Annotated in this window: 51 protein-coding genes and 1 tRNA gene (1 of these 52 running past the window's edge); 21 read left to right on the forward strand and 31 right to left on the reverse strand. The window is 68.2% G+C overall.

Annotated elements, in window-relative coordinates; translation table 11 throughout:
* Positions 1–440: 440 nt before the first annotated feature.
* From AC1RTC_RS12375 to AC1RTC_RS12385, 3 genes are read right to left on the reverse strand one after another with little or no spacing between them, the layout of a single operon-like run.
* Positions 441–2,297 carry an alpha/beta hydrolase gene (locus AC1RTC_RS12375; RefSeq protein ID WP_493156086.1) on the reverse strand — a complete coding sequence of 619 codons (1,857 nt, stop codon included), beginning with the start codon at positions 2,295–2,297 and terminating at the stop codon, positions 441–443.
* Positions 2,298–2,332: 35 nt separating this feature from the next.
* Positions 2,333–3,850 carry a glycerol kinase GlpK gene (gene glpK / locus AC1RTC_RS12380; RefSeq protein ID WP_493156087.1) on the reverse strand — a complete coding sequence of 506 codons (1,518 nt, stop codon included), beginning with the start codon at positions 3,848–3,850 and terminating at the stop codon, positions 2,333–2,335.
* A 38-nt stretch (positions 3,851–3,888) separates the two neighbouring features.
* Positions 3,889–5,643: a glycerol-3-phosphate dehydrogenase/oxidase gene (locus AC1RTC_RS12385; protein ID WP_493156089.1), complete on the reverse strand. Its 1,755-nt coding sequence runs from the start codon at positions 5,641–5,643 to the stop codon at positions 3,889–3,891.
* A gap of 77 nt (positions 5,644–5,720) precedes the next feature.
* On the opposite strand from AC1RTC_RS12385, the gene AC1RTC_RS12390 reads away from it, so the two are divergent.
* Positions 5,721–6,677, forward strand: a complete 957-nt coding sequence (locus AC1RTC_RS12390; protein WP_493156090.1) for a sugar-binding transcriptional regulator — start codon at positions 5,721–5,723, stop codon at positions 6,675–6,677.
* Positions 6,678–6,687: 10 nt separating this feature from the next.
* On the opposite strand, the gene AC1RTC_RS12395 is transcribed toward AC1RTC_RS12390, so the two are convergent.
* The 3 genes from AC1RTC_RS12395 to AC1RTC_RS12405 all read right to left on the reverse strand — a co-directional run bounded on the left by AC1RTC_RS12395 (position 6,688) and on the right by AC1RTC_RS12405 (position 8,674).
* On the reverse strand, positions 6,688–7,683 hold the full coding sequence (locus tag AC1RTC_RS12395; RefSeq protein WP_493156092.1) for a PHP domain-containing protein: 996 nt from the start codon (positions 7,681–7,683) through the stop codon (positions 6,688–6,690).
* A 35-nt stretch (positions 7,684–7,718) separates the two neighbouring features.
* The gene (locus tag AC1RTC_RS12400; RefSeq protein WP_493156093.1) at positions 7,719–8,351 is read right to left on the reverse strand and encodes an alpha-ketoglutarate-dependent dioxygenase AlkB; all 633 of its coding nucleotides are present in this window, start codon (positions 8,349–8,351) and stop codon (positions 7,719–7,721) included.
* 86 nt (positions 8,352–8,437) lie between these two features.
* The gene (locus tag AC1RTC_RS12405) at positions 8,438–8,674 is read right to left on the reverse strand and encodes a hypothetical protein (RefSeq protein WP_493156095.1); all 237 of its coding nucleotides are present in this window, start codon (positions 8,672–8,674) and stop codon (positions 8,438–8,440) included.
* A gap of 58 nt (positions 8,675–8,732) precedes the next feature.
* On the opposite strand from AC1RTC_RS12405, the gene AC1RTC_RS12410 reads away from it, so the two are divergent.
* On the forward strand, positions 8,733–9,197 hold the full coding sequence (locus tag AC1RTC_RS12410; RefSeq protein WP_493156097.1) for a hypothetical protein: 465 nt from the start codon (positions 8,733–8,735) through the stop codon (positions 9,195–9,197).
* Here AC1RTC_RS12410 and AC1RTC_RS12415 read toward each other — a convergent pair.
* From AC1RTC_RS12415 to AC1RTC_RS12440, 6 genes are all read right to left on the reverse strand, one after another.
* Positions 9,146–10,201, reverse strand: a complete 1,056-nt coding sequence (locus AC1RTC_RS12415) for a class I mannose-6-phosphate isomerase (RefSeq protein ID WP_493156099.1) — start codon at positions 10,199–10,201, stop codon at positions 9,146–9,148. The genes AC1RTC_RS12410 and AC1RTC_RS12415 overlap by 52 nt on opposite strands.
* Entirely contained in the window at positions 10,198–11,409 is a 1,212-nt protein-coding gene (locus AC1RTC_RS12420) for an ADP-dependent glucokinase/phosphofructokinase (RefSeq protein WP_493156101.1), read from the reverse strand. Before AC1RTC_RS12420 ends, AC1RTC_RS12415 begins: the two co-directional genes overlap by 4 nt.
* A 13-nt stretch (positions 11,410–11,422) precedes the next feature.
* Positions 11,423–12,286, reverse strand: coding sequence for a ketose-bisphosphate aldolase (locus AC1RTC_RS12425; protein ID WP_493156103.1), 864 nt, complete (start codon positions 12,284–12,286; stop codon positions 11,423–11,425).
* Between the two features lie 54 nt (positions 12,287–12,340).
* Positions 12,341–13,180, reverse strand: coding sequence for a carbohydrate ABC transporter permease (locus tag AC1RTC_RS12430; RefSeq protein WP_493156105.1), 840 nt, complete (start codon positions 13,178–13,180; stop codon positions 12,341–12,343).
* 2 nt (positions 13,181–13,182) lie between these two features.
* The gene (locus AC1RTC_RS12435) at positions 13,183–14,094 is read right to left on the reverse strand and encodes a carbohydrate ABC transporter permease (protein ID WP_493156107.1); all 912 of its coding nucleotides are present in this window, start codon (positions 14,092–14,094) and stop codon (positions 13,183–13,185) included.
* Positions 14,095–14,165: 71 nt separating this feature from the next.
* Complete coding sequence (locus AC1RTC_RS12440; protein WP_493156109.1) at positions 14,166–15,455, reverse strand: ABC transporter substrate-binding protein; 1,290 nt, start codon at positions 15,453–15,455, stop codon at positions 14,166–14,168.
* 232 nt (positions 15,456–15,687) lie between these two features.
* Here AC1RTC_RS12440 and AC1RTC_RS12445 point away from each other — a divergent pair, with 232 nt between their 5' ends.
* The 5 genes from AC1RTC_RS12445 (at position 15,688) to AC1RTC_RS12465 (ending at position 21,423) form a co-directional block, all read left to right on the forward strand.
* Positions 15,688–16,533 (forward strand): DeoR/GlpR family DNA-binding transcription regulator, encoded by an 846-nt coding sequence (locus AC1RTC_RS12445; RefSeq protein ID WP_493156111.1) that lies wholly within the window; start codon positions 15,688–15,690, stop codon positions 16,531–16,533.
* Between the two features lie 161 nt (positions 16,534–16,694).
* Complete coding sequence (locus AC1RTC_RS12450) at positions 16,695–17,021, forward strand: hypothetical protein (protein ID WP_493156113.1); 327 nt, start codon at positions 16,695–16,697, stop codon at positions 17,019–17,021.
* A 751-nt stretch (positions 17,022–17,772) separates the two neighbouring features.
* Entirely contained in the window at positions 17,773–18,888 is a 1,116-nt protein-coding gene (locus AC1RTC_RS12455; RefSeq protein ID WP_493156115.1) for an AAA family ATPase, read from the forward strand.
* Between the two features lies 1 nt (position 18,889).
* Positions 18,890–21,118 (forward strand): S8 family peptidase, encoded by a 2,229-nt coding sequence (locus tag AC1RTC_RS12460; RefSeq protein WP_493156117.1) that lies wholly within the window; start codon positions 18,890–18,892, stop codon positions 21,116–21,118.
* Between the two features lie 134 nt (positions 21,119–21,252).
* A complete protein-coding gene (locus AC1RTC_RS12465) occupies positions 21,253–21,423 on the forward strand; it encodes a hypothetical protein (protein ID WP_493156119.1) in 171 nt (56 codons plus the stop codon).
* Here the strand turns inward: AC1RTC_RS12465 and AC1RTC_RS12470 are convergent.
* From AC1RTC_RS12470 to galU, 9 genes are all read right to left on the reverse strand, one after another.
* Positions 21,420–23,078, reverse strand: a complete 1,659-nt coding sequence (locus AC1RTC_RS12470; RefSeq protein WP_493156121.1) for an SIR2 family protein — start codon at positions 23,076–23,078, stop codon at positions 21,420–21,422. The genes AC1RTC_RS12465 and AC1RTC_RS12470 overlap by 4 nt on opposite strands.
* A 92-nt stretch (positions 23,079–23,170) precedes the next feature.
* On the reverse strand, positions 23,171–23,992 hold the full coding sequence (locus AC1RTC_RS12475) for a hypothetical protein (RefSeq protein ID WP_493156123.1): 822 nt from the start codon (positions 23,990–23,992) through the stop codon (positions 23,171–23,173).
* Positions 23,993–24,413: 421 nt separating this feature from the next.
* Positions 24,414–25,100 (reverse strand): DUF6338 family protein, encoded by a 687-nt coding sequence (locus tag AC1RTC_RS12480; RefSeq protein ID WP_493156125.1) that lies wholly within the window; start codon positions 25,098–25,100, stop codon positions 24,414–24,416.
* 68 nt (positions 25,101–25,168) lie between these two features.
* Positions 25,169–27,055 carry a CHAT domain-containing protein gene (locus AC1RTC_RS12485; RefSeq protein WP_493156127.1) on the reverse strand — a complete coding sequence of 629 codons (1,887 nt, stop codon included), beginning with the start codon at positions 27,053–27,055 and terminating at the stop codon, positions 25,169–25,171.
* Positions 27,056–27,879: 824 nt separating this feature from the next.
* Positions 27,880–27,952, reverse strand: a tRNA-Ala gene (locus tag AC1RTC_RS12490).
* A 38-nt stretch (positions 27,953–27,990) separates the two neighbouring features.
* Positions 27,991–29,079: an NAD(P)/FAD-dependent oxidoreductase gene (locus AC1RTC_RS12495; protein WP_493156129.1), complete on the reverse strand. Its 1,089-nt coding sequence runs from the start codon at positions 29,077–29,079 to the stop codon at positions 27,991–27,993.
* A gap of 1 nt (position 29,080) precedes the next feature.
* The gene (locus tag AC1RTC_RS12500; protein WP_493156131.1) at positions 29,081–29,899 is read right to left on the reverse strand and encodes a hypothetical protein; all 819 of its coding nucleotides are present in this window, start codon (positions 29,897–29,899) and stop codon (positions 29,081–29,083) included.
* 106 nt (positions 29,900–30,005) lie between these two features.
* The gene (locus tag AC1RTC_RS12505) at positions 30,006–30,653 is read right to left on the reverse strand and encodes a GNAT family N-acetyltransferase (protein ID WP_493156133.1); all 648 of its coding nucleotides are present in this window, start codon (positions 30,651–30,653) and stop codon (positions 30,006–30,008) included.
* A 2-nt stretch (positions 30,654–30,655) separates the two neighbouring features.
* The gene (galU, locus tag AC1RTC_RS12510) at positions 30,656–31,546 is read right to left on the reverse strand and encodes a UTP--glucose-1-phosphate uridylyltransferase GalU (protein ID WP_493156135.1); all 891 of its coding nucleotides are present in this window, start codon (positions 31,544–31,546) and stop codon (positions 30,656–30,658) included.
* Between the two features lie 40 nt (positions 31,547–31,586).
* On the opposite strand from galU, the gene AC1RTC_RS12515 reads away from it, so the two are divergent.
* From AC1RTC_RS12515 to mscL, 3 genes are read left to right on the forward strand one after another with little or no spacing between them, the layout of a single operon-like run.
* Positions 31,587–32,165 (forward strand): 5-formyltetrahydrofolate cyclo-ligase, encoded by a 579-nt coding sequence (locus AC1RTC_RS12515; protein ID WP_493156137.1) that lies wholly within the window; start codon positions 31,587–31,589, stop codon positions 32,163–32,165.
* Positions 32,166–32,180: 15 nt separating this feature from the next.
* Complete coding sequence (locus tag AC1RTC_RS12520; RefSeq protein WP_493156138.1) at positions 32,181–32,429, forward strand: FmdB family zinc ribbon protein; 249 nt, start codon at positions 32,181–32,183, stop codon at positions 32,427–32,429.
* 9 nt (positions 32,430–32,438) lie between these two features.
* Positions 32,439–32,861: a large conductance mechanosensitive channel protein MscL gene (mscL, locus tag AC1RTC_RS12525; protein ID WP_493156140.1), complete on the forward strand. Its 423-nt coding sequence runs from the start codon at positions 32,439–32,441 to the stop codon at positions 32,859–32,861.
* A gap of 126 nt (positions 32,862–32,987) precedes the next feature.
* On the opposite strand, the gene AC1RTC_RS12530 is transcribed toward mscL, so the two are convergent.
* The 5 genes from AC1RTC_RS12530 to AC1RTC_RS12550 form a co-directional block, all read right to left on the reverse strand.
* On the reverse strand, positions 32,988–34,796 hold the full coding sequence (locus AC1RTC_RS12530; RefSeq protein ID WP_493156141.1) for an RICIN domain-containing protein: 1,809 nt from the start codon (positions 34,794–34,796) through the stop codon (positions 32,988–32,990).
* Positions 34,797–34,902: 106 nt separating this feature from the next.
* Positions 34,903–35,754, reverse strand: a complete 852-nt coding sequence (locus AC1RTC_RS12535; protein WP_493156143.1) for a class II fructose-bisphosphate aldolase — start codon at positions 35,752–35,754, stop codon at positions 34,903–34,905.
* Positions 35,741–36,685: a 1-phosphofructokinase family hexose kinase gene (locus AC1RTC_RS12540; protein ID WP_493156145.1), complete on the reverse strand. Its 945-nt coding sequence runs from the start codon at positions 36,683–36,685 to the stop codon at positions 35,741–35,743. The genes AC1RTC_RS12535 and AC1RTC_RS12540 overlap by 14 nt, the downstream gene beginning before the upstream one ends.
* Positions 36,682–37,551, reverse strand: coding sequence for an ROK family protein (locus AC1RTC_RS12545; protein WP_493156147.1), 870 nt, complete (start codon positions 37,549–37,551; stop codon positions 36,682–36,684). Before AC1RTC_RS12545 ends, AC1RTC_RS12540 begins: the two co-directional genes overlap by 4 nt.
* Position 37,552: 1 nt before the next feature.
* On the reverse strand, positions 37,553–38,434 hold the full coding sequence (locus AC1RTC_RS12550) for an SIS domain-containing protein (protein WP_493156149.1): 882 nt from the start codon (positions 38,432–38,434) through the stop codon (positions 37,553–37,555).
* A gap of 102 nt (positions 38,435–38,536) precedes the next feature.
* Between AC1RTC_RS12550 and AC1RTC_RS12555 the strand changes: the two genes are divergently transcribed.
* From AC1RTC_RS12555 to nagA, 6 genes are all read left to right on the forward strand, one after another.
* Positions 38,537–39,325, forward strand: coding sequence for a DeoR/GlpR family DNA-binding transcription regulator (locus tag AC1RTC_RS12555; RefSeq protein WP_493156151.1), 789 nt, complete (start codon positions 38,537–38,539; stop codon positions 39,323–39,325).
* Positions 39,326–39,378: 53 nt separating this feature from the next.
* Complete coding sequence (gene gnpA / locus AC1RTC_RS12560; RefSeq protein ID WP_493156153.1) at positions 39,379–41,559, forward strand: 1,3-beta-galactosyl-N-acetylhexosamine phosphorylase; 2,181 nt, start codon at positions 39,379–39,381, stop codon at positions 41,557–41,559.
* A gap of 233 nt (positions 41,560–41,792) precedes the next feature.
* Positions 41,793–42,944, forward strand: a complete 1,152-nt coding sequence (locus AC1RTC_RS12565) for an ABC transporter substrate-binding protein (RefSeq protein WP_493156154.1) — start codon at positions 41,793–41,795, stop codon at positions 42,942–42,944.
* A gap of 439 nt (positions 42,945–43,383) precedes the next feature.
* A complete protein-coding gene (locus tag AC1RTC_RS12570; protein ID WP_493156156.1) occupies positions 43,384–43,953 on the forward strand; it encodes a carbohydrate ABC transporter permease in 570 nt (189 codons plus the stop codon).
* Between the two features lie 2 nt (positions 43,954–43,955).
* A complete protein-coding gene (locus tag AC1RTC_RS12575; protein ID WP_493156158.1) occupies positions 43,956–44,819 on the forward strand; it encodes a carbohydrate ABC transporter permease in 864 nt (287 codons plus the stop codon).
* Between the two features lie 49 nt (positions 44,820–44,868).
* Positions 44,869–45,984 (forward strand): N-acetylglucosamine-6-phosphate deacetylase, encoded by a 1,116-nt coding sequence (gene nagA, locus AC1RTC_RS12580; protein WP_493156160.1) that lies wholly within the window; start codon positions 44,869–44,871, stop codon positions 45,982–45,984.
* Here the strand turns inward: nagA and AC1RTC_RS12585 are convergent.
* Both AC1RTC_RS12585 and AC1RTC_RS12590 read right to left on the reverse strand, forming a co-directional pair.
* Positions 45,953–46,195, reverse strand: a complete 243-nt coding sequence (locus AC1RTC_RS12585) for a hypothetical protein (protein ID WP_493156162.1) — start codon at positions 46,193–46,195, stop codon at positions 45,953–45,955. The genes nagA and AC1RTC_RS12585 overlap by 32 nt on opposite strands.
* Positions 46,188–49,964, reverse strand: coding sequence for a DEAD/DEAH box helicase (locus AC1RTC_RS12590; RefSeq protein WP_493156164.1), 3,777 nt, complete (start codon positions 49,962–49,964; stop codon positions 46,188–46,190). Before AC1RTC_RS12590 ends, AC1RTC_RS12585 begins: the two co-directional genes overlap by 8 nt.
* A gap of 85 nt (positions 49,965–50,049) precedes the next feature.
* Between AC1RTC_RS12590 and AC1RTC_RS12595 the strand changes: the two genes are divergently transcribed.
* Positions 50,050–51,294 (forward strand): hypothetical protein, encoded by a 1,245-nt coding sequence (locus AC1RTC_RS12595; RefSeq protein ID WP_493156166.1) that lies wholly within the window; start codon positions 50,050–50,052, stop codon positions 51,292–51,294.
* A gap of 162 nt (positions 51,295–51,456) precedes the next feature.
* On the opposite strand, the gene AC1RTC_RS12600 is transcribed toward AC1RTC_RS12595, so the two are convergent.
* From AC1RTC_RS12600 to AC1RTC_RS12610, 3 genes are read right to left on the reverse strand one after another with little or no spacing between them, the layout of a single operon-like run.
* Positions 51,457–52,620, reverse strand: a complete 1,164-nt coding sequence (locus AC1RTC_RS12600; protein ID WP_493156168.1) for an acetyl-CoA C-acyltransferase — start codon at positions 52,618–52,620, stop codon at positions 51,457–51,459.
* Positions 52,617–53,258 carry a CoA transferase subunit B gene (locus AC1RTC_RS12605; RefSeq protein ID WP_493156170.1) on the reverse strand — a complete coding sequence of 214 codons (642 nt, stop codon included), beginning with the start codon at positions 53,256–53,258 and terminating at the stop codon, positions 52,617–52,619. The genes AC1RTC_RS12600 and AC1RTC_RS12605 overlap by 4 nt, the downstream gene beginning before the upstream one ends.
* Entirely contained in the window at positions 53,258–53,959 is a 702-nt protein-coding gene (locus AC1RTC_RS12610) for a CoA transferase subunit A (RefSeq protein WP_493156171.1), read from the reverse strand. The genes AC1RTC_RS12605 and AC1RTC_RS12610 overlap by 1 nt, the downstream gene beginning before the upstream one ends.
* Before the next feature lie 101 nt (positions 53,960–54,060).
* Between AC1RTC_RS12610 and AC1RTC_RS12615 the strand changes: the two genes are divergently transcribed.
* The 4 genes from AC1RTC_RS12615 to AC1RTC_RS12630 form a co-directional block, all read left to right on the forward strand.
* Complete coding sequence (locus AC1RTC_RS12615) at positions 54,061–54,834, forward strand: IclR family transcriptional regulator (protein WP_493156324.1); 774 nt, start codon at positions 54,061–54,063, stop codon at positions 54,832–54,834.
* A gap of 289 nt (positions 54,835–55,123) precedes the next feature.
* Entirely contained in the window at positions 55,124–55,483 is a 360-nt protein-coding gene (locus tag AC1RTC_RS12620) for a PadR family transcriptional regulator (protein ID WP_493156173.1), read from the forward strand.
* On the forward strand, positions 55,480–56,349 hold the full coding sequence (locus AC1RTC_RS12625; RefSeq protein ID WP_493156175.1) for a permease prefix domain 1-containing protein: 870 nt from the start codon (positions 55,480–55,482) through the stop codon (positions 56,347–56,349). The genes AC1RTC_RS12620 and AC1RTC_RS12625 overlap by 4 nt, the downstream gene beginning before the upstream one ends.
* Positions 56,346–56,501: the 5' portion of an ATP-binding cassette domain-containing protein gene (locus tag AC1RTC_RS12630; RefSeq protein ID WP_493156177.1), read on the forward strand. Its footprint extends 798 nt past the window's final position; the window shows 156 of its 954 coding nt (coding positions 1–156); its start codon is at positions 56,346–56,348; the stop codon falls past the right edge of the window. Before AC1RTC_RS12625 ends, AC1RTC_RS12630 begins: the two co-directional genes overlap by 4 nt.

Here is a 56,501-nt window from a genome sequence, read left to right on the forward strand (position 1 = left end):
GTTTCGACACGAGGCTGCCGCCGAATCCTCCGCATGAGGTCACAACCTCCGCGCGGGAGTGAGACGAGCCCGCGCGGGGCGGTGCCGAGCCCATGCGGGGCGGTGCCGAGCCCATGCGGGGCCGTGCCGAGCCCATGCGGGGTGGCGCCGCACCCATGCGGAGGTTTCGACACGAGGCTGCCGCCGAATCCTCCGCATGAGGTCACAACCTCCGCGCGGGAGTGAGACGAGCCCGCGCGGGAGTGAGACGAGCCCGCGTGGAGCGGCGAGCCCGCGTGGAGCGGAGGCCTTCTCGTGGAGCGGCGAGCCCGCGTGGAGCGGAGGCATCCCGCGAGCGGGAGCGGGAGCGGCGGCGCATCCGCGAGCGGCCGGCGGCCGAGCATCCCGCACACGACGAAGCCCCGGACCCAAGGGCCCGGGGCTTCGCCTGTGCTCCGTGGTTAGTAGACGACCGTGAGCGTGTTGGTCACGGCCACGAGGGTCACCACCGCGGCGCTGATGAAGCCGCCGATGTAGGGGTTGCCCGTCGCGCGGTAGAGCTTGCGCGAGAGGACTGCCGTTGCCGCGAGGATCAGGATCACCGGGAACAGCCAGATGCTGAAGATGCCGCCGAACCCGGGGATCGGCTCTCCCGTGATGAAGAACGTCACGTACTGCGCGACCACGAGGACGATCGGCGCGAGCGCGTTGACGAGCGCCAGCACGAGCGTGTTCAGCCACTCCTTGCCCCGGAGGGTGAAGCGGTTGAAGACGTTGATCGCGATCGAGTTCGCCAGGAAGTAGACCAGGAAGAACGGCACGTACAGCAGCGCGATCCAGAGCTTGTCAGCCCCGAAGTCCTTCACCGCGATGACCCACCAACGGAAGTCGGTGTGCAGCAACCAGCTGAAGAAGAACACGATGGCGTACGCCGCCGTGACCGTGACCGCAGCGAGGCCGAGTGCCTGGAAGAACTTCCTCCAGCCGGGCAGCAGGCCGAGCGCGCGCGGCGCGAGACCGTTGCGGCGGCCGAACAGCAGGTACGACAGCCCCATGATCACGATCGCCGCGAGGCCGTTGATGAACGCCCAGAAGGCGATGAAGAACACCGCGCCCTGGGTGAAGATCGTCGGCACGACGTTGAACGCGATTCCGCCGATCCACGCCGCCTGGCTGAGCAGCACGTAGCTGAAGCCCGAGAACAGCGCCGAGACGAGCAGGCCGCCCCAGAACCACGCGAGGCCCTTGCGGGTGTTCGCGGTGGCAACGGGCTGCTCCGCCTTGAGGCCCGCGAAGGCGGGAGTCGTCAGCAGCGCACGGGCGAACGCGAGCAGGAAGATCATGAACCCGATGAGGCCGAAGGTCGTGAAGAGCTCCTTCCACTGCCAGGTCTGCGAGCCCGAGTCGATGGCGTTGGGGGCGCCGAACGCCTCCTGCCAGAACGCGACCTGGTCGGAGACCGTCTGCGCGGAGATGGTTCCCCACGGGTGGGTCTGCGCCGGCGTGTAGACCACGCGGATCGAGCCGCCGTCGTTGTAGATCGTGTTCGCGTCGCGCTTCTCGCTGATCTTCGACGGGTCGACCCCGTAGTTGAGGAACGACTGGGCGTTGTCGGTCGTGATGTAGTCACGGGGCGACGTCAGGCGCACACCCTCCGCGCTGTAGGAGCGGAAGAAGAACTCGTCGTACTGGTCGGCCACGAGGCCGGTGTCGCGGTCGCCGTACATGTTGAAGTACGCGTTGTCGTTGGCGGCGTCCGTGTAGACCGGGTCGTTGTCCACGAGGAACACCGCGGCGATGAGCGGCTTCTCCGCGGCGTTGTCGATCGCGACGGAGAAGTTCGCGGCCCGGGCGCCGTTGGAGTGGCCCGAGACACCGATCTTGCTCGTGTCGACGTACGGCAGGTCGGCGAGCAGCTTGACGCCGTCGTACATGCCCGTGCCGTTCGCGGCGAGGTCCGCGTACTTCAGGTAGTCCGAGTCACCGTGGCCGTACATGTCGATGGAGAGGACGACGTAGCCGCGACGAGCGAGCTCGACGTAGTTCGCGTCCTGCATCTCCTTGTTGTTCCACCAGCCGTGGGCGACGACGATCGCCGGCGCTTTGTTGTCTGCTGAGACGCCGTTCGGCTTGTAGAGCAGCGCGCTCAGCGACTCGCCGTTCGAGGTCTCCCAGCTCATGTCCTTCACCGTGACGGTGTATCCGGATGTCTGGACCGCCGAGGCGACGATGGACGAGACCACCATCAGTACCAGTGACAGAGCCAGCCAGAAGCTGTTCCGTCTGACCAGTTTCGGTCTTGTAGCTACTTCAGCCATTTCACTCCCTTGTGTTGATGCGTTGTTGTCGGTCATTAGATCTCCACGTCCCCGTCCACCCACCCCATGGTCTTCGTCACCGCTTTCTTCCAGTTGCGGTACAGCTGGTCGCGCTCGAGCGGGGCCATGGTCGGCGACCACCGCTTGTCCTCCGACCAGTTGTCGATGACGTCCTGCTCGCCGTTCCAGAACCCGACGGCGATCCCGGCGGCGAACGCGGCTCCGAGCGCGGTGGTCTCGGTGACCTTCGGCCGGATGACGTCGACGCCGAGCTGGTCCGCCTGGAACTGCATGAGCAGCTCGTTGGCGACCATGCCGCCGTCGACGCGCAGCTCGGCAAGGTCGACGCCCGCGTCGGCGTTCATCGCGTCCATGACCTCGCGGGTCTGGAACGCGGTCGCCTCGAGCGCGGCCCTGGCGATGTGGTTCTTGGTGACGTACCTGGTCAGTCCGAGGAGGGCGCCACGGGCATCCGGACGCCAGTAGGGCGCGAAGAGCCCCGAGAAGGCGGGGACGAAGTACGCGCCGCCGTTGTCCTCGACCTGCCGGGCGAGCTTCTCGATGTCGGGGGCGTCGGTGAACATGCCGAGGTTGTCGCGCAGCCACTGCACGAGCGAGCCCGTGACCGCGATCGAGCCCTCGAGCGCGTACACCGCGTCGGCGTCGCCGATCTTGTAGCAGACGGTGGTGAGCAGTCCGTTCTTGCTCGTGACGCGCTTGCTGCCCGTGTTGAGCAGCAGGAAGTTGCCCGTGCCGTAGGTGTTCTTCGCCATGCCCTCGGTGAAGCAGGCCTGCCCGAAGGTCGCCGCCTGCTGGTCGCCGAGGATGCCCGCGATCGGCACGCCCGGCAGCATGCCGTGCGCGCGGCCCTTGCCGTAGACCTCCGAGGAGGAGCGGATCTCGGGGAGCATCGACAGCGGGATGCCCATCTCGGCCGCGATGTCGTCGCGCCACCGGAGTGTCTCGAGGTCCATGAGCATGGTGCGGGAGGCGTTCGTGACGTCGGTGACATGGATGCCGCCGTCGGTGCCGCCGGTGAGGTTCCACAGCAGCCAGGTGTCCATCGTGCCGAAGTACAGGTCGCCGCGATCGGCGGCCTCGCGGGCCCCGTCGATGTTGTCGAGGATCCAGCGCACCTTGGGCCCCGCGAAGTAGGTCGCGAGCGGCAGGCCGACGATCTCCTTGTAGCGGTCGGCGCCCGCCGCGCCGCCGAGCTCGTCCACGAGCTTCTGGGTGCGCGTGTCCTGCCAGACGATCGCATTGGCGACCGGGATGCCCGTGCGCCGGTTCCACACGACAGTGGTCTCGCGCTGGTTGGTGATCCCGACGGCGGCGAGGTCCTCCGCGGTGAGGTTCGCGCGGGTCAGGGCGATGCCGACCGCCTCGCGCACGTTGTTCCAGATCTCGGCGGGATCGTGCTCCACCCAGCCCGCGCGCGGGAAGATCTGCTCGTGCTCGAGCTGGCCGGACGCGACGACGCGGGCGGCGTGGTCGAAGACGATGGCGCGGGAACTCGTCGTCCCCTGGTCGATCGCCAGGACGTACTCGGGCATGCTTCTAGCTGCTCTCTTCGTTGAGACTGCGGGATTGTTCAGTTGGTGTGCGCGGCGAGGTCGATCATCGGAACGACCTCCTCCGCCTTGTCGCGCTCGCGGGAGGCGCTCGCGTCGTCGTGCTGCTGCGCCGCCATCGCGTCCGCCGCCGCGCGCTTGCGGTAGAGGTCCACCTCGCGCGCGACCTGCTTCGCCGACCAGCCCAGGGTGGACTTCGCGATCTCGGCTACCTCGGGCAGGGCGTCCTGCGCCTCGTCCGGGTACTCGTAGACCATGCGCGTGCGGCGCATCATGAGGTCGTCGAGGTGCAGCGCGCCCTCGTGGGTCATCGCGTAGACGATCTCGGCGCGGAGGTAGGCGGGCGCGTGCTCGAGCGGCTTGGCGGCGGTCGGGTCGGCCTGGGCGATCTGGGCGATGTCGCGGATGTTCGCGCCGTAGCGGTGGAACAGGTGGTCGGTCATCGCCTTGTCCCAGCCGAGGCGCTCGATCACGGACGCGAGCTCGTGCTCGGCAGTGAGGAACCCGTGCGCGCCCTCGAGCGGGATCGTCGTCGTCACAGACGGGTTGTGCTTGGCCGCGGCACCGAGGGCGAAGTCGACGGCGTCCTTCGCCATCACGCGGTAGGTGGTGAACTTGCCGCCCGCGATCGCCACGAGGCCGGGGACCGGCGAGGCCACGGTGTGCTCGCGGGAGACCTTGGCCGACTGCGTGCCCTCCTTGGTCCCGGGCTGCAGCAGCGGCCGCAGGCCGGCCCAGGTGCCGATGATGTCGTCGCGCGAGATCGGCCGCGCGAGCACCTTGTTGGCCTCGGCGAGCACGTAGTCGATGTCGGTCGCGGTCGCGACCGGGTTCATGAGGTCTTCGTTCCACGGGGTGTCGGTCGTGCCGATCACCCAGTAGCGCGACCACGGGATCACGAACAGCACGCTCTTCGACGTCTGCAGGATGAGCCCGGGGGTGCCCGCGATGCGGTCGCGCGGCACGACGATGTGGATGCCCTTCGACGCGAGCACGCGCAGGCCGCCCTTGTCGTCGGCGAGCGACTGCGACTCCTCGGTCCACACGCCGGTGGAGCTGATCACGGTCTTCGCCTTGACCGTGAGCTTCTTGCCGGTCTCGAGGTCCATGAGCACGGCGCCGTCGACCGCGCCCGCCGCGTTCTTCGTGAGCTCGACGACCTGGGTGCGGGATGCCGCGTGCGCCCCGTACGAGACGGCGGTGCGCATCACCGTGAGCACCAGACGGGCGTCGTCGACGTTCGCGTCCCAGTACTCGATCGCCCCGACCGCCGCCGACTTCGCGAAGTCGGGGAAGGCCTTCGTCAGCCCGGCGCGCGACAGGTGGCGGTGGAACGGCAGGGCGCGCTTGCCGCGGCGCACGCTCGCGAGCAGGTCGTAGAGCAGGATGCCCGCGCCGACGAACGCGCGCTCGAACACCCGGGTGCGCAGGGGGTAGAGGAAGGGCAGGGGCCGCACGAGGTGCGGGGCGATCTCGGTGAGCAGCAGGTCGCGCTCCTTGAGCGCTTCGAGGACCAGCTTGAAGTCCAGCATCTGGAGGTAGCGCAGCCCGCCGTGCACGAGCTTGCTCGAGCGGCTCGACGTTCCGGAGGCCCAGTCCTGCGCCTCGACGACGGCCGTCGAGAGGCCTCGGCTCACGGCATCCAGAGCGATACCTGCCCCGGTGACGCCGCCGCCGATGATCAGCACATCGAGCTCCTCGCCCGCGGTGGCGCTGGCCGCGAGGCGCTCCAGCGCGCGCTCACGGGTCTCGGGGGTCAGTCGGCTCTCAGTCACGTGGAGAGCGTATTACTTCGCATGGATCGTTTGGCAAATTGAGCAGGCAACCTGCACATACGTGCAGAATGGTCTCCATGGACCGTGAAGAGACCCTGCTCGCCGCCTCCTCCATGTACTACCTGCAGGACCTCAAGATGGAGACGATCGCGAGCCGCCTCCACATGTCGCGGTCCAGCGTCTCCCGACTGCTCAAGCAGGCGCGCGCCACCGGGCTGGTGGAGATCACGCTGCGGCCCACCCCCACGCGAGCTCCGGGCGTCGCGCAGTACATCGCCGGGCAGTACGGCGTCGAGGTCTACGTGGTGCCGGTCGTCGACTCGGCGACCGTCGCCGAGCGGCTCGAGCAGGTCGCGATGACGACAGCGCGCATGGTCTCGGGCTGGTTCGACTCCGACATGGTGCTCGGGGTCGCATGGGGCACGACCCTCGGCGCGATCGCCCGCCACCTCAGTAAGAAGCCCACTCGCGGCAGCTCCGTGGTGCAGCTCAACGGCGCCGCCAACAACCGCACGTCCGGCGTCGAGTACGTCGGCAGCCTCATCGCGCGCTTCGCCGATGCCTTCGACGCGACAGTGCACCTCTTCCCGGTGCCCGCCTTCTTCGACTACGCGGAGACCCGCCGGGCGATGTGGCGGGAGCGCTCCATCGAGCGCGTGCTCCAGGTGCAGCGCCGGGCCGACATCGCCCTGTTCTCGATCGGGGCGGTCGCGGGCGAGGTGCCCAGCCACGTGTACTCGGCCGGGTATCTGGAGGCCGAGGACATCGAGACGCTCGACTCCGAGGGCGTCGTCGGAGACGTGTGCACGGTGTTCCTGCGCGCCGACGGCACGTATGAAGACCTCACCCTGAACGAACGTGCAACCGGACCCACCCCGGCCGAGCTGCGGCGGGTGCCCCGACGGGTGTGCGCCGTCGCGGGCGACAGCAAGGTCATCCCGCTGCTCGCCGCCCTGAGGGCCGGGGTCATCACGCACCTCGTGCTCGACGAGCAGACGGCCACCCGGCTGGTGGAGCTCGACGCGGCCGCCTAGACGCGGCCGGCTAGCCCTTCGCCCAGTCGAGGAGCTTGTCGACCGGCCACGTCGTCACGATCCGGTCGGCGGGCACGCCGTTCGCCTCGGCCCGCTCCGCACCCAGGTCGATGAGCCCGAGCTGGCCCGGGGCGTGGGCGTCGCTGTCGATGGAGAACAGGCAGCCGGCGTCGAGAGCGAGGGCGATCAGCTCGTCGGGCGGGTCCTGCCGCTCGGGGCGGGAGTTGATCTCGACAGCGACCCCGTGCTCCGCGCACGCCTCGAACACGGCGCGGGCGTCGAACACCGATTGCCCGCGAGTGCCCCGGGACCCTTCGACGAGCCGCCCGGTGCAGTGGCCGAGCACGTCGGTGTGCGGGTCTCGGATGGCGGCGAGCATCCGTGCCGTCATCTCGTCCCTGTCCATCTTGAGCTTCGAGTGCACGCTCGCGACGACCACGTCGAGTCGGTCGAGCAGCTGCGGCACCTGGTCGAGCGCTCCGTCGTCGAGGATGTCGACCTCGATGCCCGACAGCAGGCGGAAGTCTCCCCCGTCGTAGCGCGCGACCACGTCGAGCTGCTCGCGCAGCCGCTCGGGGCTCAGGCCGTTCGCGACCCGCAGGTGCGGCGAGTGGTCGGTGAGCACGAGGTAGTCGTGCCCCAGCCACTTCGCGGTGTCGGCCATAGTCTCGATCGGGGTCGTGCCGTCCGACCAGTCGCTGTGCGAGTGCAGGTCGCCGCGCAGCTTCGTGCGCAGCGCGCTGGTCGAGGCTGTCGCCTTCGCGCGCAGGTCGGCGAGCCGGCTCGGGATGCCCCCGGCCACCGCCTCGCGGACCACCTCCGCCGTCGAGCCGCCGACGCCCGCGACCCCCGTCCAGCGCCCGGCCGCGCCGCGCTCCGCGACCTCGGCGGGCGGGAGTGCCGCGATCACCGAAGCCGCGTGCCGGAACGCCTTCGTCTTGAACGGCGACGCCAGCTCGCGCTCGAGCCAGTACGCGATCTCGTTGAGCGCGGCGACAGGGTCCATGGAGCCACGCTAGCCGAGCTGGTCTCGCGGACCCCCTAGCGCGGCCAGACCGGCCTGAACTGCACGCTGATGCGCGGGCCGACGGCGTGCTTCGTCTTGAGGATGGCGTGCTCGTAGGTGCGCTGGCACGAGCCGCCCATCACGATCAGGTCGCCGTGGCCGACCGGGAACTTGAGGGTCTCGCCGCCGCCCTTCGGCCGCACCGAGAGTGAGCGCTCGGCGCCCACCGAGAGGATCGCCACCATCGTGTCGCGCTCGATCGTGCGGCCCACCCTGTCGCCGTGCCAGGCGACGCTGTCGTCCCCGGTGCGGTAGAAGCAGAGGCCCGCAGTTTCGAACACCTGTCCGGGAGGGCGCCCGTAGTGGTTGTTGAGCGCCTCCTTGGCATCGACCAGGACGGGGTCGGGGAAGGTCTCGCCCGCACCGAACCAGGAGACGAGGCGCGGCACGGCCACGACCTTGTCGTACATCTCCCGTCTATCTGCCTTCCACGGAACATCAACGGCGAGACGCTCGAACAGGGCGTCGGAGTTGGAGAGCCAGCCGGGCCGCAGGTCGATCCACGCGCCGTGCTCGAGCGGGATGCGCTGCACCATGAGCCCCAGCGGCCGCAGCTCGGGCTCGGAGAAGATGTCGTCGAGGAGTGAGGTCTGGAAGGCGATGCTCATGTTCCGATGCTAACAACATTCGAAACTATGTTCGAGAGCAATTCCTGGAATTGTGGACTCCGCTCGCCCGCCTCCGGGCGGTGCCGCTAGGGGCGCGCGCTGTCGTCCGCCATCTCGAGGTAGCCGCTCAGGCGCGCGATGAAGTCGTTGTCCGGGCGGTAGGACGCGTCGGCCGACGACTTCTCGAACTCGCGCTGCAGCTCGTCGATGGCGTCGTCGATCTCGAGCACGGCGAGCGCGTTTCGCTGCTCGTTGTCGAGCTGCACGAGAAACCCGATCGCACGGTCGATGTCGGCGGGGCCTCCGAAGGCGTAGTCAGGCATGTGATTCCTTTCGCTGGATGGGTCCAGCGTACGTGCGCAGCGCGCCATACTGGGGCGCATGAGCACTCGCGCCTTCGAACTCTCCACCCGCGTGCCTGTCGCGCCCGAGGTCGCCGTCGACTTCCTCAGCGACCTCGCCGCGCACCACGGGATGCACCCCTACCTGGTCGAGGCAACAGTCGTCGGCAGCGGTGCCGACGAGGGCGGCCCCTGGACCGACTGGCAGATCGTCGAGCGGCCGGCGCTCGGCCCCTTCCGGTACACGATCCGATTCCCGGCGCGGATGCACCGCACGTCGCCGACCGCGATGACCGGCGACGTGCTGGCCGCGCGCGGGTGCACCCTCGTCACCTCCACGCGCGCCGAGCCCGACGGGGCGGGCGCCGTCGTCACCGAGTCGACGGTCGTCACCGCACCGGCCCTCCTCGTCGGCTACATGGCCAAGCACGCGAGGCTGGCGCACGAGCGCACCTACTCGCTGCTGGCGGGCGAGCTGGCCGGGCGGGATGCTGCGGGGCGCTGAAGCGGCGGGCATCCCGTTAGCCCCACTGCTGGCGGGCGGCAGATGAGGGCGACGCCCTGGCCGCGCAGCCGGATGCGCCCGACCGCGGCCGGCACGATCGCCGTCGTGCCGCGCGGCAGCCCCAGGTAGCTCTCGCCTTCGAGGACGAGTTCGCCCTGGGCAGCCACGGCTATCGCGAACCCGCTGTCGATCGTCGCGCTGCCGTCGACGATCACCCGGTCGAGGCGGAAGTAGCTGTCGGCGTCCGCGGGGAACATCGACCCGGTGCCGGGGACCGTCCTCACCAGGCGGGCGAGCTCGTCGATACCGCGGCCGCGCAGGTTGACCGCGCCGAGCGCGACGTCGAACCCGACGCCGAGGTGGCCGTCACGGGCGCCGTGCAGCGCGAAGCCCTCCCACTCGAGGAGGATCGAGAGGTCCTCGGGTTGCTGCAGTTCGAGCAGGAAGACTCCGGCACCGATCGCGTGCAGTTCGCCCGGGGGCACCCAGACGACGTCTCCGGGCGAGACCTCGATCTCGTGGAGGAGCGCGAGCAGCGCAGCAGTGTCCTGTCTGGTCACAAGGTCGTGCAGCGCCTCCTGCGTGACATCCTGCCGCAGACCGACGTGCACAGTGCCGCCCTCGAGGATGTACCAGGCCTCGGCCTTGCCGTGCGCGCGACCGAGATGGGCCAAGGCCCAGTCGTCCGAGGGGTGGGCGTGCACGGGAAGGCGCTGCCCCGCATCCAGGAGTTTGACGAGCAGGCGGGTGTCGCTGCCGTAGCGCTCGACGTGGTCGCGGCCCAGCCAGTAGACGGGATCCGCGGAGATGGCCTCGCGCAGCAGGCGCCCGTCGGGCAGCTCGGTCAGGCCGAGGCGCGCCTCGCCCGCGATCGTCGTCGTCGACCCGATCCAGTCTTCGGGCTCGCGCTCGGCGGCCGAGGGCTCCCCGCGGAAGGCGGCAATGCGCGCACCGCCGCGGTAGAAGCGCTCAGGCGGGCGGTTCGACGGGAGGAGCAGGCTCATACCGCTGCGCCACTGCCACGGGCGGACCCCGACCATGCGGCGAAGAACCCGCCGACGAAGGTGTCCCCGAGGCCGATGGTGGTGGGGCTCTCGGGCCTGAGGTCGTAGGCCGGCACGCAAACCACACGTCCGTGGAAACGCGCTTCGATCGCCGCGGCGAACGCGACGCCCCCGGAGTGGACGGCGAGCGCCGTGGTCTCCGCGTAGTCGCGCGCGGTGTGCCCGTCGCCGACGCGGTAGCGCGTCGCGGCCATCGCGACGCCGCCGGCGAGTGCCGCCCGGTAGCGCTCGGCATCCGACCCGAACGCGAGGGCCCAGAACCGGCTGTGCACCACGAGAACGGGTGCGGGGATCAGCCTGCGGGCTTCCACGAGCGCGGTGGCGATCGCGGCCGGGTCGAGGAGGTCGAGGGGACGGCCGAGGTACTCCTGCAGCTCGTCCTCGTTGAGGCTGTACACGTCGATGCGGTCCAGCAGCCGCTCACGCACTCTCGCGCTGAACCCGGGCTCGTAGAATCCGGCGTCCTCGTAGAACACGAGCGCGCTCTCGGGGAGCTCGCCCATCGCCTGGGCGAGCTCGTCGAGCCGGCTCTCGAGCAACGACGGGTCTTGCATGGTGTTGAACCCGGAGACCAGGAACGCGTCCGCGGTGCGCAGGGTCGGGCCGAGGCGGGGGCTCAGGCGCATCTCCCGATTGGGCGGGTCATTGGCCAGGATCACCCGGTTCGCGCTACGGGCGGTGATGTCGATGTCCCCCGCGGAGACCCGCGCGCCCGCGGCGAACTGGACGATGAGGTGCGGGTCGAGTGTGTCGCCGTCCGCGCTCGAGATCCACTCGATCGACTCCGGGAGCAGCTGCCGCACGTTGTCGTCGATGCTCACGAGGTGCTGCGTGGACGGGATACCGAGGCTGTGCATCGCGATGCCGGCGCGCACGCCCGTACCGCCCAGGGTGACGCGGGTCCTGAACCGCGAGGCGAAGGCCAGCACGATGTCGGAGGAGGCGACGAAGCGCTCTCCCCCGACACCGCGCTCGAGGAAGCCGAGCACCGTCACGACGAGCGCCCGCTCGTCCACGATCGGCTCGCGCGTTGACAGCTCGTCCGACCGGATCTCGAAGTCACGGATCAAACCCTCGAACACCGTCGAATCCCATTCGATCTCGTAGTCGACCGTCCCGCCGAGGCCGAGGACCAGATGCGCTGCCACGTGCGTTTCCTTACTAGTAGAGCGAGGCCTTGCCTGCGGCGTCGAAGAGGTCGATCTTCTGCGCGGCTGTCACCTTCATAGCAGCGATGGGCTCCGGCTGGATGGAGTTCGGCTCGCGCAGCTTCACGTCGGTGCCCAGCACCTCGCGCATGCGCTGGTGGTACGAGACCTTGATGTCGCTCGAGATGTTGATCTTGTTGACGCCGAGCTTCACCGACTTGCCGATCTCCTCGTCGGGGTTCGACGACCCCCCGTGCAGGACGAGCGGGATGCCCGTCGCGGCCTTGAGCTCCTTGAGCAGGTCGAGCTTGAGCTCGGGGCTTTTCTCGGCGGGGTAGAGCCCGTGCGACGTGCCGATGGCGACGGCGAGGCTGTCGACGCCGGTCTCCTTGATGAAGCGCACGGCCTCGGCCGGGTCGGTGTAGAGGATCTCGGCGGCACCGGACTCGCCGTAGCTGTCGTTGGCGCCGATGGTTCCGAGCTCTCCCTCGACGGAGACACCCACCGCGTGGGCGGTGTCCACCACGCGGCGGGTGATCTCGACGTTCTCGTCGAACGGCAGCATGGACGCGTCGATCATCACGGAGGTGAATCCGGCCTGGATCGCGGTCAGCATCTGCTCGTACGTGCCGCCGTGGTCCCAGTGGATGACCACGGGCACGTGCGAGCGGTGGGCACGGGAGCGGATCGCCTGGATGAGGTCGGTGGTCACGTGACGCACCTCATCGGGGTGGATGGCGATGATGACGGGAGCGTCCTTCTCCTCGCTGATGTCCATGATGCCCGTGAACATGGCCCAATCGCTGATGTTGAACGCCGGTACCGCGAAGTTGTTCGCGTGGGCGACGTCCAGAAGTTCTTTTCCGGTGATGAGCACTGCAGGGTTCTCCTTATTTTGGGTGGTGATCTAGGGGCGGGCGGATGCCCGTCGTCAGCTCTTGACGGATCCGGACGTGAGCCCGCCGATGAAGTAGCGCTGGAAGAAGAGGAACAGCGCGAGCACGGGGATCGACCCCAGGATGCTCATCGCCATCATCTCGTTCCACTCGTACGAGTGCTGGCCCATGAGCAGCTGGATGCCGATCGGCACCGTGCGCATGTCGTTGGTCTTGGTGAGGGTCAGCGCGAAGAGGTACTCGTTCCACGCGATCATGAACGTGTAGATGCCCACCGAGACGATGCCCGGCACCGAGATCGGCACGAGGATGCGCCACAGCGCCGTCCACGATCCGGCGCCGTCCACACGCACCGCTTCATCCAGCTCGCGCGGGAGGGTGTTGAAGTAGCCGGTCATCATGATGATCGCGTAGGGCAGGGTGAACACCATGTACGTGAGGATGAGCCCGGCATAGGTGTTGTAGAGGCCGAGGGTGACCATCAGCCCGAAGTACGGGATCAGCAGTGTGATGGGCGGCACCGCCTGCACGCTCACGATGATCATGTTGAGCGGCTTCTTGAAGGGGAAGTCGAACCGGCTGAACGCGTAGGCGGCCATGATCGCGATGAGCAGCGTGAGGATGGTCACGACCCCCGAGACCACGTAGCTGTTGATGAAGAACCTGACCTTCTCGGGGTCGGCGAAGATCGTGGCATAGGCCTGGAATGAGAAGGCCTCGGTGATCAGGCGCGGCGGGAACTCGAAGATCTCGGTGTTCGACTTGAACGAGCTGGAGAGCATCCAGAGCACGGGAAGTCCGGCGAAGCCCGCGCCGAAGACGAGGCCGACGGCGACGCCGACTCGGGCGACGATGAGTTGGGTTCTCTTGGTCACGGTCAGTCCCTCGCTCGCTGGTGGCGTACGTAGAAGAAGGCGAGCACCATCGACAGCAGCAGGACCAGGACTGCGCTCGTGGAGGCGAGCGCGAACTCGTACTTCGCGAAGGCGAGCTTGTAGGTGTAGGTGCTGAGCATCTCGGTGGAGTCGATCGGCCCGCCGCCCGTCGTTCCCCAGATGAGGGCGAACTGCTGTGAGGTCCAGATGAAGTCGAGGAGCATCATCGCGATGATGATGGGCCGCAGCTGCGGCAGGGTGACGTTCCAGAAGCGCTGAACGGCGCTCGCCCCATCCACCTTCGCGGCCTCGTAGAGGTCACCGGGGATGCCCTGAAGGCCTGCCAGCATGCTGATCATGAAGAACGGGTATCCCGACCAGATATTGATGAAGGTCACGGCGATGAGCGCGAGCTTCGGGTCGGAGAGCCACTCGACCTGGCCCGCGGTCAGGTTGAAGGTGTCGAGCAGGTAGTTGACGACGCCGTTGGGGGCCAGCAGCATGCGCCAGAGCACGGCGACGATCGCGGCGGTGAAGAGCCACGGCAGGATGAAGATGCCGCGGAAGATCGCCGAGACCCACTTGCCCAGCAGCCGCGAGTTGAGCAGCAGGGCGAAGAACAGGCCCAGGACCAGGTGGGCGGCGACGCTCACGATGACGAAGAACAGGGTGTTGCGGATGGCCGTGACGAACGCGGGATCGGTGATGATCTCGATGTAGTTGGCGAACCCCAGGAACTCGGGGTGCTTGTTCAGGATCACGTTGTCCATGAACGAGTAGCTGATGACGATCACGATCGGCACGAGCATGAGGCCGATCATGAGCAGCGCCGTCGGGGCGATGAACGCGTAGGGCTCGGCTCGGCGCGAGAGGGGGATCCGCTTCCGGCGGACTTCGGTGTGTGCGACGGCCACGCGTCACCTCCAGGGGTTGTGGTGGGCCGCACCGCGCGATGTGGTGGTGCGCGGTGCGGCCCCGATCGGGACTAGAACTCCTTGGACCAGGAGTCCTGGACCGTCTTGAGCATGTCCTTCACGTTCCCGTTGCCCGAGAGCACCTTCTGGAACTCGGTGTCGAACTGGCGCATGAGGTCTTCGGCCACCGGCAGGCCGGTGAACTCGTTGGCGGGGTAGCCGCTCTTGTAGATCTCGAACGCCTTCTCGAACAGCTCCTTGCCGTCGCCGAACTCGGGGGTCGACTTCGTGTTGCCGGGGAAGGCGTTCGCGATCGTCGAGAGCTTGGAGTTGACGTCGGTGCTCATGAGGTACTGCACGAGCTTGAGCGCCTCGGCCTTGTGCGGGCTGCTGTCGGAGACTCCGATGCCCCACGATGCGTACGGGATGCCGCGCGCCTCGGTGTAGCCGTCCTCTGCAGGAACCGCGGAGATGTCGAAGTGCAGGTCGGGGTTGTTCTCCTGGATCAGGTTGATGTGCGACAGCGAGTCGATCATCATGCCGACGCGGCCGTTGGTGAACTCCTCGACCTTGTCCTGCTCCTTCATCGTGAACGATCCGGGGGCGATCACACCGTCGTCCCACAGGGACTTGACGTACTCGACCGCGCTCTCGGTGTCACTGTTGGTCAGGTCGGGCTTGCCGTCCTTGGTGAGCATCGAGCCGCCCGACGCCCAGTTCCACGACATCACGTCGTTCTGGATGCCGTTCGGCGCCTCCAGAGACAGCGGCAGTACCCAGCCGCTGGCGGTGCCGAGGTTGGTGATGGCCTTGGCAGCGTCGGTGAACTCGGTGCGCGTGGTCGGCACCGCGTCCACGCCGGCCTGGGCGAGAAGATCGGTGTTCGTGAACATCGGGTAGACGAAGTTGACGACGGGGATCATGTAGGTCGCGCCGCCGATCTGGATCTGGCTGGCCAGATCGCTGTCGTCCATGCCCTGTTCCTTCATGAGGGCGGTGAGGTCGGTGATGGCGCCCTGCTTGGCGAAGTCGCTCACCCAGGCGCCGTCGAGGCCGACGACGTCGGACATGGTGCCCGAGGCCGCGCCGGCGAAGAGCTGCTCCTTGGTCGACGAGTACGGACCGCTCAGGAGCTTGACGGTGATCCCGGGGTTCTCCTTCTCGAAGTCGTCGATGATCCCCTGGAGCGCACCGTCGGGCAGCTCCGGCTCCCACCACTGCGCGAACTCGAGCGTGACGTCGCCGCCGCTCTCCTCGCTCGATCCGGCGCTGCAGCTTGCGAGCGCCCCCAGCATGACCGTGGCCGACAGGCCCGCGGCGACTTTCAGGGCGGTACGACGCCCGTGAGCTCCATTGCTCATGTCTCTGTCTCTCCTCTTGTGGTGGTGTTTGCTGTTTTTCGCTGTTTCATGCTGTCCCATGCAGCTTAGAGCGATAGTAGGCCCGGAAACCTTGCTCGTCAATGCAAAGAACCCGCGAATTCAGGAAAGCGTTCGCATCCCACTGCAGATTGATGCTTTTCTGTGCGGTAAACGACGCCGAGCCAGCCCGATAAGTCGCACTCGACTGCGCCAATGTGCTACAGATGCCGTTATGGATGATTCATCACCTGACACCTCACCGCGGCGTCTTCCGGCAGGCCGGAGGGCCGACCTGGCGGCCTTCGTCGCCGAGGCCGGCCAAGTGACCGTCGGTATGCTCGCCGAGCGCTTCGACGTGTCGATCGACACCGTCCGCCGCGACCTCGACGAACTCGACCGTCTCGGTGCGATCATCCGCACTCACGGCGGCGCGGTCAGTGTTCAAGACCAGCCGCGCAACGATCGCGATCTCGATGTGCGGCTGCGAATGCAGACCGCGGAGAAGGAGACCATCGCGGCTCTCGCCGCCAAGCTGATTCCGGATGGCTCGGTGGTCATGATCAACGCGGGAACCACCGCCCTAGCGCTGGCCCGCGCCCTCCACGACCACCGCGAACTCACCATCGCGACGAACAACCTGCGCATTCCGACGATCCTCTCGCCGAAGTGCTTCCGGGATCTCTACGTCTTCGGCGGCCCCGTCCGCACGGTGACGCAGGCCACTACCGGCCCGGTCTCCTTCAAAATGGCCACGGGCGGAGACGAGGTGGAGATTCGGTGCGACATCGCCCTTATCGCGGTCGGCGCGGTGTCCGACTCCGGCTATTCCACGAGCAACCTGGCCGATGCGTCGATGATGAACGAGATGATGCAGCGCGCCTCGCGCACGGCGATCCTCGCCGACTCCAGCAAGATCGGCAGGCGCCTCTTCGCCCAGGTCGCGCCCCTCGCGGCAGCCGACTATCTCGTCACTGACGCCCCGCTGCCCGCGGAGCTCGACAGCGCAATGCAGGCAGCGGGCGTGCAGGTGATCGTCCCCACCGCGGCAGAGACGCGCGCTCCGCGTTCGTCTGACTGACGTTCGCGCGGGGTCCTCGGCGGACGGGGCCCTGCCCACTCTTCAACGAACTACGCCGCTCTTCGAGCGGGGATCAAGACACGAACAAGTGCTCAATCTAGATTCCGGGACCCTGATGTTGCCGCGGATCTGAGCGAGGATTTGTCCTGTATACCTGAACCGTGACCAACACAGAACCAGACGCCCCTCGCGATCCCTCCGTGCATCTCGCGTGGGCGCTCCCTCTGGCGCTCGTAGTCTCACTGCCGGTTTTGTTCGTCGGCAACTTCCTGTATTGCGGGATAGGAGGGTGTGGGGGCCCCTTTACCTACGACTACGAGGACCGCAACTACATATGGATATTCTGCGTCATGGTTGGCCTCATCTTTGCTGGCGTGCTGACGCTGGCGCCCTGGACCAGCCCTCTCCGTAGGCGGCTCGTGATCTCGGTCGCCGTCGGTGTAGGCGCTGGCCTCGCCGCTGGTGTGTACTTTCTCGTGCTCCCGTAGCCTGAGTCACCCGTGTCGATGACGAGCCGCCCCGCCCGTTCCATCGCTACGCAGAAAGCCCCGCAGTCTCTCGACTGCGGGGCTTCTGCTCGGGCTGTCGTCCGACATTGAATGACACGCTTACGGTGGACCTGAGACGAGAGTGTTCGAACTTGTCGACTCGGTTGACTGCGCTCCTCGACCGACCACGGATCTGATCAGCTATTTTCCGAAGGAGTGACAGCGCGGTCGAAGTGTTCTCACTATCTCCTCAGGTCCAATGCTCACGATGGACATCATGCGATGCGACGAACCGCGACGGCCCGCTATTTGCTCCAGCTCCCAATCGCACGGTCTAGGGTTCTAACTCATATGCCGGGCCAAACTTCGCCGTTATCGTCGAGTCGGCACGGCTCCTGAGCGAGTTCGGCTATCTAGCGAGCTAGCGCCCGAAGCAAGTCGAGGTCCTTGGCCGCTTGCTCGAGGATCATCACTGCCGCGTCGAGGCAATAGCTCTGCTGGTCAACGACCAGGCACCGTTCGCCGGCCCGTATAGGGCGCGCGTTGCTACCCGACTTGTGGCCATGACAGACACGCTCTCGAACCGCCGTCTCGACCTTGATTTGATTGAGCAACCGCGCGGCTTGGGCATGTCGATCCTTCCGAGTTCCGACCGAGAGTATCCCCGCATGGGCGAGTTTGCTCGATGGATGTCGTAAGTAGTCCACTAGACTCACACTGACTTACCAGTCGTTATAACAGGAAGCGCATCATGACGGACGACTTCAAGAATCTTGGGAACGATCTAGCCCAAGTTGTCAGGCTTGCCAACGAGCAAAAGGATGAAGACCTCAGGCTACTCCTCGCCCGGTTGGTGCGCAGGTATCGCACGAAACAGCCCGGCCTTGCCGCAGCGCTCAGCGAGGTGCTCGACGGTATGCCGGCACCGATTACTCGTTACGCGCAGCCGCCCGAACGACGAGATGCCACCGAAGTCGCCTTGCCCAGCCCTTCGGCACTGTCAGTTCTCAAGGTCGTTACTGGCAATGTCGCCGCACCTGTGCTAACGCTCCGCGTGTTCGAGCAGATCGACACGCTCCTGAAGGAGTGGCGAGAGGCGGCTCGCCTCCGGAGCGCCGGTCTCGAACCGCTGGCTTCGGCCATCTTCACTGGACCTCCCGGTGTCGGAAAGACGCACACCGCTCAGTGGATCGCGCTGCAGCTGGCGCTCCCGATGTTCTCGCTCGACCTGACTGCAGTGATGAGCAGTCGGCTAGGGCAGTCAGGTGCGAACCTGCGGGCGGCCCTCGACTTCGCCAAGCGGCAGCCGTCCGTGCTCTTCCTCGATGAGATCGACTCCATCGCCAAGAAGCGGGCAGATGAGTCGGACGTCGGCGAATTGAAGCGCCTGGTCACGATCATGCTGCAGGAGCTGGACGATTGGCCCAGCACGAGCCTGCTCCTCGCTGCGACCAACCATCCCGAACTCGTCGACCCTGCGCTGTGGCGTCGGTTCGATCTCGAAGTGGCATTCCCGATGCCATCGGACGCCGAGGTCACCGTCTCGATCGAGCGCTTCCTTGGAAGGGACCTTGACCGTTTCCGGAGCTTTTTGCCGGCATTCGGCCGATTCTTCGTCGGTCGTTCTTTCAGCGACATCCAGCGCGAACTGCTCTCGCTCCGAAAAGGTGTGGCGCTCAACTCGGGAACCACGGAAGAACTCGTTGAGCGCTTGATCTCGAACGGACTCGACGGCATCGGGCGCAACGACCGGATCGAACTCGCAGTGGAGCTTCTCCAAGACGGCGGACTCTCGCAGCACCAGGTTTCACGCCTCACCGCCGTGAGCCGCGACACGCTCCGCAAACGCACCAAGAAGGAGGACTGAAATGGCGACCCGAAACTACCTCATCGGCCGCGGTGAGTTGCTGGCCGACCCAGTGGGACCCCCTCCCATGAAGCCCACAAAGGCGCATCCCTACACGCTCGAAGAGGCTCGCGAGCGCCTGGCACCCCAGCTGGCGTCCGCGGTCGGGACCTTCATCTCGGATAAGGCGCTCGCCCCCGACGATGTGCAGGTGATCCGTCTGACGCTTCACCCCAGCTACACGGCGAAGTCGTACTTCCCTAGCCGTTTGCTGCAGTTCGCTGGGTTGGAGCCGGTCGGCAGCACCGACCGGCTGATCGAGCCGGAGAACCACGTCGCGAAGGACTGGGAAGGGAAGGTATTCGGTACCTCCGAGCTGTTCGTCGCCGGCACCTCGGACTCGTTCACGAAGCTGTCCGACCTGCTTTCGTCGGACGGGGCGTTGGACCTGGCCTATGAGGAGCTACGGGAGATTGAGGAGATCCGACCCTTCCGCGGAGCAGACAAGGTGCGCGCGGGCGACGCCAGGTCCTCCAAGGACGCCTTCGAACTCGTCGTGCATTTGCCGTCTAGTCGGCTCGCGCCGAGCAACCAGTCGCAGTTTCTTGCGACCGCTGAGGCGCTCGGCGTTGAAGTCCGCGCTGAGCTCGGATTCGAGGTGCGCGGCCTGTGGTTCCTGCCTGCCGCCGGCCCACAGGACGCAATCGACGCGCTGTCGGAGTACAGCATGCTACGCGTGGCGAGGCCGATGCCGAAGCTCTCGGTGTCCCCGATCACCCGTGCTTTGGTCTCCGCGACCAGCCCCGTCAGATTGCCCGCCAGCGGCTCCGTGATTGACCCGAACGCCAAGGTCGCCATCCTGGACGGCGGTCTGCCCACGAACCATTCGCTGGAGCCCTGGGTAGAGTCTTATCGAGAGATGGACCCGACTGCAGCCAACTCCCCCGGTTACGAGCAGCACGGACTGGCTGTGGCGTCTGCCTTTCTGTTCGGACCGCTCACGCCCGAAGCGGCCGCACCCACGCCGCCCGCGAAGATCTCTGTCTTCCGGGTGATCGACAGCTCGACGGCCAGCGAGGACCCCTACGAGCTTTACAAGACCCTGGGCCATGTAGAGGAGATCCTTCTCTCCCAGACATTCGACTTCGTCAACCTGAGCCTCGGCCCGCTGCTGCCCATCGAAGACGATGAGGTGCACGCCTGGACGTCGCTGATCGACGATCTCCTTAGCGACGGTGGCGTGCTCCTGACGGTCGCGGCGGGCAACAATGGCGACAAGGACCGCGACTCCGGCAATGCTCGTGTGCAGGTGCCGGGAGACGCCGTCAACGTCCTTACCGTCGGTGCATTCCACCGCACTAAGGAGGCGGCGCTGGTCCGGGCGCCGTACTCGGCCATCGGGCCGGGACGCAGCCCAGGAAGAGTCAAGCCGGATCTGCTGGCGTTCGGCGGCAGCACCGATACCTACTTCCACGTGGTCTCCGAGGGAGGCGACCCGGAGCTCGTGCCCGCAAACGGGACCAGCTTGGCTGCTCCTTTTGCGCTCCGGCACGGTGTGGGCATCCGGGCGCTCCTCGGCGCCGAGCTCACCCCGCTCGCCATCCGCGGGTTGCTTCTGCATGCCGCCGATCCGCTCGCCCTCGATCAGCGCGAGGTTGGGTGGGGGCTGCTGCCGATGGACTCCGAGGCGGTGGTCTCGTCTGGTGACGGGGTTGCCCGCGTTGTGTACCAGGGCGAGGTCCGTCCCGGTAAGTACCTCCGCGCCAAAGTGCCCGTGCCGGCCGGTGGCTTCAACGGGCTAGTGACCCTGTCTGCAACGTTCTGCTTCGCCAGCGCCATTGATGCACAGTCGCCCGACGCTTACACCCGCGCGGGGCTCGACATCACCTTCCGACCGGACATCAAGAAGTTCAAGCCGGCGGCGAAGACGCCAACGTCACGACCGTTCTTCTCCGCCCGTCCATATGCCGACGAGAAGGCTCAGCGCAGCGAGCAGGGCAAGTGGGAGACGGTTCTACGCGCTGAGGACCGCATGGAGGCAACCACACTCAAAGAGCCGGCCTTCGATATCCACTACGTCGCAAGAGACGCCGGCGCACAGAGCCGTGAGACCGACCCGATGCGCTACGCGCTCATCATCACACTGAGCGCGCCCAAGATGCCTTCACTCCACGACGAGATCCTCGCGGCGTATCCCGGCATCCTGGTCCCCATCGAGCCTCGCATCGATATCGACGTCGACGCCTCTTGACATTCATCGAGTATTTGTCATTATGAATATAGATGATCGAGCGCTTTACTGTTTCCAACACCCCTGAGCTTCACCCAGCGAAGTCTGAGGCAAGCTCGCTAGAATCAAGTCACCCTCTACATGAGAAGACTGAAGTGACCCCTTCCAAGACGATCCGCGCCAACGAAACCGGCGATCTGGATGACATCGCGCCCGAAGATCTCGAGCGGGCGCTTCCGGATTGGGCGGTAAAAGTCAACAAGGACGAAGAGCTCCTGGTCACGCGTTCCTTGATGCTTGTTCTGGCGCACTCCAAGACGCCCTAGGGCTTAGCGATCTCCCGCCCCTGAGCGATCAGGATGGTGAGGATTTCCGAGATCGCCGTTACAGGCAGGGCCTCAAACGTCGAGGCGAGTTTCGCATCCTCCAGTCCGGCGAGAGTGATGACCCCGGCGGGAATGGAACCGATATAGGGGTTTCCGCCGATATTCACTGCTTCGTTGAGGAAAATGGGCACCGACAGGAAGCTGGCCCACCGGGTCGAGTCCGTCGGCATCCCGATGTCTTCGAGTCGGGCAACGAGCGGCTTGCCTGCGAGAAGCGCGCGCACTGACGCGTTGTTGGAGCCCGGCCGGATCGGCTCGCGGCGGCGCACGTCGTCGTCGAGCATGGGGCCGGCCGAGCTCGAATATAGGTAGAGCGTGCGATCAGTCGACCGTGGATTGACGCGAAGCCAAACTTCGAGGCGGAGATACTTGCGCGCCAGCTTTCCGCCCGCGTACGACACGATCTGATCGAGCGTCGCGTTGAGCTTCGCATACGCATCCGTCGAATTGACCCCGCTGGTCCGACGAGATGCCGCCCACTTCTGAAGGCGCTCTGAGTAACGAACGCCCGCCGCCGCGTCACGATAAGCCGGGCCACCGCTGGCGCGCATGCGAAGGGCGAGCTGCAGTTCCTCCAAGAACTGCGCGGACTGAAAGTAGGCCATCGGGAACAACAGGGAGATGCCGAGATGCTTGCCGCGATTGCGATAGGCGCTCTCGATGTCGCTCTGGGTGAGGTTATAGTCGGGGCTGCCGGGGACCTCGACGGTGACAGCTCCATCCTTGATCTTCGGAAGATCCGCGTAAATCGCCATCCGCGAAGCGCTGGAACCGCGAGTCTGGATGAGTGCTTGCACGAGCGGTTTGTCGGTAAGCGAAGCGCCCAGGATGAGCACCCCGGCGTTGTCTCGCCCGAAGTACTCCTGGAGGTACTTGCTGGCGCCCTCCCGCGTCTCCGCGTAGGTGCGCTCGTCGAGCACGATCGTGCCGTCGGCAGTCGCGCCGGGCTTGGGCACTCGCCCGTGAAGGTAGATGATCTCGATCGATGCCGAAGAGCCAATCCCACGGAACGCGACGTGACGCGTCAGCTTGAACGTCGGCTTGCCCGTCGGCGTAGTGCCGGTGATCATGACCTTGCGAATCAACTCAGGAAAGACCACCGGCGTCACGGCGGTCGCTGCAAACCGCTGCACGGCGTCCCGGAAAGCCTCAAACCGTCGCTCGATGTAGATGTCGTAGTTGGTGGTGAGGATCGTCACCTTCTTGCCGAGCGATGCCGCGACCAAGGCGAGCTGGACGGTGTTGCGAAGGACGTACCCTTCGCTCCACGTATTCCGGTAGAGCAGATCCTGCAGGAGCGGGAAGAGGAGATCGTTCGCACTGACCGCTCGATGGCCGGTGTGATACTCGTCGATGAGCGATGCGAACTGGTCAAGCTCCCCCAGGTTGTCCAGGAGGTATTCGATCGAGGCGTTGTCGATTTCGTGTCCGGCGCCGAGGCGGTCGGCGGCGGCCTTCGAGATGTCGCGAATGAGGCGACGCCAAGGGCGTCCGGTACGGTCAATCGAGACACCCGCACCGCAGTAGAGGACGAGCTCATCGCAGTCGGACAAGCGCTCGATAGCATCGAGCGTTTCGGTGTCGTTCAGAAACACTCAGGACTCCACGGGAACAACCCTCGCCGACCCAGTTGTCGAGAGAACCACATGTTATCGCGCTGAGGCCCTCCGAGGCTCGCGGCAGCGGGCTAGTGCGAGATGAGTTTCGAAAGCTGCCGTTCGGCAGCGGCTCGAGCGGCGCGCCAGGTGCGGCGCATTTCGTCATCTGCATCGAAGACCTCGATCCACGATTCCGTCGTCACCGACGTCGCAACGAACAGGTAGCCAGCCTGCTCGGTCAGGATTTCCGCCTGGGGCGCGAGCCGCACGGCGGCGCGGTCGAAGTACATACCGAGCGCGGAGGTGACCGCATGCGCGGCGCCCGAGAGCTGCGAGTAAATCTCCGGGCTCGCATCGGTTCCGGGCTCAAGGCCTGCGGAGAGCATGGTCTGCACCATGTCTTGGATGAGCGGCCTTTCGAGCTTCAGCCCGAGCTCCTGCGCGATGGTCTCATGGACCACGGGCAGCTCGCTGTTGTCGAGAATCGCGCCGGTGAAGTCCTGGAAACGGGAGTGCCTCTGCGGGAACCGCATGCCAGCGCGGGTCACCGCGAGATGGCGCGATACGAACTGCTCCGGATCTTCGGCACGCAGGAGATAGAAGGCGCTGGCGAAACCTTCGATGGCACCCCGTGCGACGGTCGAGGGCGCGATCGCCGAAGAGCCATCGTCGAGGAGGCGAGTCCAGGCCAGGGCGTGGTCAACGCCGGACAGCGTCGCGAGCATGGCACTCATCAGTGCCTCACGAACGATTGGATGGCCACCGTAGGAAGGGACGTTGAAGCGGCTGCGAAGCAGCGCAGTCCCTTCGCTCGCTTCGGGCCAGGAGGCCGCACCGACGGTTCGGCGCGCGATGTCGGCGGCCGCCTCGGCGACCCCTCGCACGCTCCCGGTATGCGCGGACCAATTCATGGCACCGAGTCAAGCATGGAGGATACCCGTTGCACATTCACAGCGGATCCCATCCGACCAGTAAGTTGTCATGCGTGAGGCGTGACCGCCCAAAGACCGTCCCCTCGCTCGAAGACAATGCTCTTGGCCATAGCGCTTCCTTGCTCGTGGACCGCCCACGCCCCGACGTCGTTGCAATGCACAACCCGATCGCCACACGGCAACCGCCTGAGCCGCTGATGATTTCACAGCGTCACGTGGCCGAAACCAGATTGGCGCTTTCACCGTCGGCGGCCAAGGAGAACTCAGTCTTGTTTGGCGTTGCCGATGCCGCCATCGTTCACCGGTGGCGGTGGCGGTGGCACATACTCGTGCGGTTCGAGTCCGCGCTCAGAGATTCTCCCGGTCCCCGCACTGGGTTCACTGGTGCCGTTGGGGTCGTTCACGAGGTGGCCTCCTGGGGTGCGTTGGAGTGAGGCGGGGTTGTCCAGATCACCACGTCTTCGTCGCGGATCGTGAGGTGAACCCCCGTGTTCGGGATGGCCTTCTCGAAGTTACCGTCCTCCGTCATCGCCCACTGCTGGGCGACATAGATGCTGTGCAGCTCGGGGTAGGTGGTGGCGAATGAGCCTTTGGTGAACCATCCCCCGACCCATTCGCCGTTGGCGCGGTGCACTTTCACCCAGGTGTGCTGATTCTTCCTAACGGCGTGGTCCCAGGCGCTGGGCGTGGAGGTGTAGCCGTGCTTGGACCGGGGAACGCGCAACCATCTCGGGCGTGCCACCCTCACCCACCCGATATGCCCGAAGTTGAGCAGGAACGCGAGGATCACGGGAGCGATCACGTAGAACCCGAGGACGGCGAGCGCGACACCCCGCGCGTCGGCGATCTTGATCGTGTCTGCGTCCTTGCCGGAGGCAAGGCCAGCGAAGAGGAAGTCGCCGAACGCGAGCAGGTATACGCCGGTCAGGGCGACGGCGAAGACGGCACCTCGGGCGACCGCGAGGCCGAGGTCGCGGTCTTCGGCTGATTCGCCGCGTGCCCAGCGGCGCACCCCGGCATAGATGAATCCAGGCAGGGCGACGACGATGAGGACGGCAATGGCGAGGCTTCCTTCGGGCAGTCCCACGGGTCCTCCTCGGGTTGCGCTAACGATGGACGCCGGTCATGCTCAGCGTAGCGCGCGAGCGCCGGTCATCACGCGCCGTAGACGTCGAATCCGCCCCACACCGCGGAGGGAACTGCGTCGGCGCGCATGCGCGAGACTGCGCCGCTCAGCGCAGATGTCGGCTCTAGACCTTCGGCAAGGTTTCGATGGATCTCGACCACGAAGTCGACGGTCTCGCGGCAGTCCAGCACAGGCCAGGACGACGCGATGACTGTGGCGGCACCAATCGACAAGAACATGGCAGGGAACCCCAGGGCGGCTAGAGGTGCCTCGCCCACGTTGCGCCCGACTGAACACGCTGAGAGCACGACGCATGCTCCACGCGCGAAGCGGTGGTGCTCGAGCGCCTCGAACGGGATGCGACCGCTCAGGAATAGCTGCGGCGAGCCCGCGCCATCCGGAACGGCTCCATGGCAGGCGAGGTGGACTACGCGCGCGTTCTCCAGGCGGCTGAGAACGTGCTCGAATGCTCCCGCCGTGATCGCAACGCTCGACGGGACCTGTCGCAGTATCGCGCTCCGAGAGGCCAGCTCGGTCGGGTCTTCGACGGGATTGGTCGCGTACTCGACGAGGAGATCCGGGTCGCGCCCGTATACTGCGGCGACTTCGCACACTTCTGGGGCAATCCAGCGAAGGTAGATCTCGCCGCTGGCGGGGTCGCCCATGACGACAGCGGCGTCGGCACCGCCGGTGCCGCGGGGAGTTGCCGCGACCAGGATGCTGGCGGCGGCGGGGGCGATCGTGACGTTCACCGCATCGGCCCAGCGTGATCCGCCTACGAGCGCGCTAGACCAGGGCAGGTCTTGCATCTCCCCCACCGGGATCAGCGCTATGCGCTCAAGATCGGGCCACCGATCTAGCATTGGCGCGACGACTCGGTCGCCAACTTCCTCCCGCACCGAATCCAATAGGGTGGTCCGCTTCAGGATGTCGACGACCCGATCGGAGTTGGCGTCGTCGATCCTCTCGCGCCATTGCCTCAGCGACCGGGTGTCGGCACCGGGCAGCTCGGCGATTTCCGGAGCGCGACGGTACCCGTTCCCGCCGAAAAACCTGACTGCAAGTCCGCCATGGGGCGACTCGACCAGATAGATGATGTCGCGACCGGAAACCTTCGCGGCAAGGGGTGTCACGCAGCCGACAGACACGGCACGGAGGAACCGGTGCGCGGGCGGTTGGGCGAGCACGTCGTCGACGCTCCCCAACACGAGTTTCCATTCAGCCTCGGCCGGATCGCCACTCGCGCCGAGGCCAGTGGTCTCCCGCAGCGGCGTCGCTTGCAAGGAGGACAGGCTTCGTGCCATCCAGGCCGTGATGACGTCTGCGACCTCTTCGGGCGAGTGGTCAGTCCTCTGTCGGTCGGACAGCCAGCCGTCGCCCTGGGAGATCCGGAAGGCTCGTTCCTCCTGCCCAGCTTCGAGCCCTCCGTTGAGGGCCAACCCTGTCGCCCAGTCCCAGGCGGCCATCACGTCGTCCTGATCGCTCTGCACTAGTTGCCGGCTCAGGTACCCGGCCCCGAGCAGCATGTCGCTGAGGGTGCCGACGAAGCTCGGAAGACCGACCCTCACCGCGCTGTACAGGACCGAATCCAAAGGGGCTGATACGAAGCCACCAAGTTCTCGCTCCAGGTCGAGGTTGAAGTCGTCGGTGTGCTGTCGGATGACGCTTACCGCGGCGGCGAGGGAGGCGCCCGACCCGAGTACGCGGATCCATTCCTTCCGCGAGAGCTCCAACCAGATACTAGATCGCGCCACATCGATCACTGCCAAGGCCAGCTGAGGAGCCTCGGCGAGTAGCGGAAGTGTGTCTTGGAGCACCAAGATGAGGTCGTCAGCCAATTCCCGCAGGGGCCGCTGGGGCTGGCCTCCCTGGCGTGCCGCCTCAGCTTCATTGAACAGCGCTCGTGAGCGGGTCATCAGTTGCTCAACGCGACGACGATCTCTCCATGACATGCTCACGCGTCTCCTCGATCATTTCGCGCGCTCGCCTCGACGATCACGCCCACCGATAGCCGACGAGGGTACTCTGCGGTCAAAGTCTTCCGCGTCCAACCTGCCACCGAGGACGCAACTGAATTCTACTCACTGGTGAAGCTTCGCCCCAAGCCTGCTCGGCTACGTGCGCATGGACCGAGAAGGCCGGCATAAGCGACCTCACACGGGCGATGAAACTGGGACGGTTCCAGCTCCACAGCACCCCTGGGCGTGACCGACCTCGTGGTGGCCAATCCGAACTGGTGGGGCAAACCGCCCGCTATAGTGGCCGGCAGGATGGACCGGGTGCTGGTGCCGGCGTCGTCTACCAACCCGGCACGGTCGAGGGCCTACCTTCCCCTCTGCTCCCGCTGCGCCGACTCATCGTGCTCAACACCGGCGACACCCCGGTCGACCGCGAAACCGGGCTGTTCGGCGATCCGCTCGCCGCGATATGGGAATGCTGCGTCGGCACGTACCTCGGCGGCGCGACAGTCCAGGGACTCCTCGCCACCCCCCGTGAGCGGCTCCACACCCGAGCAACGCGAGGAGTGGCTGGCCGAAGGTCGACAAGGCAATTGGGATCGTGCGATCCATCGCACAGCCTCCTTTTCCAGCGGTCACCGCAAAGCGGTCAGACGAACAACCCCCGCCAACCGTTGAAGAACCAGCAAGCAGAAATCCCCGAAGTCACATGACTCCGGGGATTTCTGTTTCTCGCTCTAATCGCTCGTCGTTTACGCCGAGCTCGAATAAAGCACTTTGGGTGGACCCTAGGAGATTTGAACTCCTGACCTCCTCGATGCGAACGAGGCGCGCTACCAACTGCGCCAAGGGCCCCTGCGCCGCCGAAGCGACTCAGACAAGGATCTAGGTTATCAGAATGCGTAGCGGCCGAAACGCGCGAAATCGGCGAGTGTGAAGGCGGCGTCGCCAAGGCCCACGTCGAGCAGCCTGTCGAACATGCGGGAGTCGGCGCGGGCGGCACGGATGACGGTGTCGAGCACCCGCGGTGAGTCGATGATCCGGTACAGCGCCGTGGTCTGCCGGTGCTGGCGGCCGAAGCGCGCGGCGAGGGCTTTCGCGTAGGTGGGGCCGGGGGCATCCGCGAACGCTGCTCTGCCCGCCAGGGCGCCGGAGACGATCGCGCTGTAGATGCCCTCGCCGGTGAACGGGTTGATGAGGGATGCCGCGTCGCCGACGAGCAGCACGTGTCCTACAAACGGTGAGGGGCGGCGGACGGACAGCGGCAGGGTGTGGCCCGTGAGCTCCACCCCGGTGAGGTCGAACTCGGGCAGCAGCTCGCCGAGCCGGCGCTCGAGGTAGGCGCGGCTGTGGTCGCGGGCGGCGGACGAGAGGCCGTAGCCGACGTTGGTGGTGCCGTCGGCCACGGGGAACGACCAGGCGTAGCAGAGGCCGCCGAGCCGCTGGCTGTCCCACCGGATGGTGAGCTCGCGGGCGCCGGCCGGCGTCGGCGCGTAGCCCCGGATCGCCACCGCCAGCGAGCGGCCGTGGTTCGCGGGCTGGCCGACCAGGCGGCGGACCGTGGAGTTGCTGCCGTCCGCCCCGATGATCACCCGCGCGTCGAGGGAGTCGAGAGAGGAGACCTTGCGCACCTCGAAGAACGCGCCCGCGTCCATCGCCGCCGAGAGCAGCCGCTCGTCGAACTGCCGGCGCGGCACGACGTAGCCCGGCGAGGTGGTGACGGCACCCGCATCCCCGCCGCTCGGTCCGTACAGTCGCACGGTCGACACGTTCTCCTCCGGGAGCACGGCGTCGAGGCCGAGGGCGGCGAGCTCCCCGACGGCGTGCGGCGCGATGCCGTCGCCGCAGACCTTGTCACGGCCCATCGGCGCTCGGTCGAGGATGAGCACCCGGGCCTCCGGCCGCTCGCGCAGGGCGGAGAGGGCAGCAGCAGACCCCGCGGGCCCGGCGCCGACAATGACCAGGTCCCAGGGGCGGGGCATGTCAGGCCCGGCGGCGGGCGAGCACGGCGTCGATGTCGGGGGTCGAGGTCGTCGCGTCGTCCACGATGCCCATGCTGGCGAACGGGGACGAGGATGCCGCGGCAGTCCGCAGCGGCGTCGCCTCCTGCTCCACGTTCCGCAGCGCACGCTCGGCGGCCACGGCGGCGAGCTTCAACTCGAAAGCCGGGTCCTCGACGGCCGCAGCGGCCTCCACGACCGACCGCGACAGGTACATCGGCTTCGGGATCGGCACCGGGGTCCACTCGGCCTCGCGCTTCACGGCCTTGGCCTCGGCCGGGCCGAGCGAGGTGCGGCGGGCGGGACGGGCAACGGCGACAGCGGCGCGCACCCGCGAGCGCTCGGCGATGCGGCCCAGGAGCGCGAGGCTTCCGACCACGGCGGCGCCAGAGATGGCCAGCATCACCCAGGACTGCGCGACGAGCTGGGCGACCGCCGTCACCAGTGACACGAGCAGCACGAGTGTGGCGAGAGCGCGGGTCCGGCGCATCCGGCGACCCGCTGCCGCCACCTGCGCGGCGCTCGGCTGCACCCTCTGCACCGGCCGGCCCACCGCGACGGGGCCCTGGCGGTACTCGGCGCGCTGCTGCAGCGCGACCTGGCGGGCCGCGGCCTCGGCGCGCACGGCGGCGGGGACCTCGGCGGTCTCGGCAAGCACTCGGATGGTCTGCTGGAGCCGCACGGCGTTCCTCTCAGTGGCGAGATACTCGCGTCGCTTGAACCAGTTCGGCACGAGGTAGACGAGCCAGAGGGCGGCGGCGATCGCGAGCATGAGCCCGCCGCCGACGCCCGTGAGTTCCATGGCTAAAAGATACGATCCGAAGGCCTCGCAACCCCGGCACCACGCGGCAGCAAGTTGCGCCACGAGGGTTTCGACACGCGCTGGCGCGCTACTCAACCCGCCCGGATCAGACGAGCGGTCTGGCCGCCTTCGCGCGGTCCGCCGCGGGAACCTCGGCGGCATCGCGCGGCGCCTTGCCGTCGAGCCAGCGGCGCAGAACGCCCTGCGGCAGCTCGTCGACGGTGAGGCCGAAGCAGAAGTGGTCGCGCCAGTCGCCGTTGATGTGGATGTACCGGCGCCGCAGCCCCTCGTAGCGGAAGCCGAGCTTCTCGACGACGCGCAGGCTCGGCTCGTTCTCGGGGCGGATGCAGATCTCCATGCGGTGCAGGCCCACGCCGAAGAAGCAGTGGTCGGTGGCGAGGGCCACGGCGGTAGGGGTCGCCCCCTTGCCCGCGAAGCGCTCGGACACCCAGTACCCGATGGTCGCCGACGACAGCGAGCCGTAGGCGATCGACGACACGTTGAGCTGGCCTGCGAGCTGGCCGTCGTACTCGATGACGAACGGCAGCCCGAGACCGGCCCGCGCGTTCTGCTGCAGCGACCGGATGCTCGAGCGCACGTCGAACGACATCGGCCCGTGCGGGTTCGTGGCCTCCCACTTGCGCAGCCACCCGCGGTTCTCCGCGAGCTCGCGCTCCAGCACCCGTGCATCGCGCAGCCGGATCGGGCGGATCGTGACCTTGCCCTCGCTGAGCGTCGGGATCGTCGAGGCCACGGCTAGTCCAGGCCGGCTGAGAACTGCTTGAGCCAGGGCTTCAACTCCGGCCCGAGGTCGGGGCGCTCGACGGCGAGCTGAACGATCGCCTTGATGTAGTCGAGCCGGTCGCCCGTGTCGTAGCGGCGGCCCCGGAACACGACGCCGTAGACACCGCCCGCGATGTTGTTCTGCGCCATCGACTGCAGTGCGTCGGTCAGCTGGATCTCGCCGCCCTTGCCCGGCTCCGTGTGCTCGAGCACGTCGAACACGTCGGGCTGCAGCACATAGCGGCCGATAATGGCGTAGTTGGAGGGGGATGTCCCGGCCGCCGGCTTTTCGACGAGGCCCGTGATCTTCACCACGTCCGGGGTCCCGGTGTTCTCGACGGTGGCGATGCCGTACATGTGCGTCATGGCGGGGTCGACCTCCATGAGGGCGATGATCGTCGCGTTGCGATTGTTCTGCTCCTCGATCATGCGCGCGAGCAGAACGTCCCGCTCGTCGATGAGGTCGTCGCCGAGGAGTACCGCGAACGGCTCGCGGCCCACGTGCATCCGGGCCCGAAGCACTGCGTGGCCGAGGCCGCGCGGGTCGCCCTGGCGCACGTAGTGCATGTCGGCGAGGTCGTTGGAGTACTCGACCTTCTCGAGGCGGTCGAGGTCGCCCTTCTGCTCCAGCGTCGCCTCGAGCTCGGTCACGCGGTCGAAGTGGTTCTCGAGGGCGTTCTTGTTGCGCCCGGTGATCATCAGCACGTCGGTGAGGCCGGCGGCGACCGCCTCCTCCACCACGTACTGGATCGCCGGCTTGTCGACGACGGGCAGCATCTCCTTGGGCATCGCCTTCGTCGCGGGAAGGAACCGCGTGCCCAGACCCGCTGCGGGGATCACCGCTTTCGTAATGCGAAACGCCATAGGGACAGGCTACTTGGCCCACCGCCGTAGAATCAGACCCATGGCGGACGAGGTCGCTCACGAAAAACGTGCACTGCGCGCCGAACTCCGCGAGCGCCGCCGCATCACGACCCCCCGTGAGCGGACGATCGCTGACGAGGCGATCACCCAGAACCTCATCGACCTCACGAGCGACGTCGGGGCTCGCTCGGTGGCGGCATACCTCTCGCTGCCCGAGGAGCCCGGTACACGCGAGTTCGTCGCGTGGGCGTGCGAGCAGGGCATCCGGGTGCTGCTGCCGGTGTCGCGCATCGACGGCCTGCTCGACTGGGCTCCGTACGACGGCTCCGGCGAGGAACTCGATCCGCTCGGCATGCCCGCCCCCACCTCGGAGCTGCTCGGCCCGATCGCGATCAACGGCGTCGACCTGATCATCGTGCCCGCGGCATCCGTCGACCGCACGGGCATGCGCATGGGCTGGGGCCGAGGCTACTTCGACAAGACCCTCGGATCGATGGAGAACTGCCCCCCGGTCTATGCTGTGATCTTCGACCACGAGTTGGTCGACAGCGTGCCGAGTGAACGGCACGACCAGCGCGTCGACGGAGTGGTCACACCCTCCGGCATCGTCGCCTTCTAGCTTTCAAAGGACACCGTGCCCACCTATTCCTACCGCTGCACCGAGTGCAGCAACGCCTTCGACATCGTGCAGGCTTTCACGGATGACACGCTCACCGTGTGCCCGAACTGCGGCGGCCCCCTCCGAAAACTGTTCAACACCGTCGGGGTGACGTTCAACGGCTCGGGCTTCTACCGCACGGACTCCCGCGCTGCCGCGCCCACGGCTCCCGCCACTCCCTCTACCCCTGCCCCCTCAACCTCCTCCAGCAGCTCAGACAGTTAGGAGAGCGCCATGCTCAAGGGCTTCAAGCAGTTCATCCTCCGCGGCAACGTGATCGATCTCGCCGTCGCTGTCGTCATCGGCGCCGCGTTCACGAACGTCGTGAACGCGCTCGTGAACAACGTGTTCAACCCCGCGCTCGGCGCACTCTTCAACGCGGAGTCCTTGAACGAGGCCCTGCCGGTCACCATCCCGACGACCTCCGGCGGCGAGGCGACCATGTACTTCGGCGCCGTCATCGGCGCGGTTATCCAGTTCCTGCTCGTTGCGCTCGTCGTGTACTTCGCGATCATCGTGCCGATCAACTACCTGTCGAAGCTCAGCTTCAAGAAGAAGGAGGCGGGCGTTGTCGACGAGAAGCCCGCTCCCCCGACCGAGCTCGAGCTCCTCGCCGACATCCGCGATCTGCTCGCCAAGCGCGACGCGGCTCCCTAGGACTCGAGCACGCGGGAAACCCGTGGGCCGCACGGCTGGCACGGCGCGACCCACGGGAACCTGAGTTGGGCGCGGAGAGGGAGCGCGCGGATCACGCTCCCTCTCCCCACCCTCTTTCTCCGGGCGCTACCCGGCCACCACGGTCAGCGAGATGGTCTGCTCCGCCGCCGTACGACCGCCGCCGATGCTGGTGCCGGACGTGTCAGTCCAGGCGCGCTGCGGTGTGGTCTCCGACAGGCGGCCCGACGTCGACGAGAGGCTGAGCACGAGGCCGCTGTAGCGGTTGACGAGCTTCACCGTCCCGGTCGCGGCGTTGGTGCCCGCCGACGTGCCCTTGATGATCCACCACTGCTGGCCGACTGCGGCCGAGCCGGAGGCTGCCGCCGTCACGGTGGGAGCGGTGCCCCACGCGCGGGTCGAGGTCGACGAGGTAGCGACGCCCAGGCGAGCGCCGCTCGTCGAGTTGGTGATCGTGTACGAGCCGTCACCGACCGCCGCGAACCGCCAGCCCGTCGAGCCCGCGGTACCCGCGGCGAGCGACGTGGTCGCCGAGCTGCCGGCAGCTTGGGCAAGAACCCGCCCGCCGCCGTTCGCGATGCTGTAGACCTTCGTGGTGTCGACGGGAGCCGGAGCCGTGACCGACGAGGTGATCGTCACCGGCACGTACTCGCTCGAGCCCGAGCTGCACGAGAAGTAGCAGTAGGAGCGGAAGTCCTTGCCGATGATCTGGTTCGACGTCTTGTTGGCCGGGTCGAGGAACCACCGGTACCACGACGCGGTGCGGTAGGAGCCGGTGTCGCCGATCAGGGTCCACTGCTGCTTGGTGAGGTCGTCCGTCGCGTAGTACTGCTGCGGCGCGTTGCCGCTCTGGTCAACGGCCTGCGGCTGGCCGATGTACAGCCCGAGGTAGGCGTTGTAGGCAACGTCCATGACGAAGAGCGGCGAGGTCGCCTGGAGCTTTCCGGCGGCGATCTGCTGGGCGGCGGTCCCGGTGTTGGCGGGGTTGTACTCCTTCGCCGCCGTGGCGTAGCCGGTCTGGCCCGCGCCGGTCACGGGGACGAGGCTGCTCTCCTTGCCGCCGACGCCGGGCTGCGACCACGAGCCGTTGTACCACTTCTGCCATGAGCTCGGCGCCATCTTGCTCGCGATCGGCGCGCGGGCGACGTGGCCCTGGAACGAGAACCATCCACCCGTCTTGTTGATCACGCGCGAGCCGTAGAACATGTAGAAGTACCCGGAGGCCGTGTCGATGAGCAGTCGCTGATCGCCGTCGCCGTAGTAGTACGTCTGGTTCGGGAACGCAGCGGTGTCGCCCCGCGTGGTGCTGAACGGGGAGGTGACCACGTGGTCGAGGATCGACCACGTCTTGCCCTGGTCGCGCGACACGGCCCGGTCGATCGCGTCGTAGTGCAGCCCGTCACCGAACGGGCTGCCGGTGAACTCGTTGTGCACGAGGCCGTACCAGTAGCCGTTGTCCGGATCCACCCAGATGCCGGCGAGGTCGCAGAAGTTCTTCTGCGAGTACGTGCCGGAGGGGTCTGAGCTCGACGTGACGCCGGTGGGGCTGTTGTTGCACCGCCAGGTCGTGTTGTTGTTGCGGTCCTGGCTGTTCGACGGGTTGACGTAGTTGCTCAGCGTGCTCGACTTGCTCGCCGTGTCCATGTTCGTGCCCGTGTAGAAGTCCCAGACGCGGTGATCGTTGATGCCGTACAGCGCAGCCGACTGCTGGTGGTAGTACGTGCCGTCCCTGTCGATGAAGGGGAAGGCAGGCGTGTCTGTTGCTGACGGTCCGCTCGCGCGCGCACCCACCGACACGGTGAATGTGGCGCCCGCGGGCACCGCTTTGGGTAGTGCGCCAGCGGGGCTCGCCGATACCGCGAGCGCGGCAATCGTGAGCGGAACCACTGCCGCCATGAAACGCCGTGTGAGGGTCATTTCTTCTCCTAGAGGTCTGCGACGACGTCGTCGCGCCAGACGGCCTTGTCTGGCAGCGTCAGACTATGTACGGGAGATTTTACTCACAACTGATTGGTATGGGTATTTAATTGTCATTTTCGATCATGGCGTAGAGATCGAGCAGCCGCGCCACCTCGAGTTGGATCACGGCGTCGGCGGGAGCCATATAGCGCCGAGGGTCCACGAGTCCGGAGTCGGCGAGCAGCTGTGCCCGCACCTCGGCCGTGTGCAGCACGTTGAGATGTGTCGAGACGTTGATCTTGGTCATCCCGGCGTCGATTGCCGCCTGCATCCCCTCGTCACTCACCCCCGACGAGCCGTGCAGCACGAGCGGAACCGGCAGGGCGCGCCGGAGTTGCGCGATCAGCTCGAGGTCGAGCTCGGCGCCGCGGGTGGTCATGGTGTGCGAGGAGCCGACGGCGACGGCGAGCAGGTCCACGCCCGTCTGCTCGACGAACCTCACAGCGTCGTCGACCGAGGTGCGCGCGGAGGGGTCGTGCACTCCGTTCTTCCCGCCGACCTCGCCGAGCTCCGCCTCGACCGCCACTCCGGCCGCGTGGCAGAACGCCACGACCTCCGCCGTCGTGGCGACATTGGTCTCGTAGTCGAGGTGCGAGCCGTCGAACATGACGGACCCGAAGCCCAGCTCGACGGCCTCGCGGCACAGGCCGACGTCGTCTGCGTGGTCGAGGTGGACAACGACCGGCACGGTCGCGGCCTCCGCCAGTGCGAGCACGGCGCAGCCGATCGGCGCGAGGCGCCCCCGGTGGAAGGCGACGGCGTTCTGCGAGACCTGGAGGACGACGGGGCGCCCGACGGACTCCGCTCCCGCCACTTGAGCCTCACCGTGCTCGAGGAAGGCGACGTTGAACGCTCCGACGCCCTCACCGGCGGCGAGCGCGTTGGCCGCGAGCTCGCGAAGGTCAGAGAGCGGCATCGATCATCCTCACCACGGCCGTGTCGGCGATGCTCGACCTGACGCCCTCGACATACTCGCCGGCGACCGCCGCGGCCACTGCGGCACCGCCCAGGGCCGTGGCGTCGCGGAGGGCTGCCTCGGCCTGCCCGTAGAGCGCGCCGCCCGTGTGCAGTGAGCGCGCGAGCGACGCGACAACTGCGTCACCCGCACCCGTGGGGTTGCCGGTGACAGCCCCGCTGCTCCGCGCCTCCCACCAGGTGCCGGGCGCCGCAGCGGAGAACAGCCTCAACCCGTCGGCGCCGCAGGATGCCACCACCTCCCGTGCACCCCAGTTGAGCAGTCGGCGCGCACCGACGACCACGTCGTCCGCGCCGGTGGCGTGGAGGAGCTCTCGCTCGTTCGGCTTGACCACGTCGGCGCCGGCCTGGGCAGCCTCACGCAGCCACGCCCCCGAGGTGTCGGCAATGGTCCGGGCACCGGACTCGCGCACCGAGGCGATGAGCCTGCTGAGGCTGCCCGGCGCGGTGTCCGGCGGGAATGAACCGCACACGCACACCACGTCACCGGGGCCGACGAGCGCCGAGACTGCCTCGACGAGGCGGTGCCAGGCGCCGGGCGGAAGCGGCGCACCGGGCTCGCTGAACAGCGTCGCCCCCGCGCTCTCGACAACCACGACAGTGCGGCGAGTGCGCTCGGGAACGGGGATCCAGGTCGAATCGAGATCGGCGAGCTCGCTGCTCTGCGCAACGAGCTCGAGGAACTCCTCGCCGCCGACGAAGCCGAAGGGCGCGACGGCCTCGCCCAGCCGCGCGAGGACACGGGCGACATTCAGCCCCTTGCCGCCCGCACGCTCGGTGACCCTGCGCACGCGTACCGTCTCGTGGAGCTCGAGCCCGGGAACGTCGTAGGTGATGTCGATAGCGGGATTCGGAGTGACGACGACGATCATTGCAGCGGAATAACGAGGGATGCAGCGCCCATGGCCTGACCGAACTGACCCAGGGGGCTCGCCACGACGGAGGGAGCGGGCACGAGGCCGAGCGCCACCCGCAGCTCGTCCGCCAGGGGATCCACGATCGCCGCGCCCGCCCCCGCCACTCCCCCGGCGATCACGACCACCGACGGCGCCGTCACGGCCACCGCCACCGCCACCGCGGCGGCCAGTGCCGCGACCGCATCGCCTACGACAGCATCGGCGGCCGGGATCGCGCCCATCAGGGCGATGACCTCGCGCGCGCCGCCGCCCACGGCGAGGGTGCCGGGAGCACGCTCCTCGAACCGCCGCACGATGGCCGAGGCCGAAGCGAGCCGTTCCAGGGCGACCCGCTCCAGAGGCTGGCCGGGCGCGGCAACGAGCACCTGCCCGATCTCTCCCGCGTACAGGCCTGGGAGCATCTGGCCGTCCACCAGCGACACCGAGGAGATTCCCGTGCCGACCGCGACGTACAGCATGCTGGAGAAGCCGGTGCCCCAGCGAAGCTCGGCGCGGGCGCCACAGCGCACGTCGTGGCCGAGCACAACGGTCCGCCCGGTCGCGTCGGAGATCAGCCCGCGCAGTGGCGAGCTGCTCCACGGGAGGTTGCTCGCGGCCAGCGCGACCCCCGCCTCCTCGTCGACGACGCCGGCAACGCAGACGCCCAGCGAGGGGCCGGCACCGAGTCCGTCGGCGAGCGCCGCGATGGCGGCGAGGATTCCCGACTCGGTGGCGGGGAGCTCGACCTGCCGCTGCTCGACGACCGTGCCGGCGGGCGTGAGGCTGACCGCCTTGATCGAGCTGCCGCCGACGTCGATCCCGACTGCGTTCCTGCCGGCCACGTCATGCCCCCAGGATGACGGCGCGAGTCAGGTTGCGGGGCCGGTCGGGGTCGAAACCGGCAGCCTGCGAGCGGGCGACAGCCAGCCGCTGGGCCACGACGAGGGCTGCGAGGGGTTCGAGATCGAGGACTGCCGAGTCAGCGCCGGTCTGCGAGATCTGCGAGACGAGGCCCGCCGGGGGCGCCCCCAGGAAGAAGACAACACGGCCCGGCTGGGCGATCGAGATGGGGCCGTGCCGGTAGTCCATCGCGGAGTAGGACTCCGTCCAGGACTGCGACGCCTCGCGGCACTTGAGAGCGGCTTCGTGGGCGAGCCCGATGGCAAGGCCTTCGCCGAGGAACGTGATCTGGTCGGCGCGCACCCAGTTCGGATCGAGCGGCCACGCGAGGGCGCGCTCGACGTCTGAGACGACGGGCGCCGTGTCGATGCCGAGGGCGGCCGTGAGGAACACCCAGGCGGAGGTCGCGAAGCGCGTCTGGACAACCGACTGCTCGCCGGCGTAGTCCAGCACGATCTCCGTTGCGACGTGCAGGGCGATCGGCCCGCCGGCAACGGAGGTGATCAGCACCGTGGGGATTCCCCGTTCGGCGAGCTCCTGGGCGAGACGCTCGACCTCGGTGGTGGTGCCGGACCGCGAGAGCAGGACCACCCGGTCGTAGTCGCGCCAGGGGAATTCGGTCGGCAGGTGCGCGTCGGTCACACCCTGCCCGGCCTCCTCTCGCAGGCGCGAATATGACTCGCCGATGAAGACAGATGTGCCACACCCGACGACGGCCACGGATTCTCCCGGTATGGGGAGTCCCTGTGGTGCATGCTGGGCATGAATGACTGCCTGTGGCCAGGTCTTGGCCTGGCTGTCGATTTCAAGGGAAGTCAGACTCACGAGAACCTTTCGTGATCGATGTTGATGTATTGCGTGCAGATCTAATCACATTCGCTAGGGTTGTGTCCAAGCAACGACGGCGACCAACAGGAAGGATGGGCAATGACGCGACAAGCGCGACTGGCCCGACTTGTAGACCTCGTCGTTGAGAACGGCTCGATCCACGTCGACGAGGTCGTCGAGAAGCTCGGCATCTCGCCGGCCACTGCCCGTCGCGACCTCGATTCGCTCGCCGAGCAGCAGCTCGTCATCCGCACTCGCGGTGGTGCGCGGTCGAACCCGAGCACGGGCGAAGTGCCCCTGCGGCAGCGGGGGGCGAGGCAGTGGCGTGAGAAGGGGCGGATCGCCGCCCGCGCGATCGAGCTTGTGCGCCCGGGCGATGTCGTCGGTTTCAACGGGGGCACGACGACAACGGCCACAGCGCACGAGCTGGGCATCCGGGTCTCAGCAGAGCCTGACTTCGAGAACAGCCCCGTCACCGTCGTCACCAACGCCGTGAACATTGCCAATGACCTCACGATCCGCCCGCAGCTGCGGGTCGTCGTTACGGGCGGCGTCGCGCGAACCAGGTCGTTCGAGCTCATCGGCCCCCTTGCCGCGCTCATCCTCCCATCCCTCCAGATCGACCTGCTGTTCCTCGGTGTCAACTCCATCGACCTCACCACCGGCGCGCTCTGCGCCGACGACCAGGACGAGGCGGCGATCAACGCGGCTCTCGTCCAGGCGTCGAGCCGGGTCGTCGTGCTGGCCGACTCGAGCAAGCTCGGGCGCTCGGCGTTCGCCCGCATCGGCACTCTCCAGAGCGGCATGACGGTCATCACCGACGATGCAGCAGACCAGAACCATCTCGCAGCCCTGCGGGAGCGCGGTGTCGAGGTGCTGGTCGCGTAGCGGCCCAACACTCCGATAGCCGTTTCAACACCACAACACATATCGGAGTCGCCATGTCCCTCGGCCGTTTCACCCTCCCCGTAGAACAGGGAATCGACGAGGAGATCCTCGAACTCGTGAGGCGGTTGGGCGCCGATGCGGTGCGCAACAGCGACGGCACCGAGCTTCCCGAGCTCGTGCACAGCCTCGCCGCCAAGGTCTATGCCACGTACTTCGTGGGTCGCGGCGACCAGGAGTGGGCGCTGTCGCATCCGGATGAGACAACCCACGTCTACCTGCTGTCGAACCGCACCACGGCCCTGGCGACTGCCCCGCTCGTGATCCGGGTGGCCGACGGATACAGCGTCGACCAGGTGGTTCCCGACACCGGGTGCGACGTCCGCCGGTGGTGGGAGGTCGTTGATCGCACCACCGGGCGCGCGCTCGCGCCGGCGGAGTGGACGCTGGCGCACGAGGGTGCCGACGCCGCGGTGAGCATCGCCGCCCCCGAGGTCGGCCACGTCTACACGGTGGCGTTCCTGGCCCGGCAGGTCTGGGATCCGACCCAGATGTACAACTACCTGACCAACGACTGGGCCTCCGACCCCGAGCGGGTCAAGGAGCAGCCGTACGACGCGAGGTATCCGGAGACCTGGCAGCACATCAGGGCGTCCCTCGAGAGCTGGCTCGGCGAGCATCCCGGCATCGATGTCGTGCGCTTCACGACCTTCTTCTACCACTTCACGCTGGTCTACGACGACGCCGGCCGCGAGAAGTTCGTCGACTGGTTCGGCTATTCGGCGTCCGTCTCGGTGGCGGCGATGGAGCAGTTCGAAGCCGAGCGCGGCTACGCGCTGCGCGCCGAGGACTTCGTGGACGAGGGCTACTACAACAGCACGTTCCGGGTGCCGTCGCGCGCGATGCTCGACTGGATCGACTTCACGCACGGCTTCGTCATCGACCGCGTTCGCCAGCTCGTCGACCAGGTGCACGCCGCTGACAAGGAGGCGATGATGTTCCTGGGCGACAACTGGATCGGCACCGAGCCCTACGGGCCGCGCTTCGCCGAGGCGGGGCTCGACGCCGTGGTCGGATCGGTGGGCTCGGCCGCGACCTGCAGGATGATCGCCGACATCCCCGGGGTGAAGTACACGGAGGGCAGGTTCCTGCCCTACTTCTTCCCGGACGTCTTCCGCGAGGGCGGCGATCCGGTGGCCGAGGCCACGGAGTCGTGGCTCACCGCTCGCAGGGCCATCGTGCGGTCGCCGCTCGACCGCATCGGGTACGGCGGGTTCTCGTCCCTCATCCTGCCGTTCCCGGAGTTCGTCGACCGCATCGAGCAGATCGCCGACGAGTTCCGCGCGCTCCATGAGCGGACCGGGGGCGAGCGACCGGCCGTTGCCCCGTTCGTCGTCGGGGTGCTCAACGCCTGGGGGCGGCTGCGGAGCTGGCAGACCCACATGGTCGCCCACGCCAAGTGGTACCGGCAGTCGTACTCGTACATCGGCGCGCTCGAGGCACTGGCCGGGCTCCCCGTGGAGGTGCGGTTCCTGTCTTTCGACGACATCGCGGACGGGGTACCGGATGACATCGGGGTGCTCGTGAACGCCGGTGCGGCCGGCACCGCGTTCTCGGGCGGCGCGCACTGGGGCGATGCGGCCGTGCAGGCGGCCGTGCGCGCCTTCGTGGCGGCGGGCGGCGGCTTCATCGGAATCGGAGACCCCACAGCGCACCCGGCCGGCGGTGTCACCTTCCAGCTCGCGGACGTGCTGGGGGTCGACAGGGAGCTCGGCTGGGGCCTCTCGACCAACCGGCACGCCCGTCATGACCCCGACCACTTCATCGTCGCCGACCTCGGCGGGCGGCAGCTCGATGCCGGGGAGGGCACGCCGGGCATCATCCCCGTCTCCGCCGACGTGCGCGTGCTCCGCGCCGACGGGGACCACGTGATCGCCGCCGCGCACCGGTTCGCCCGGGGCCGGGCGGTCTACCTCGCGGGGCTGCCGTGGTCGACGAGCAACAACCGCGTCATGCACCGCGCGCTGTTCTGGGCGGCGGGACAGGAGGCGGCGTTCCCCGAGTGGACGGCCGACGACGCGAGGGTGGAGGTGGCGCACTATCCCGCTCGCAGCCTCGCGCTCGCCTACAACAGCTCTCCCGACTCCGTCGCCACCAGAGTCAGGGGTGCGAATGGTCGGTCGTGGAGCGTCGACCTCGCGGGCGCAGGACACGAGTGGCTCTCGTTATCCAACTGATGCCGTCGCCCCTCTCGACCTGAGTGGTATTGCACGCTAGAGTCGCAAACGATCAGTTTCGATCGTTTCCTCTTCCTGAAAGGCAACAAATGCACCGTCGCACCAGAGTGTTGATCGCTGCAGCGGGACTTACCGGAGTGCTGGCCCTCGCGGGCTGCACCTCCGGTACGCCCGCTGCCTCCGGCGAACCCGTTCAGATCTCCTACCTCCACCGTCTCCCCGACGGAGAAGGCATGACGAAGGTCGCCGACATCGTGGCCAAGTGGAACAAGTCCCACCCCGAGATCCAGGTCACCCCGACCAAGTTCGACGGCGCAGCTCCCGAGATGATCCTCAAGCTCCAGACCGATGTCGCCGCCGGCAACGCGCCGTGCCTCGCGCAGGTCGGGTACGGAGAAGTGCCCGAGCTGTACACGAAGGGACTCCTCGAGGATGTGACGACGGAGGCCGCCAAGTACGAGGGCGACTTCGGCGGCGCGTTCGGCCAGATGTCCGTCGCGGGCAAGACCGTGGGCCTCCCGCAGGACTCGGGCCCTCTCGTGTACATGTACAACGAGGCTCAGTTCACGGCTCTCGGGCTCACCGTTCCCACCACCCTCGACGAGTTCACGACGCAAGCCGCCAAGGCTGCCGCCGCGGGCAAGTACATCGGCGACTTCATGCCCGACGAGGCCGGCTACTGGCTCTCCGCACAGGCGGCTGCCGCCGGCGGCGTCTGGTACGACGGCTCGAGCGACGAGTGGAACGTCGACGCCGACGGCAAGGCATCCGCGACAGTGGCCTCGTTCTGGCAGAAGCTCATCGACGCGAAGTCGGTGCTGACCCTCGACCGCTGGGGCGAGGCGTACGGCAAGGCGCTCACCGACGGCCAGCTCATCGGCAACATCGTCCCGGCGTGGGAGACGGGCTTCGCGCTCGATGCCCTCGACGGCACCGAGTACGAGGGCCAGTGGCGTGTTGCCCAGATCCCCGACTTCGGCGCGGGCGGCAAGACCGGCCCCGACGGTGGCTCCGGCGTCGCCGTGATGAAGGGCTGCGAGCACCCGGCCGAGGCCATGGAGTTCAACGCCTGGTTCAACACCCAGGTCGACGACCTCGCCTCGCAGGGTCTCGTCCCGGCGGCGACGGCTCCCGCCAAGACCTCGGCGAAGCTGCTCGCGCAGTTCGGCGGACAGGACGTGCAGGCCGAGCTGGTCAAGGCCAACGCCTCGCTCAACGCCGACTTCGGCTACATCCCCGGCTTCTCGGCGGTGCCGCCGAAGATGTCCGAGGCTGCCGCCGCGGCCGCCGGCGGTACGGGCTCGGTTGCCGATGTCTTCGCCGCGGCCCAGGCCGCGTCGATCGAGGCCCTCAAGGCCGCGAACCTGCCGGTCGCGGGCAACTAACCACCTCGCGGGCCCCGGGCGACACGTCGCCCGGGGCCCGCACCATCGCGCAAGACAAGGACGACGACCGTGACGACCACCTCAACTCGGCTCCCGACACTCCGCCGAGGCCGACAGGCACGATCGCAGGCGATGACGGGATGGCTCTTCTGCCTGCCGTTCGTCGCCCTCTTCCTGCTCGTGTTCGTCGCCCCCATCCTCTCGTCGGTGTGGGCAGCGTTCCACGCTATGCAGTCCGTCGCCGGCGGACTCTTCGGGGGCGGCGAGCAGGAAGAGGTCTTCGTCGGCGTGAAGAACTTCGTCGCCGCGGCGTCCAACCCGGCATTCTGGTCGGGGATGGGCAGAGTCACGCTGTTCGGCGCCCTGCAGATCCCGATCATGATCGGCGTCGCACTCGTGCTCGCGCTGGTCCTCGACGCCGGGCTGGTTCGCCGCACCGGTGTGGCGCCTGCTCTACTTCCTGCCGTTCGCGATCCCCGGCATCATCGCGGCGATCGTGTGGACCTACCTCTACGTGCCCGAGATCTCGCCTTTCGCCGGCAGTCTTCCCGCGATCGGCAGCGACCCCTTCTTCCTCTCCCCGTCGACGATCCTCGTCTCGATGGGCAACATGACGACCTGGACCTATACGGGCTACAACATGCTGATCTTCCTCGCCGCCCTCAAGGCGATCCCGTCCGACCTGTACGAAGCGGCGCGACTGGACGGGGCCTCCGGACTGCAGATCGCGCTGCGCATCAAGATCCCCATGGTGCGCGGCGCCGCCCTGCTCGCCGTGCTGCTGTCGATCATCGGAACCGTCCAGCTGTTCAACGAGCCGATGGTCCTGCGCACCGTGGCCTCGTGGATGGGGAACGACTTCACCCCGATGATGCTCGCCTACAGCTCGATGATGGGCCAGTCGTCACCGAGCGGTGCCGGCCCGGCCTCCGCCATCTCGATCCTGATGGCGGTCATCGCCGGGGGTCTCGCCGCCCTCTACGCGGCCATCCAGCGAAAGGTCGACTGACCATGGCCCGCCGTGACCTCGCCGCCCGCGCACTGACTCCCTCATTCAGCGCGCGAACCCTCACCGTCGGACTGCTCGCGCTCACCGCCGTGTACTTCCTAGCCCCCATCGTGTGGCTGGTGATCGCGTCGTCCAAAGACAACGCGAGTCTGCTCGACAGCCCCGGGTTCTCGTTCTCGACGATTCAGTGGGGTGAGAACTGGCAGGCGCTGATGGCCTGGTCGGCGGGCCTGTACCCGCTGTGGGTGGTCAACTCGATCTTCTACTCGACAGTCTCCGCGGCGCTCGGCACCCTGGTCGCTGTCGCCTGCGGCTACGCGATTGCGAAGTTCGAGTTCCCCGGCCGCAAGCTGCTGCAGGGTTTCGTGCTGACTGGCCTCCTGATGCCCGTCGCGATCCTGACCGTTCCCCTCTACGTGCTCTTCCAGCAGCTCGGGCTCACGAACAGCGTGTGGTCGATCATCATCCCCTCCGCTGTGAGCCCGTTCGGAGTGCTGCTCGGTCGCGTCTACGCGGAGGCGTCCGTGCCGACCGAGCTTCTCGAAGCGGCGCGCATCGACGGCGCCGGTGAGCTCCGCATCTTCATCACCATCGTGCTGAGGCTGCTCGCTCCCCCGATGGTGACGATCTTCCTCTTCGTGTTCGTCGCGACCTGGAACAACTTCCTGCTGCCGCTCATGATGATCTCGTCGTCGAGCCTCAAGCCGGTGACACTCGGGCTGTACGGCATGACGAGCTATTTCTCGCCGGACAAGGGCGCCGTACTGCTGGGCGCACTTCTTGGTGTGATTCCGCTGATCGTGCTGTTCGTGGCGCTGCAGCGCTTCTGGCAGTCGGGGCTGGCCGCGGGTGCCGTCAAGGGGTAACTCGCTTCGAGTGGGGTGCCGAAGGCTCGTGACCGGCCGAGGCAATGAGGTGCTCGAACGTGCAACTGTCGTGGTCACCGACGGCTGGATCACCGGGATCGAGGCCGGCTGCGGCACGGAGGCGCTCGCGGGCTGGGTCGTCCCCGGTTTCGTCGACACACACTGCCACGGCGCCCTCGGAGCGCAGTTCGGGTCCGCCGACGAGACCAGCACTCTGAAGGCGATCCGGTACCACCGCGAGCACGGCTCCACGACGATGATCGCCAGCACCGTGACCGCGGAAGCCGAGCAGCTCGCGGAGCAGGTCCGGCGCCTTCGACCGCACGTCGCGTCGGGCGAGCTGGCGGGCATCCATCTGGAAGGTCCGTTCCTGTCGGCCGACATGCGGGGCGCGCACGACTCCGACCTCCTGATCGACCCGACTCCCGACGCGCTCGAGCCCCTGCTGGAGGCCGGCGGTCAAGCGATCGCCATGATCACTCTGGCCCCCGAGCGCGCTGGCGGGCTCGACGCTGTGCGCTACCTCGCCGCCCGCGGCATCGTGGTCGCCGTCGGCCACACCGCAGCGGCCCCGAGGGTCACCCGCGCCGCCGTGCGGTCGGGCGCCACGGTCGCCACCCACCTCTTCAACGGCATGCCGCCGCTGCACCATCGCGAGCCCGGCCCGGCGGCGGTGCTGCTCACCGAGCCGGGTGTGACCGTCGAGCTCATCGCCGACGGCACGCATGTCGACCCCGAGATGCTGCGCCTCGCCGTCGCCTGCGCGGGCGCGAACCGCATCAGCCTCGTCACCGACGCGATGAGCGCAACCGGATGCCCGGACGGCACCTACCCGTTGGGAGACCTCACGGCATCCGTGGTCTCGGGTGTGGCCCGGCTCCTGCTGCCCGATGGCGCGCTCGGGTCGATAGCGGGGTCGACCCTCACGATGGACGCCGCATTCCGCAGGATGGTGGTCGAGGCGGGCGCGACGGTTCCGGCCACCGCGCGCATGGCGAGCTCCACCCCCGCGTGGACGCACGGCCTCTCGGATGTCGGGGCCATCGAGGTGGGGCGCCGGGCGGACCTGTGCTGGCTAGACGACGACATCCGCCTGCGGGCGGTGATGCGCCGGGGACGGTGGGTGACGCGGCCTAGGCCCAGTGCGGCGGCACGTCGCGCTTGAGCTGCTCGTCGTTCTCCGTGGAGGCGTGGCGCGGGGGCTCGGGGGCCGGGGCCGGGTCGGAACCGGCGGGGGGCTCCGTGGTCACGCGCCGGTGCTTGCCGCGGCCGACGGGGATGTCGGTGGGCACGTCGGCGCGGTGCGAGGGCTCCGAGGGCGTGAAGACCGCGGCCTCCGGCTCGTCGGCGTGACCGCGGCGGCGCTTGTCAGGCACGCGCCGAGGCATCCACCGGGATGATCGCGATCGGCTCGGTGACCGGCGCGGCGTCCGCTCCGAGCATGACCGCGACCTTGGCGGCGACGGCGTCGGGGTCGCTGAACAGCTCGAAGGCGTGCACGCGGAGGTAGTGCCATCCGAGGCGGCGCAGCAGTTCGGGCCGAAGGCGCAGCGACTCGCGCAGTGAGGCGCGGTGCAGCACCGAGTCGGTCTCGATCGCGATGCACATGCCGCCGCGGGATGCCACGAGCCCCAGCTTTCCGCGGTGCCCGAGCGCAACGTTCAGGCCGCGGGCCTCGAGGCGCTGGGCGAGGTCCACGAGCATCGGCTCGCTGTCGTCGGGGATCGGCACGGCGGCCTGGCGGGCGCCGACCTCGCTGAGGATCTCCGCGAGGGCAACGGCGCCGTGCTGCATGCGGCCGTCGTCGAGGTCGGCCGGCTCGAAGGAGGAGACGATCACCATGGAGCGGCGGGCGCGCGTCATCGCGACGGCGAGCAGCCGCTCTCCCCCGGGCTCGCCGAGCGCCCCGAAGTCGGAGAGCACGCGGCCGTGCGGGGTGCGGCCGTAGCCGATCGAGAAGATGACGCGGTCGCGGCTCTGCGCCACCGCCTGCTCGATCGTGCTGACCGTGAACGGCTCAGGGCGGTCGTGCGTGACGAAGTCGAGCAGCTCGGGCTGCGTCGCGGCCAGGTTGAGCACGGCCTGCATGACGTCGACGGCGTGCTTCTCGGAGGCCGTGATCACCATGAGGGACTCGTGCGGCTTCTTCGTGGCGTGGTCGAGGACGAGATCGACGACGCGCTCCACCTCGGCGCGCGGGCTCTCGACGGCGCCGGAGTCGGGGTCGGGCATCCCGTGCCCGTCGGGGACGTAGTCGAGCGCGAGGCTGCCGTGCCCCAGGAACGAGCCGGCCCAGGGCAGGGACTCGATGCGGCCGCCGTAGAAGCGGCGGTTCACGAGCTCCGCGAGGTCCTCGCCGCCGGGGCGGTAGCTGCGGGTGAGAGTGAGGGTCGGCAGCAGCTCGCCGAGGCGGGCCAGGGCCGAGTTGGCGTGCAGCTCGTCGCGGGAGTCCTCCGTGGAGGGAGCGGCCAGCGTCGCGTCGGTGACCGCGATCTCGAAGGGGGCCGGGGTCTGCGTGACCGGGTCGCCGAACGCGACGACCTGCTTCGCGCGGCGGATGGCGCCGGCGTTCTCCGCGATCGTCGTGGCACCGGCATCCACCAGGATGACCGTGTCGAACGGCATCGTGTCGACGATCTCGTCGACCTCGTACGGGGTGGTCAGCCACACGGGCGCCACGGTGCGGGAGAGGTGCGGCGCGGTGGTCTGGAGGTCGAACGCGGTGACCGTCTCACGGGAGAGCGCGCGCTTGAGCAGCGCCGCCTCGTCCGGCCAGTCGACCAGGCCGATCTTCCAGTTCTCGGCGAGCTGCCAGCCCAGGAGCTGCGCGTTGCCGGCGGCGTGCGCCTCATCCACGAGCTTGAAGTCGGCCTCGAGGCGGTCGAGCACGGAGGTGTTCGCGTTCAGCAGCGCGCGATCGGACTCGAGCATGCCCTCGAGCGCGGACTTCCACCACGAGAGCTCGAGCTCCGCGGCCACCTCGCTCTCCGGGACGTGCCGGCGCGCGAGGTCGTCGATCAGCGGGTCGAGGTCGAGCTCGCGCAGGTTCGACATGAGGGCGGTGCGCTCCTGCAGGTTGTGCAGCACGTCCGACTCGGCGGCGAGGCCGGCGATCTTCTCGATGAGGAAGGCGACGGGCATGCTGCCAAGCTGCGTGTCGCGCGAGTTGAGGGCGAGCGGTCCGTCGAGGGCGCCGAGGTCCTGAGCCACCTGCGTGTAGGCGGCCTGCACCTCGCCGATGCCCACCGGCACCTCGGGCGTCGCACCCTCGGCCACGAACCGGTGCCACAGCACGCGCTGCTGCTGGATGCGCACGAGCGACGCGTTGAGGTCGCCGACGCGGACGCCGGGGCGCACGTACTCGAGCGCGAGCTTCTTCAGGCGGCGGCGGTCTCCGCCCGACATGTCCGGGAAGTCGCGCTTGGGGGCGGTCGCCGCGATGAGCTCGGTGATCGAGCGGTCGAAGACCATCGGCTGGAAGCGGTCGAGCGTGTCGCGCAGGTCCACGAGCAGGCGCAGGTACGTGCCGAGCTCGTTGAGGTTCTGGAACGGGCGCATGTGCGTGCCCGAGATGAGGTGCATGCCGGCTTCGACGAGCTTCGGCAGGCTCTCGTTCAGCCGCTTCGCGATCTCGTGCGAGCGCAGGGCCTCCTCGCCGCTCGAGAACTGCGCGCCGTACCAGGGCGAGTCGCCGGGGCCGTACTTGAACTCGCCCAGCTGGGCGGCCGCGACCATGACCTCGGTGGCACGGGTGCGATCGGAGGCGAGGCGCTCCACGGTGCCGCGCGACAGGCGGGCGGTCGTCGACGGCGGGTTGGGCAGCAGCTGCAGGCGGCTGAGCTCGGTGACGCAGTCGAGCACGGAGATGCCGAGTGCGGGATCCTTCTTCGACAGCCCGCCCCGGTAGTCGAGCAGCACCTTGCGCAGGCGCAGCAGGGCCTCGTCGACCTCGCCCACGAGCGGCTGCTTCGCCTTCTCGCTGCGGGAGATCGAGCGGATGATGTCACGGCGCAGCGAGCGCGGCGATACCGCGAGGCCGGGCAGGCCGATGTCGCCGAGGCGGTCGGAGATCGACTGCAGCGACGCGCGACGCGCCGAGGCGACGAGCACGCGCTTGTTCTGCGCGACCAGGGTCCCGATCGCGTTCACGATCGTCTGGGTGCCGCCCGTGCCCGGCAGGGTCTTCACCACGAGCGAGTTGCCTGCCGTGATCTGGGCGATCACGTTCTCCTGCTCGGAGTCGGCGTCGAGCAGGAGGCTGTCGGTCTCGGGGGCGCGCTCGTCCGACGGCACGGACTGCACGGGGGCGTAGGCCTCCTCGACAGTCCACTTGGCCGCCGTGTTGCCGGCAATCGCATCGAGCACGGGATGCTCCAGCGCCGAGGCATCCCGCACCAGGCCGGTCGCGACATCCGCGAACGAGGAGACCACCAGTCGCGGGCTGACCGTGAACGACTCGAGGTGCGAGGTGAGGCCGCGGAGGCGGTCGATCACGGGGTTGGGCTTGAAGGTGCCGTCGTCGTCGGTGAGCTTGACGAAGGCGTCGGCGTCGAGGCGCAGCTCGAACTGCGCGTCGAGCGCGGCGGCGAGCGCGGGGTTCAGGAACGCCTGGCCGCGGAGCTTGACCTCGAAGTCGCGGCCGTGGCGGCGGATCGCGAGCGGGCGCAGCAGGATCGGCGCGCGGAACTCGTCGCCGCCGTGGCGCCACTCCGCGATGCCGATGCCGAGGTGGATCGCGTCGATGCCGCGTGCGCTCTGCAGCTCGAGGCCCTTCGCGGCGATCGCCCCGGCGGCGGCCTTGGCCGTGCGGAGGGCGACGTCGTCGCGGATCAGGTTGGAGAGCAGCGTCGTCTTGCCGGTGATGAACTGGGCGAGACCGCCGGGATGGGTCGTGGAGAGCTCGATGCGGGTGCGCGGCGAGTCGATGAAGTGCAGGAGCGGGGAGCGCCCGCCGACGGCCTCGAGCTCGGCCCGCCACTGGGCCCACACGGGCTCGGCGATGTTGCCGGGCATCACACCCGGCTCCGCGAGGGTGATCGCGTGGGGCGCCGTGACCTGCAGCTGGGCGTGCGCCGAGGGGGTTTCGGGCTCGACGAGGTCCGGTTCGACCGTGAAGTCGTCAGAGTGTCTATCGGCGCGCCACACACGGCAACCTTAAGGTCGCCCCCGGGAGAAACCCCGCAGGTTCAGCCGAGTTTCGCGGAACCGCGCCGCCGTACACTTGGGGCTCATGGACGTGGTCACGGGCATAGTCGTCGCGGTGGTGACCGCGGTGGTCATCGTGGGGGCGCTGGTCGCGGTGGGTTTCGCGGTGCTGTTCCGGCGCCGGGGGGACCGCGGAATCCGCGCCTCGGGCCCGAACACGATCGAGGCCCTCGGGCAGCGCGCGTCGGCGCTGCTCGTGCGGATGGACGACGCCGTGCGCGAGGCCGACGAGGAGCTGGGCTACGCGATAGCCCAGTTCGGGGCGGAGAAGGCGCGCGGCTACGGCGCGACGGTCACGGCGGCGCGCGGCAAGGTCGCCGAGGCGTTCCGGCTGCGGCAGGCCCTCGACGACGCCGTGCCCGACAGCGACCAGCAGAAGCGCGAGTGGACGCTCCAGATCATCGCGCTGTGCGAGCAGGCCGAGTCATCCCTCGCCGCTCAGGATGCCTCGTTCGCCAGTCTGCGCAAGCTCGAGGTCAACGCAGCGGGCACGCTCGCCGACGTGCGCTCGCGCATCGCCGCGTCGACCGCCCGGCTCGCCCCGGCCCGCGCCACACTGACCACCCTCGCCGACACGTTCGCCCCCTCCACCTACGCGGCGGTCGCGGCCAACGTCGACGACGCCGAGCGCGCACTCGGTGAGGCGACGGCGGGGGCGGATGCCGCGGCTCCGGCCATCTCGTCCACCGGCGTCAACGACATCTCGGACGCCCTCGACCGCGCCGGCCAGGCCGCGCACCGCGCCGACCAGCTGCTGGACGCCGTCGACCGCACCGCCCGCGACCTCGCCTCGGCCGCCGCCGCGCTCGACACCCTGCGCGCCACCACCCGGAAAGACCTCGTGGAGGCCGCCGCGGAGCGAGACAAGGCTCCGGACGCGGACACCACGCAGGGCATCATCGACGCCATGGCACTGGTGGAGAAGTCGCTCACGGGCGGCACGAAGGATCCCGTGGCCGAGCTCGACCGCATCGGCGAAGCGGTGGCCCAGCTCGACCTCGCCCTCGCGAGCGCCCGGAACCAGGCATCCCGGCTCTCCCACGCCCGCGCAGCGTACGAGGGGACGCTCGTGAGCGCCACCAGCCAGATCGCGGCGGTGCGGGAGTACATCGGCAGCCACGGCGCGGGCGTCGGTGCGCGCACCCGCCTCGCCGAGGCGGAGCGGCAGTACGAGCTCGCGCAGGCCGCGACGGACCCGGTGGAGGCGCTCGACACGATCCGCCGCGCGGTCACGCACGCGCGCGACGCGGACGCCCTGGCGCGCTACTAGCCGGTTGAGTAGGCCGCCCGCGGCCGTATCGAAACCCTGCGGGTTGAGTAGGCCGCCTAGGGCCGTATCGAAACCACGCAGTCGAACAACCGGTTTCGATACAGGCGCCAGAGCGCCTTACTCAACCCACCCGGTTTCGATACAGGCGCCAGAGCGCCTTACTCAACCCGCCTCGAGCACCACCGCGGAACCCTGCCCGCCGCCGCCGCAGATGCCCGCGGCACCGAGGGAGCCGGGGCCGGCGGCCGCGAGGCGACGCGCGAGGTGCCCGACGATGCGCGTGCCCGAGGCGCCGATCGGGTGCCCGAGGGCGATGGCGCCGCCGTGCGCGTTCACGATCTCGGGCGAGACCCCGAGGTCGCGGGTCGAGACCACGGCGACCGCCGCGAACGCCTCGTTGATCTCGACGGCCGCCAGCTCGTCGGCCGACCGACCGGCCGCGGCGAGCGCGGCGCGGATCGCGTTCGACGGCTGGGAGTGCAGCGAGACGTCGGGCCCGCTGACCAGCGCGTGCGAGACGACCCGCGCGAGGGCGGTGAGCCCGTGCGCCTCCGCGAAGGCGGAGCTCACGAGCACGATGGCGGCCGCGCCGTCCGTGATCTGGGAGGCGTTGCCGGCCGTGACTGTGCCGCCCTCGCGGAAGGCGGGCCGCAGCCTGCCGAGCGTCTCCGCGGTGGTGTCGGCGCGCAGGCCGTCGTCCTCCGTGACGGTCACGGGCGTGCGGCCCGGAACGGTGAACGGCGCGATCTCGTCCCCGAAGGAGGCGGCCGCCAGACGGGAGTGCGAGGACGCCGCGAAGGCGTCCTGCTCCTCGCGCGTGAGGGCGATCCGCTCGTTGACCTCGTCGGTCGAGAGCCCCATGCTGCGGCGCTCGAAGGCGTCGGTGAGCCCATCGAACTCGAGCGTGTCGAGGAGGGTCGCGCTGCCGTACTTGGTGCCCTGGCGCGACCCGACGAGCGCGTGCGGCGCGAGCGACATCGACTCCTGGCCGACCGCGACGACGACGTCCGCCTCGCCGGCGGCGATGAGCCGGTGCCCCGCGACGACCGCCTCCATGCCCGACAGGCAGACCGCGTTCACAGTGATCGCGGGCGTCGTCAGCGGGATGCCCGCCCCCACGCCCGACTGCCGGGCCGGGTTCTGCCCGGCCCCCGCCTGCAGCACCTGCCCGCCCACGACGTACTGCACGGCGTCCGGAGCGATCCCGGCGGCGGAGAGTGCGGCCCCTACCGCGTGCGCGCCGAGCACTGTCGCGGGGATGTCCTTGAACACGCCGTTGAACTTCACGAACGGGGTGCGGGCGTAGCCCACGATCAGGGTGCTCATGCGGCGGGTCCCTCCATAAACTCTGCTCCGGTCTTCTCTCGTACTTCTTCCATGGTGACGCCGGGCGCGAGCTCGCGCAGCACGAGGCCCGCCTCCGTCACGTCGAACACGGCCAGATCGGTGATGATCTCGTCGACGCACCGGCGACCGGTGAGAGGCAGCGTGCACTCCGCCACGATCTTCGGGCTGCCGTCCTTCGCCACGTGGTCGGTGATGACGACGACGTGCGGGGTGCCCGCGACGAGGTCCATCGCGCCGCCCATGCCCTTGACCATCGCGCCCGGGACCATCCAGTTCGCGAGGTCGCCCCTGGCCGACACCTGCAGCGCCCCGAGCACGGCCGCGTCGATGTGGCCGCCCCGGATCATCCCGAACGACACGGCGGAGTCGAAGAAGCTCGCGCCGGGAACCGCCGTGACGGTCTGCTTGCCCGCGTTGATGAGGTCGGCGTCCTCCTCCCCCTCGTAGGGGAAGGGGCCGATGCCGAGCAGCCCGTTCTCGCTCTGCAGCGTGACGCGCACGTCGGCGGGGATGTGGTTGGCGACGAGCGTCGGGATGCCGATGCCGAGGTTCACGTAGTCGCCGTCCTTGAGCCCGCGAGCGGCGATCGCCGCCATCTCGTCCCGTGTCCACGCCATCAGTTCGCTCCCCTCGGCCGCGTCGTCCGCTGCTCGATGTCCTTCGCGCGGCCCGTGGTGACCAGCCGCTGCACGAACACCCCCGGTGTCACGACGGAGTCGGGCTCGAGGTATCCCTCGACCAGCTCTTCGACCTCCGCGATCGTGACCCGCCCGGCGGTCGCGACCAGCGGGTTGAAGTTGCGCGCGGTGTGCCGGTAGACGAGGTTGCCCTCGAGGTCGCCGCGGTACGCGTGCACGAGGGCGACGTCGGCGACGATCCCCCGCTCGAGCAGGTACTCCTCGCCGTCGAACTGCATGGTCGGCTTGCCCTCGGCGACCGGGGTGCCGACGCCCGTCTTCGTGTAGAAGCCCGGGATGCCCGCGCCGCCCGCCCGCAGCCGCTCCGCCAGGGTGCCCTGGGGCGCGAACTCGACCTCGAGCGTGCCGGCGAGGTAGGCCGCGGCGAACCCCTTGTTCTCGCCCACGTACGACGACACCACGCGCCGCACCTGCCCTGCCTCGAGCAGCACCCCGAGCCCCTTGCCGTCGACGCCCATGTTGTTCGAGACGACGGTCAGGTCGCGCACGCCCGAGTCGCGCACGGCGTCGATGAGATCAGCCGGGATGCCGCTGAGCCCGAAGCCCCCGACCGCCAGAGTCATGCCGTCCTCGAGCAGGCCGGCTACCGCCTCGCCCGCACTGGGCCACAGTTTCGACATTCATACTCCTGCTCACAAGGTGGACGCCTGAGCCTCGCAGGAATGCCAGCGCAGCGGGTGAATGTGAGCATCATGTGGTCGAACTCGGATACCCTGACCACATTGTGGAGAAAGTACAGGGCGGGCAGGTCGTGGCGCGCATCGCGAGCATCCTGCGCGAGCTCGGCACGAGCGGGGCCGAGGGGATGCGCACGAGCGACCTCGCCGCGGCGGTCGGCCTCACCCGCCCCACGGCCTACCGGCTGCTGCGGTCCCTCGCCGCAGAGGGATTCGTCGACCTCGACACCGGCACCTCGCACTGGCTCCTCGGGCCCGAGCTCTTCGTGATGGGCACCATCGCCGCCGGCCGCTACGACGTGACCGCCTCGGCGGCGCCCTTCGTGCAGCGGCTCGCCGCGCTCACCGGCGAGAGCGCGTTCCTCTCCGTGCGGCGCGGGGATGAGACGGTGTGCCTGTTGCGCGAGGAGGGCAGCTTCCCGGTCCGGTCGTTCGTGCTCTACGAGGGGGTGCGGTTCCCGCTGGGAGTGGCATCCGCCGGGCTCGCGATCCTGTCGTTCCTGCCGGACTCCGAGGTCGACGCGTACCTGCGGCGCTCACCCGGCATCGAGCAGGAGTGGGGTGCGAGCCACTCGGGCGCGGGCATCCGGGAACGGGTTCTCGAGACGCGAGAGCGCGGGTTCGCGGTGAACCCCGGCCTGATCGTCGAGGGCAGCTGGGGCATGGGTGCCGCGGTGTTCGACGCGAGCGGCAGCCCCGCGTACGCGCTGAGCATCACGGGCATCGAGTCGCGCTTCGCGGACGCCCGGCGCCCGGCACTCGGTCGGATGCTGCTCGACGAGGCGCACGCGCTGTCGCGGCGCCTGGGGGCCAACTAGCCGCGGTACTTCGAGCCGGCCATGGCGACGATCGCCACGAGGGCGCCGAGACCGGTGCACAGGGTGAGGACGCCGATGATGATCCAGAGGACGGTAGCCATGGGATCAGGGTACCGGTGCCCGGCTTCGCGGCGCGACTGACGCCCGCCCGCGAGCGGTCGAAAACTGCTCTCCCTGCGCGAATCTGGAGCAATTCCTGACGACTCGCGCCGCCACGGCGCGAGGGGACGCCACGCGACGGGAGCGCGACTTGTTGTGACCAAGTACTGTGCGTGATACAGTACCGGACATGGCACCGAACAACCCCCCTCCCACAGGCGACGCCTTCGCGTCCGACCTGCTCCGCGGGCATACCGACACGATCGTGCTCGGCACGCTGCGCAGCGCAGACCGCTACGGCTTCGAGATCTACAAGACGATCCGGGATGCCACGGGCGGCGACTACGAGATCAAAGAGGCCACCCTCTACGCGACGTTCCGGCGCCTCGTGAAGGACGGCCTCGTCGAGGCGTACTGGGGCGACGAGACCCAGGGCGGCCGCCGCAAGTACTACCGCATCACGGATGCGGGCCGCGCGGTCTACGCGCAGAACGTCCGCGACTGGACCGCGACGCAGCGCATCATCAACACACTCCTGGAGACGACATGAACACCAACATCCACCGCTACCTCGACGACGCCTTCGCGGGCATCGAGGTCACGCCGGACATCCAAGACCTGAAAGAGGAGCTGCGCGGCAGCCTCTCCGCCCGGGCCGACGAACTGCAGGCAAGCGGTATGGATGCCCCGACCGCGGCCGCCACGGCGGTGCGCGAGCTCGGCGACATCCGAGAGCTCGTGGCCTCGCTCGACGACGGCTCCGCCGCCGGCGACTCCGCCGCGGAGCTCGTGCAGCGCAACGCGGTGAAGCCGAAGCCCGGGTTCGTCGTGCGCGCGGTCGTGCTCGCGCTGCTGCTCTCCGCGGCCGCCGTGGTGGTGCTCCTCGTGGCCCTCCACGTGATCGACCTCGCGTGGTGGATCGCGCCCGCCGTGTTCGGAGCCGCCGTCGGCGCCCTCGTCGTCGACACGCTGCGGCAGGAGACGAGCCAGCACTACCCGGTGCGCGCGGGTCGCGCCGTGGGCTTCGGCGCCGCCGCGCTCGGCATGGGCCTCGGCCTCGGGCTGGTAGGGGCTTTCGTCGGGGTGCCCGAGGCGGGCATCCTGATCGCCGGCGTTGCGCTTGTTCTCGTGGCCGCGATCGCCTTCACCTGGCTCGGCGTCACGCAGACCAACCGCACCAAGCCCTGGGCGCTCGAGCTGCAGCGCGCGTACGCGGCGGACGACCGCTTCTCGCAGGACCCGGCCGCCGCCGGGCGCTTCGGCCTGTACACGGTCGTGATCTGGGTGCTCGGGTTCGCCCTGTTCGGCGTGCTGAGCTTCACGGTCGGGTTCGCCTGGTCGTGGCTGGCCATCGTCGGCGCCCTCGTCGTGTTCTTCCTCGTGCTGGCGCGCATGCTCTTCGAGGTGAAGAAGTGATCACGGCGAGCGACCTCCGGAAGACCTACCCCGGCAAGCCCCGCGTGGTCGCCCTCGACGGGCTGAGCTTCGAGGCGGAGGCGGGCACCATCTACGGGCTGCTCGGCCCCAACGGCGCGGGAAAGTCCACCACCGTGAAGATACTCTCGACG

Source organism: Rhodoglobus sp. GW821-FHT12B09 (assembly GCF_058809925.1).

Excerpts from the sequence above, each read along its gene's own strand:
- AC1RTC_RS12375 (WP_493156086.1), bottom strand. The coding sequence starts at position 2,297 with ATGGCTGAAGTAGCTACAAGACCGAAACTGGTCAGACGGAACAGCTTC.
- glpK (WP_493156087.1), bottom strand. The coding sequence starts at position 3,850 with ATGCCCGAGTACGTCCTGGCGATCGACCAGGGGACGACGAGTTCCCGC.
- AC1RTC_RS12390 (WP_493156090.1), top strand. The coding sequence starts at position 5,721 with ATGGACCGTGAAGAGACCCTGCTCGCCGCCTCCTCCATGTACTACCTG.
- AC1RTC_RS12395 (WP_493156092.1), bottom strand. The coding sequence starts at position 7,683 with ATGGACCCTGTCGCCGCGCTCAACGAGATCGCGTACTGGCTCGAGCGC.
- AC1RTC_RS12400 (WP_493156093.1), bottom strand. The coding sequence starts at position 8,351 with ATGAGCATCGCCTTCCAGACCTCACTCCTCGACGACATCTTCTCCGAG.
- AC1RTC_RS12405 (WP_493156095.1), bottom strand. The coding sequence starts at position 8,674 with ATGCCTGACTACGCCTTCGGAGGCCCCGCCGACATCGACCGTGCGATC.
- AC1RTC_RS12410 (WP_493156097.1), top strand. The coding sequence starts at position 8,733 with ATGAGCACTCGCGCCTTCGAACTCTCCACCCGCGTGCCTGTCGCGCCC.
- AC1RTC_RS12415 (WP_493156099.1), bottom strand. The coding sequence starts at position 10,201 with ATGAGCCTGCTCCTCCCGTCGAACCGCCCGCCTGAGCGCTTCTACCGC.
- AC1RTC_RS12440 (WP_493156109.1), bottom strand. The coding sequence starts at position 15,455 with ATGAGCAATGGAGCTCACGGGCGTCGTACCGCCCTGAAAGTCGCCGCG.
- AC1RTC_RS12445 (WP_493156111.1), top strand. The coding sequence starts at position 15,688 with ATGGATGATTCATCACCTGACACCTCACCGCGGCGTCTTCCGGCAGGC.
- AC1RTC_RS12455 (WP_493156115.1), top strand. The coding sequence starts at position 17,773 with ATGACGGACGACTTCAAGAATCTTGGGAACGATCTAGCCCAAGTTGTC.
- AC1RTC_RS12460 (WP_493156117.1), top strand. The coding sequence starts at position 18,890 with ATGGCGACCCGAAACTACCTCATCGGCCGCGGTGAGTTGCTGGCCGAC.
- AC1RTC_RS12475 (WP_493156123.1), bottom strand. The coding sequence starts at position 23,992 with ATGAATTGGTCCGCGCATACCGGGAGCGTGCGAGGGGTCGCCGAGGCG.
- AC1RTC_RS12485 (WP_493156127.1), bottom strand. The coding sequence starts at position 27,055 with ATGACCCGCTCACGAGCGCTGTTCAATGAAGCTGAGGCGGCACGCCAG.
- AC1RTC_RS12495 (WP_493156129.1), bottom strand. The coding sequence starts at position 29,079 with ATGCCCCGCCCCTGGGACCTGGTCATTGTCGGCGCCGGGCCCGCGGGG.
- AC1RTC_RS12500 (WP_493156131.1), bottom strand. The coding sequence starts at position 29,899 with ATGGAACTCACGGGCGTCGGCGGCGGGCTCATGCTCGCGATCGCCGCC.
- galU (WP_493156135.1), bottom strand. The coding sequence starts at position 31,546 with ATGGCGTTTCGCATTACGAAAGCGGTGATCCCCGCAGCGGGTCTGGGC.
- AC1RTC_RS12515 (WP_493156137.1), top strand. The coding sequence starts at position 31,587 with ATGGCGGACGAGGTCGCTCACGAAAAACGTGCACTGCGCGCCGAACTC.
- mscL (WP_493156140.1), top strand. The coding sequence starts at position 32,439 with ATGCTCAAGGGCTTCAAGCAGTTCATCCTCCGCGGCAACGTGATCGAT.
- AC1RTC_RS12530 (WP_493156141.1), bottom strand. The coding sequence starts at position 34,796 with ATGACCCTCACACGGCGTTTCATGGCGGCAGTGGTTCCGCTCACGATT.
- AC1RTC_RS12535 (WP_493156143.1), bottom strand. The coding sequence starts at position 35,754 with ATGCCGCTCTCTGACCTTCGCGAGCTCGCGGCCAACGCGCTCGCCGCC.
- AC1RTC_RS12540 (WP_493156145.1), bottom strand. The coding sequence starts at position 36,685 with ATGATCGTCGTCGTCACTCCGAATCCCGCTATCGACATCACCTACGAC.
- AC1RTC_RS12555 (WP_493156151.1), top strand. The coding sequence starts at position 38,537 with ATGACGCGACAAGCGCGACTGGCCCGACTTGTAGACCTCGTCGTTGAG.
- gnpA (WP_493156153.1), top strand. The coding sequence starts at position 39,379 with ATGTCCCTCGGCCGTTTCACCCTCCCCGTAGAACAGGGAATCGACGAG.
- AC1RTC_RS12565 (WP_493156154.1), top strand. The coding sequence starts at position 41,793 with ATGACGAAGGTCGCCGACATCGTGGCCAAGTGGAACAAGTCCCACCCC.
- AC1RTC_RS12575 (WP_493156158.1), top strand. The coding sequence starts at position 43,956 with ATGGCCCGCCGTGACCTCGCCGCCCGCGCACTGACTCCCTCATTCAGC.
- AC1RTC_RS12595 (WP_493156166.1), top strand. The coding sequence starts at position 50,050 with ATGGACGTGGTCACGGGCATAGTCGTCGCGGTGGTGACCGCGGTGGTC.
- AC1RTC_RS12600 (WP_493156168.1), bottom strand. The coding sequence starts at position 52,620 with ATGAGCACCCTGATCGTGGGCTACGCCCGCACCCCGTTCGTGAAGTTC.
- AC1RTC_RS12605 (WP_493156170.1), bottom strand. The coding sequence starts at position 53,258 with ATGGCGTGGACACGGGACGAGATGGCGGCGATCGCCGCTCGCGGGCTC.
- AC1RTC_RS12610 (WP_493156171.1), bottom strand. The coding sequence starts at position 53,959 with ATGTCGAAACTGTGGCCCAGTGCGGGCGAGGCGGTAGCCGGCCTGCTC.
- AC1RTC_RS12620 (WP_493156173.1), top strand. The coding sequence starts at position 55,124 with ATGGCACCGAACAACCCCCCTCCCACAGGCGACGCCTTCGCGTCCGAC.
- AC1RTC_RS12625 (WP_493156175.1), top strand. The coding sequence starts at position 55,480 with ATGAACACCAACATCCACCGCTACCTCGACGACGCCTTCGCGGGCATC.